General features: G+C 67.7%; 56 protein-coding genes and 1 tRNA gene (2 of these 57 cut by a window edge). 27 read left to right on the forward strand and 30 right to left on the reverse strand.

Annotation, left to right across the window (positions count from 1 at the left end; translation table 11 throughout):
• The 4 genes from Q9R14_RS10420 to Q9R14_RS10435 form a co-directional block, all read right to left on the reverse strand.
• A protein-coding gene (locus Q9R14_RS10420) for a carboxypeptidase regulatory-like domain-containing protein (protein WP_306002328.1) crosses the window boundary here: on the reverse strand, nt 1-1,357 show its 5' end (the start). The gene continues 2,045 nt to the left of window position 1, outside the view; 1,357 of the gene's 3,402 nt are visible here — the first part of the coding sequence; the start codon lies at nt 1,355-1,357; its stop codon lies off the left edge, out of view.
• Nucleotides 1,358-1,522: 165 nt separating this feature from the next.
• Nucleotides 1,523-2,644: a capsular biosynthesis protein gene (locus Q9R14_RS10425; protein ID WP_306002329.1), complete on the reverse strand. Its 1,122-nt coding sequence runs from the start codon at nt 2,642-2,644 to the stop codon at nt 1,523-1,525.
• Between the two features lie 239 nt (nt 2,645-2,883).
• Nucleotides 2,884-3,123 carry a hypothetical protein gene (locus tag Q9R14_RS10430; protein ID WP_306002330.1) on the reverse strand — a complete coding sequence of 80 codons (240 nt, stop codon included), beginning with the start codon at nt 3,121-3,123 and terminating at the stop codon, nt 2,884-2,886.
• A 48-nt stretch (nt 3,124-3,171) separates the two neighbouring features.
• Complete coding sequence (locus tag Q9R14_RS10435) at nt 3,172-4,326, reverse strand: OmpA family protein (protein ID WP_306002331.1); 1,155 nt, start codon at nt 4,324-4,326, stop codon at nt 3,172-3,174.
• A gap of 154 nt (nt 4,327-4,480) precedes the next feature.
• Between Q9R14_RS10435 and Q9R14_RS10440 the strand changes: the two genes are divergently transcribed.
• Nucleotides 4,481-5,389 carry an SDR family NAD(P)-dependent oxidoreductase gene (locus Q9R14_RS10440; protein ID WP_306002332.1) on the forward strand — a complete coding sequence of 303 codons (909 nt, stop codon included), beginning with the start codon at nt 4,481-4,483 and terminating at the stop codon, nt 5,387-5,389.
• 143 nt (nt 5,390-5,532) lie between these two features.
• On the forward strand, nt 5,533-6,735 hold the full coding sequence (locus Q9R14_RS10445) for an acetyl-CoA C-acyltransferase (protein ID WP_306002333.1): 1,203 nt from the start codon (nt 5,533-5,535) through the stop codon (nt 6,733-6,735).
• Nucleotides 6,736-6,943: 208 nt separating this feature from the next.
• Here the strand turns inward: Q9R14_RS10445 and Q9R14_RS10450 are convergent, their stop codons facing one another.
• Genes Q9R14_RS10450 through Q9R14_RS10460 form a run of 3 tightly spaced genes read right to left on the reverse strand, consistent with a single transcriptional unit; the run spans nt 6,944 to nt 8,672 of the window.
• Nucleotides 6,944-7,507 carry a demethoxyubiquinone hydroxylase family protein gene (locus Q9R14_RS10450; protein ID WP_306002334.1) on the reverse strand — a complete coding sequence of 188 codons (564 nt, stop codon included), beginning with the start codon at nt 7,505-7,507 and terminating at the stop codon, nt 6,944-6,946.
• A 4-nt stretch (nt 7,508-7,511) separates the two neighbouring features.
• A complete protein-coding gene (locus Q9R14_RS10455; RefSeq protein WP_306002335.1) occupies nt 7,512-8,057 on the reverse strand; it encodes a disulfide bond formation protein B in 546 nt (181 codons plus the stop codon).
• Between the two features lie 39 nt (nt 8,058-8,096).
• Nucleotides 8,097-8,672, reverse strand: coding sequence for a YqaA family protein (locus tag Q9R14_RS10460; protein ID WP_306002336.1), 576 nt, complete (start codon nt 8,670-8,672; stop codon nt 8,097-8,099).
• An 87-nt stretch (nt 8,673-8,759) separates the two neighbouring features.
• Between Q9R14_RS10460 and Q9R14_RS10465 the strand changes: the two genes are divergently transcribed.
• The 3 genes from Q9R14_RS10465 (at nt 8,760) to hppD (ending at nt 11,903) form a co-directional block, all read left to right on the forward strand.
• Nucleotides 8,760-9,404, forward strand: a complete 645-nt coding sequence (locus Q9R14_RS10465) for an exopolysaccharide biosynthesis protein (RefSeq protein WP_306002337.1) — start codon at nt 8,760-8,762, stop codon at nt 9,402-9,404.
• A gap of 134 nt (nt 9,405-9,538) precedes the next feature.
• Entirely contained in the window at nt 9,539-10,648 is a 1,110-nt protein-coding gene (locus tag Q9R14_RS10470) for a DUF5694 domain-containing protein (protein WP_306002338.1), read from the forward strand.
• A 142-nt stretch (nt 10,649-10,790) separates the two neighbouring features.
• A complete protein-coding gene (gene hppD, locus Q9R14_RS10475) occupies nt 10,791-11,903 on the forward strand; it encodes a 4-hydroxyphenylpyruvate dioxygenase (RefSeq protein ID WP_306002339.1) in 1,113 nt (370 codons plus the stop codon).
• A 200-nt stretch (nt 11,904-12,103) separates the two neighbouring features.
• On the opposite strand, the gene Q9R14_RS10480 is transcribed toward hppD, so the two are convergent.
• Nucleotides 12,104-12,607: a DUF1543 domain-containing protein gene (locus Q9R14_RS10480; protein ID WP_306002340.1), complete on the reverse strand. Its 504-nt coding sequence runs from the start codon at nt 12,605-12,607 to the stop codon at nt 12,104-12,106.
• Nucleotides 12,608-12,618: 11 nt separating this feature from the next.
• Nucleotides 12,619-14,283: an FAD/NAD(P)-binding protein gene (locus Q9R14_RS10485; RefSeq protein WP_306002341.1), complete on the reverse strand. Its 1,665-nt coding sequence runs from the start codon at nt 14,281-14,283 to the stop codon at nt 12,619-12,621.
• A gap of 249 nt (nt 14,284-14,532) precedes the next feature.
• On the opposite strand from Q9R14_RS10485, the gene Q9R14_RS10490 reads away from it, so the two are divergent.
• The 5 genes from Q9R14_RS10490 (at nt 14,533) to Q9R14_RS10510 (ending at nt 17,711) form a co-directional block, all read left to right on the forward strand.
• Nucleotides 14,533-15,585, forward strand: a complete 1,053-nt coding sequence (locus Q9R14_RS10490; RefSeq protein WP_306002342.1) for an isoaspartyl peptidase/L-asparaginase — start codon at nt 14,533-14,535, stop codon at nt 15,583-15,585.
• A 57-nt stretch (nt 15,586-15,642) separates the two neighbouring features.
• Entirely contained in the window at nt 15,643-15,909 is a 267-nt protein-coding gene (locus Q9R14_RS10495) for a hypothetical protein (RefSeq protein WP_017506239.1), read from the forward strand.
• Nucleotides 15,910-15,952: 43 nt separating this feature from the next.
• Nucleotides 15,953-16,972, forward strand: a complete 1,020-nt coding sequence (locus tag Q9R14_RS10500) for a fumarylacetoacetate hydrolase family protein (protein WP_306002343.1) — start codon at nt 15,953-15,955, stop codon at nt 16,970-16,972.
• Nucleotides 16,973-17,035: 63 nt separating this feature from the next.
• On the forward strand, nt 17,036-17,572 hold the full coding sequence (locus Q9R14_RS10505) for a CcdC protein domain-containing protein (RefSeq protein WP_306002344.1): 537 nt from the start codon (nt 17,036-17,038) through the stop codon (nt 17,570-17,572).
• A gap of 54 nt (nt 17,573-17,626) precedes the next feature.
• A tRNA-Leu gene (locus Q9R14_RS10510) sits at nt 17,627-17,711 on the forward strand.
• Nucleotides 17,712-17,723: 12 nt separating this feature from the next.
• On the opposite strand, the gene Q9R14_RS10515 is transcribed toward Q9R14_RS10510, so the two are convergent.
• Nucleotides 17,724-18,575, reverse strand: a complete 852-nt coding sequence (locus Q9R14_RS10515) for an alpha/beta hydrolase (RefSeq protein WP_306002345.1) — start codon at nt 18,573-18,575, stop codon at nt 17,724-17,726.
• 58 nt (nt 18,576-18,633) lie between these two features.
• The gene (locus Q9R14_RS10520; RefSeq protein WP_306002346.1) at nt 18,634-20,604 is read right to left on the reverse strand and encodes an AsmA family protein; all 1,971 of its coding nucleotides are present in this window, start codon (nt 20,602-20,604) and stop codon (nt 18,634-18,636) included.
• Nucleotides 20,605-20,846: 242 nt separating this feature from the next.
• Between Q9R14_RS10520 and Q9R14_RS10525 the strand changes: the two genes are divergently transcribed.
• Nucleotides 20,847-21,152 carry a hypothetical protein gene (locus tag Q9R14_RS10525; RefSeq protein ID WP_306002347.1) on the forward strand — a complete coding sequence of 102 codons (306 nt, stop codon included), beginning with the start codon at nt 20,847-20,849 and terminating at the stop codon, nt 21,150-21,152.
• Between the two features lie 75 nt (nt 21,153-21,227).
• Here Q9R14_RS10525 and Q9R14_RS10530 read toward each other — a convergent pair whose 3' ends face one another.
• Nucleotides 21,228-23,339 carry a S9 family peptidase gene (locus tag Q9R14_RS10530; protein WP_306002348.1) on the reverse strand — a complete coding sequence of 704 codons (2,112 nt, stop codon included), beginning with the start codon at nt 23,337-23,339 and terminating at the stop codon, nt 21,228-21,230.
• 69 nt (nt 23,340-23,408) lie between these two features.
• Nucleotides 23,409-25,511 carry a S9 family peptidase gene (locus tag Q9R14_RS10535; RefSeq protein WP_306002349.1) on the reverse strand — a complete coding sequence of 701 codons (2,103 nt, stop codon included), beginning with the start codon at nt 25,509-25,511 and terminating at the stop codon, nt 23,409-23,411.
• Nucleotides 25,512-25,626: 115 nt separating this feature from the next.
• Between Q9R14_RS10535 and Q9R14_RS10540 the strand changes: the two genes are divergently transcribed.
• From Q9R14_RS10540 to Q9R14_RS10575, 8 genes are all read left to right on the forward strand, one after another.
• Complete coding sequence (locus Q9R14_RS10540) at nt 25,627-26,481, forward strand: GNAT family N-acetyltransferase (protein ID WP_306002350.1); 855 nt, start codon at nt 25,627-25,629, stop codon at nt 26,479-26,481.
• On the forward strand, nt 26,478-26,999 hold the full coding sequence (gene tsaE / locus Q9R14_RS10545) for a tRNA (adenosine(37)-N6)-threonylcarbamoyltransferase complex ATPase subunit type 1 TsaE (protein WP_306002351.1): 522 nt from the start codon (nt 26,478-26,480) through the stop codon (nt 26,997-26,999). Before Q9R14_RS10540 ends, tsaE begins: the two co-directional genes overlap by 4 nt.
• Nucleotides 26,992-28,083 (forward strand): N-acetylmuramate/N-acetylglucosamine kinase AmgK, encoded by a 1,092-nt coding sequence (amgK, locus tag Q9R14_RS10550; protein ID WP_306002352.1) that lies wholly within the window; start codon nt 26,992-26,994, stop codon nt 28,081-28,083. Before tsaE ends, amgK begins: the two co-directional genes overlap by 8 nt.
• 29 nt (nt 28,084-28,112) lie before the next feature.
• A complete protein-coding gene (murU, locus tag Q9R14_RS10555; protein ID WP_306004143.1) occupies nt 28,113-28,808 on the forward strand; it encodes an N-acetylmuramate alpha-1-phosphate uridylyltransferase MurU in 696 nt (231 codons plus the stop codon).
• Nucleotides 28,805-31,873, forward strand: a complete 3,069-nt coding sequence (gene addB / locus Q9R14_RS10560; RefSeq protein ID WP_306002353.1) for a double-strand break repair protein AddB — start codon at nt 28,805-28,807, stop codon at nt 31,871-31,873. The genes murU and addB overlap by 4 nt, the downstream gene beginning before the upstream one ends.
• Entirely contained in the window at nt 31,870-35,307 is a 3,438-nt protein-coding gene (gene addA, locus Q9R14_RS10565; protein ID WP_306002354.1) for a double-strand break repair helicase AddA, read from the forward strand. The genes addB and addA overlap by 4 nt, the downstream gene beginning before the upstream one ends.
• Nucleotides 35,308-35,425: 118 nt before the next feature.
• Nucleotides 35,426-35,755: a thioredoxin gene (gene trxA / locus Q9R14_RS10570; protein WP_017506226.1), complete on the forward strand. Its 330-nt coding sequence runs from the start codon at nt 35,426-35,428 to the stop codon at nt 35,753-35,755.
• Between the two features lie 72 nt (nt 35,756-35,827).
• Complete coding sequence (locus Q9R14_RS10575; protein ID WP_055754504.1) at nt 35,828-36,013, forward strand: hypothetical protein; 186 nt, start codon at nt 35,828-35,830, stop codon at nt 36,011-36,013.
• Between the two features lie 124 nt (nt 36,014-36,137).
• Here Q9R14_RS10575 and Q9R14_RS10580 read toward each other — a convergent pair whose 3' ends face one another.
• Complete coding sequence (locus tag Q9R14_RS10580) at nt 36,138-37,424, reverse strand: folylpolyglutamate synthase/dihydrofolate synthase family protein (RefSeq protein ID WP_306002355.1); 1,287 nt, start codon at nt 37,422-37,424, stop codon at nt 36,138-36,140.
• 36 nt (nt 37,425-37,460) lie between these two features.
• On the opposite strand from Q9R14_RS10580, the gene Q9R14_RS10585 reads away from it, so the two are divergent.
• The gene (locus Q9R14_RS10585) at nt 37,461-37,904 is read left to right on the forward strand and encodes a DoxX family protein (RefSeq protein ID WP_153924691.1); all 444 of its coding nucleotides are present in this window, start codon (nt 37,461-37,463) and stop codon (nt 37,902-37,904) included.
• Here the strand turns inward: Q9R14_RS10585 and accD are convergent.
• The 9 genes from accD to Q9R14_RS10630 form a co-directional block, all read right to left on the reverse strand.
• Entirely contained in the window at nt 37,859-38,749 is an 891-nt protein-coding gene (accD, locus tag Q9R14_RS10590) for an acetyl-CoA carboxylase, carboxyltransferase subunit beta (protein ID WP_184280130.1), read from the reverse strand. The two genes, Q9R14_RS10585 and accD, sit on opposite strands and share 46 nt — an antisense overlap.
• 10 nt (nt 38,750-38,759) lie before the next feature.
• Nucleotides 38,760-39,602 carry a tryptophan synthase subunit alpha gene (gene trpA / locus Q9R14_RS10595; protein WP_306002356.1) on the reverse strand — a complete coding sequence of 281 codons (843 nt, stop codon included), beginning with the start codon at nt 39,600-39,602 and terminating at the stop codon, nt 38,760-38,762.
• Nucleotides 39,602-40,009, reverse strand: a complete 408-nt coding sequence (locus tag Q9R14_RS10600) for a hypothetical protein (RefSeq protein WP_306002357.1) — start codon at nt 40,007-40,009, stop codon at nt 39,602-39,604. The genes trpA and Q9R14_RS10600 overlap by 1 nt, the downstream gene beginning before the upstream one ends.
• Complete coding sequence (locus tag Q9R14_RS10605; protein ID WP_306002358.1) at nt 40,006-40,479, reverse strand: hypothetical protein; 474 nt, start codon at nt 40,477-40,479, stop codon at nt 40,006-40,008. Before Q9R14_RS10605 ends, Q9R14_RS10600 begins: the two co-directional genes overlap by 4 nt.
• Entirely contained in the window at nt 40,476-41,678 is a 1,203-nt protein-coding gene (gene trpB / locus Q9R14_RS10610) for a tryptophan synthase subunit beta (RefSeq protein WP_306004144.1), read from the reverse strand. The genes Q9R14_RS10605 and trpB overlap by 4 nt, the downstream gene beginning before the upstream one ends.
• Nucleotides 41,679-41,755: 77 nt before the next feature.
• Nucleotides 41,756-42,397 (reverse strand): phosphoribosylanthranilate isomerase, encoded by a 642-nt coding sequence (locus Q9R14_RS10615; protein WP_306002359.1) that lies wholly within the window; start codon nt 42,395-42,397, stop codon nt 41,756-41,758.
• 40 nt (nt 42,398-42,437) lie between these two features.
• The gene (locus Q9R14_RS10620; RefSeq protein ID WP_306002360.1) at nt 42,438-43,190 is read right to left on the reverse strand and encodes a pseudouridine synthase; all 753 of its coding nucleotides are present in this window, start codon (nt 43,188-43,190) and stop codon (nt 42,438-42,440) included.
• 32 nt (nt 43,191-43,222) lie between these two features.
• A complete protein-coding gene (locus Q9R14_RS10625) occupies nt 43,223-44,122 on the reverse strand; it encodes a class I SAM-dependent methyltransferase (protein ID WP_306002361.1) in 900 nt (299 codons plus the stop codon).
• 38 nt (nt 44,123-44,160) lie between these two features.
• Nucleotides 44,161-44,961: an undecaprenyl-diphosphate phosphatase gene (locus tag Q9R14_RS10630; RefSeq protein WP_055754691.1), complete on the reverse strand. Its 801-nt coding sequence runs from the start codon at nt 44,959-44,961 to the stop codon at nt 44,161-44,163.
• A 138-nt stretch (nt 44,962-45,099) separates the two neighbouring features.
• Between Q9R14_RS10630 and Q9R14_RS10635 the strand changes: the two genes are divergently transcribed.
• The 3 genes from Q9R14_RS10635 to queG all read left to right on the forward strand — a co-directional run bounded on the left by Q9R14_RS10635 (nt 45,100) and on the right by queG (nt 48,126).
• Nucleotides 45,100-46,092: a cation diffusion facilitator family transporter gene (locus Q9R14_RS10635; protein ID WP_306002362.1), complete on the forward strand. Its 993-nt coding sequence runs from the start codon at nt 45,100-45,102 to the stop codon at nt 46,090-46,092.
• A 61-nt stretch (nt 46,093-46,153) separates the two neighbouring features.
• On the forward strand, nt 46,154-46,840 hold the full coding sequence (locus Q9R14_RS10640; RefSeq protein WP_306002364.1) for a glutathione S-transferase family protein: 687 nt from the start codon (nt 46,154-46,156) through the stop codon (nt 46,838-46,840).
• A 176-nt stretch (nt 46,841-47,016) separates the two neighbouring features.
• Complete coding sequence (gene queG / locus Q9R14_RS10645) at nt 47,017-48,126, forward strand: tRNA epoxyqueuosine(34) reductase QueG (RefSeq protein WP_306002365.1); 1,110 nt, start codon at nt 47,017-47,019, stop codon at nt 48,124-48,126.
• 164 nt (nt 48,127-48,290) lie between these two features.
• Here the strand turns inward: queG and Q9R14_RS10650 are convergent, their stop codons facing one another.
• Entirely contained in the window at nt 48,291-48,806 is a 516-nt protein-coding gene (locus Q9R14_RS10650; RefSeq protein ID WP_306002366.1) for an FKBP-type peptidyl-prolyl cis-trans isomerase, read from the reverse strand.
• Nucleotides 48,787-49,989: a threonine ammonia-lyase gene (locus Q9R14_RS10655; protein ID WP_306002367.1), complete on the reverse strand. Its 1,203-nt coding sequence runs from the start codon at nt 49,987-49,989 to the stop codon at nt 48,787-48,789. Before Q9R14_RS10655 ends, Q9R14_RS10650 begins: the two co-directional genes overlap by 20 nt.
• A 174-nt stretch (nt 49,990-50,163) precedes the next feature.
• Here Q9R14_RS10655 and Q9R14_RS10660 point away from each other — a divergent pair, with 174 nt between their 5' ends.
• Both Q9R14_RS10660 and Q9R14_RS10665 read left to right on the forward strand, forming a co-directional pair.
• On the forward strand, nt 50,164-50,679 hold the full coding sequence (locus Q9R14_RS10660; RefSeq protein ID WP_306002368.1) for a hypothetical protein: 516 nt from the start codon (nt 50,164-50,166) through the stop codon (nt 50,677-50,679).
• A 117-nt stretch (nt 50,680-50,796) separates the two neighbouring features.
• Nucleotides 50,797-50,994 carry a hypothetical protein gene (locus tag Q9R14_RS10665; RefSeq protein ID WP_306002369.1) on the forward strand — a complete coding sequence of 66 codons (198 nt, stop codon included), beginning with the start codon at nt 50,797-50,799 and terminating at the stop codon, nt 50,992-50,994.
• A gap of 16 nt (nt 50,995-51,010) precedes the next feature.
• Here Q9R14_RS10665 and Q9R14_RS10670 read toward each other — a convergent pair whose 3' ends face one another.
• The 5 genes from Q9R14_RS10670 to Q9R14_RS10690 all read right to left on the reverse strand — a co-directional run bounded on the left by Q9R14_RS10670 (nt 51,011) and on the right by Q9R14_RS10690 (nt 54,272).
• Complete coding sequence (locus Q9R14_RS10670) at nt 51,011-51,544, reverse strand: GNAT family N-acetyltransferase (RefSeq protein WP_306002370.1); 534 nt, start codon at nt 51,542-51,544, stop codon at nt 51,011-51,013.
• 167 nt (nt 51,545-51,711) lie between these two features.
• The gene (gene rpmA, locus Q9R14_RS10675) at nt 51,712-51,999 is read right to left on the reverse strand and encodes a 50S ribosomal protein L27 (RefSeq protein WP_039244031.1); all 288 of its coding nucleotides are present in this window, start codon (nt 51,997-51,999) and stop codon (nt 51,712-51,714) included.
• A 99-nt stretch (nt 52,000-52,098) separates the two neighbouring features.
• Entirely contained in the window at nt 52,099-52,653 is a 555-nt protein-coding gene (rplU, locus tag Q9R14_RS10680; protein ID WP_091750606.1) for a 50S ribosomal protein L21, read from the reverse strand.
• A gap of 160 nt (nt 52,654-52,813) precedes the next feature.
• Nucleotides 52,814-53,347 carry a phosphoribosyltransferase gene (locus Q9R14_RS10685; RefSeq protein ID WP_055754434.1) on the reverse strand — a complete coding sequence of 178 codons (534 nt, stop codon included), beginning with the start codon at nt 53,345-53,347 and terminating at the stop codon, nt 52,814-52,816.
• Complete coding sequence (locus Q9R14_RS10690) at nt 53,340-54,272, reverse strand: MJ0042-type zinc finger domain-containing protein (protein ID WP_306002371.1); 933 nt, start codon at nt 54,270-54,272, stop codon at nt 53,340-53,342. The genes Q9R14_RS10685 and Q9R14_RS10690 overlap by 8 nt, the downstream gene beginning before the upstream one ends.
• A gap of 71 nt (nt 54,273-54,343) precedes the next feature.
• On the opposite strand from Q9R14_RS10690, the gene Q9R14_RS10695 reads away from it, so the two are divergent.
• Both Q9R14_RS10695 and Q9R14_RS10700 read left to right on the forward strand, forming a co-directional pair.
• Nucleotides 54,344-55,054, forward strand: a complete 711-nt coding sequence (locus Q9R14_RS10695) for a cell division ATP-binding protein FtsE (protein ID WP_306002372.1) — start codon at nt 54,344-54,346, stop codon at nt 55,052-55,054.
• On the forward strand, nt 55,051-55,154 hold the beginning of the coding sequence (locus Q9R14_RS10700; RefSeq protein ID WP_306002373.1) for an ABC transporter permease. It continues 811 nt past the right edge of the window; the window shows 104 of its 915 coding nt (coding positions 1-104); the start codon lies at nt 55,051-55,053; the stop codon falls past the right edge of the window. Before Q9R14_RS10695 ends, Q9R14_RS10700 begins: the two co-directional genes overlap by 4 nt.

Genomic DNA, 55,154 nt, shown 5'->3' on the forward strand with positions numbered 1-55,154 from the left:
AGCTCGGCGTCCATTGCGAGTTCAGCTGGGCGTTGTACGTCGTGAGGCGCTCGTCCTTCAGATACTGGGTCGATTCCAGGCCGACGCGCGGTTGAGTGACCGAATCGCCATTGGGGAAGACCGAGCTGGTGCTGCCGTTGAACGAGGTGCCTTGGGTTTCCTGATAGGTCAGGGCCAGACGGTGATTTTCGTTGATGTTCCAGTCGACCTTGGCGAGATATTTCTCGTCGTTGACCGGCGGGGCATTGTTGACGAACGAACCCGTGTCGTAGCCGTAACGCGCCTGCGCGGCCTGACGGAAGGTTTCGATCGCGCCGGTCGTGATGCGCGGAACTTCGGTAGAGAAGCCCGATCCGACGGGACCTTCATCCAGCGAAAACTCGGATTCGAACTTCTCATAGGACAGGAAGAAGAACAGGGTATCCTTGATGATCGGACCGCCCAGCGTCGCGCCCCAGGTCTTTTCCTTAAAGGTGCGGACGTAGGGGATCAGGTTATTGTAGCCATAGGCCAGGTTGGGCGCGCCGTTAAGGCGGGTGCGGTTGTCATACCCCCAGTAGCGATCGCCCAGCATGGCGTCGTCGCTGTACTCATAGAAGGCCGAACCGCTGAAATTGTTGGTGCCGGACTTGGTCACGGCGTTGATCGAACCGCCGATGAAGCCGTTGTTGATGACGCTGAAAGGAGCGGCCGAGACGTTGACGGCTTCGACGGCGTCGAGCGAGATCGGCGAACGTTGCGTCGGATAGCCATTGCCGTTCAGGCCGAACTCGTCGTTCTGGCGAATGCCGTCGACGGTCAGTTGGTTCAGGCGCGTATTCGTGCCGGCGAACGAGAGGGCATCTTCGTTCGAAGGGTCGATCGTCGCGAACGGATCAAGACGCGCGGTGTCCTTCAGATCGCGGCTGATCGAGGGCAGCGAACCGATCGTGTTCGCGCCATAGTTGGAGGCCGAGCCGGCACCGAAATCATTGGCGAAACGACGCGTGCCGACCACAACGACGTCGGTGACGGTGTTGGCGAACAGTTCGATGTCCGCATTGGCGGGGTCGCCGACGCTGATGCCGGACAGTTGAGCTTCGCCCGAACCTTCAGCGGACGACGCCGTGATCATGTAGGGGCCGCCGACCCGCAGGCCGCGCGCCGAGTAGAAGCCATTTCCATCCGCCACGGTCGTCGCAGTCGTGCCGGTGGGCTGGTGGACCAGCGTGACGGATGCGCCAGCCACGCCGGCGCCGTCGGCGCTCAAAACGCGACCGCGAATGGCGCCGGTGGTTTCCTGAGCATAGACCGCAGTCGAGGCGGACATCATGATGGCGACGGCCGAAGCGCCGTACGCCAGTTTGCGGAAGGTCATTAGCTATCCCCAGCTGGTGGACCGAAATTGGTCGAGGACATGTTCGAGACATGTCGCAATCCAGCCCCCTCTAGGGCGGATGTCAGAACCTAGGACGACAGTTATGTAACGGTAATATGACAGGCGCGGAGGGTGTTTTGGGCGCCACACCGCGTATGGCTACCGCTAATCAGCTGCCCGTTCGAAGACGTCCGCAATTCCGTGGGCTGTCGGCACGATGGCGTGCGGCTCATGATAGTTGCCGTTCACCTGGCTCTGGGCGATCACATGCGCGCGGAACCGCGTGAACAAGGCGCTGTCGGGAGCCTCCGGCGCGCACCAGAAAGCGTCCAGCGGCTTCTGGTCGGTCAGCCCCTCGAAGTCAAAGAAGGCGTCGCCCAGAACCTTGACCGGCGTGTGGAAACCCAGCGCCGACAAGGCGGCGCTGGAGTTGTTGACGACCATGCCTCGCGACGCACGGCACAGCGCTGCCAGATTGCCGCCATCGATGAAATCGACGCGTCCCGCCAGCCCATGCTCCTGAGCAAGCCGCATTGTGACCGCGCGAAGATTGACCAAGCCCGGATCCAGCGGATGGTTCTTGACCACCAGCCGCATCTCAGGCGACGCGTGTGCGGCGAAGCTGGTGATGACGGCCGTCAAGAAGGCGCGATTGTCGGCGTATCGGGAATAGCGCAGCAGCTGCGCATCGCCCTCCCGTTGCAGGCAGACGATGAAGAACTCACCTCTGTCCCGGATGATGTCGGCGTCGCAATTCTCGGGTCGACGGAAGGCCAGGCTGATGTAGCGTCGAACATGGCCCAGGCACTGCTTCAACGGGGAGAACACATAGGGCGCGGTATAGTTTGGGAAGAACGCTTTTCCCGCCACCTGCACCGTATGATACGCGCTGATATTGGCGACATGGTGCGGCAGGATTTTTCCGACTGCGACAGGCTCGGGCAATTGCGGCGCTGGCTCGGGATATCCGTCGCGGAAGCGTGGCAGCGCGCTTGAGCCGTTTACGCCATTGCGCTCGACCGTGACCCAATCAGGACGAAAATAGCCGTTTTCCAGAACCCAGACACGAGCGTTCAGGGTGTCGGCTGCCGCCAGAACCGCGCGGTTGTAGGCGCCGGCCTCGCCAAAGACGATGACGTCGCTGAAATCCGCGACGATGTGCGCCAGACCATCGGACCAGGATCTCGCCGTATCCTTAAAAACCAATCCACCCGGTCTGCGCCAGTTCATCGCATCGCCGGCATTGAAGATCATGCGATTGATGACCGCCCCACGCGATTCGAGCACGGAGGCCAGTGCGGCTCCGAACGATCCGAAGGGGGCGGAAACGATCAGAAAACGACGGCCCGACAGGCCATGTCGACCACCTTGTCGTGTCGCGGGGAATGCAGAGACGGCTGTTGTCTGGGGAAGCGCAGCTGTATGCAGCCGCAGAGATACGCTGGGCCGAACGTCATCTGCCCTTAATCGATAACGCCGACGACGCCGCGCCGACAGAACTCGAGAAGACGAACGCACGTCCATCATCACGCCCACCGGTACAATGACGAAACAGAAACCGCTTCGGCACGGCCGTTGCAACCGAAGAGTTTGTCGACAAAGGGCATCGTCGCCCTTTTGTCGCGACCATCCTTCGCGATCAATCGAAAACGCCCGAAGTTCAGGAATTTTAAAACGTGGCCGTTTGAGCGTTGTTTTCTAGCATCAAAGCCGCCGCCGCCGGGAAGGCGACGACGGCTCGATGTCTTTGGAACGACGACTTCCATGCTTCACAGGTTGCTGGTTGGGTGATCCCAACCAGCAACCTTAAAGCTTTAGAAGTTGATGTCGATGGTCGCGCGGCGGTTGAGCGGTTCGCGCACACCGTCGGCGGTCGGCTTGGCCAGGTTGGTTTCGCCCTTGCCGTCGAGGGCGATCACGCCGCCGTTGACGCCCGAGGCGACCAGCGCGTCCGCGACGGTGCGCGAACGACGGTTGGACAGGCCCAGGTTATAGGCAGCCGAACCCGAGGTGTCGGTGTAGCCCACGATCAGGACGCGCGTCGGGCGACCCGACTTGGCGTAGTTTGCGGCCTGCGTCACCACCGAACGGGCTTCCGCGGTCAGGTCCGAGCGATCCCAGTCGAAGTAAACGACGAACTGGCGAGCGACCGGGGTCTGAGCGACCGGAGGCGGGGGCGGCGGGGGCGGAGGAGGCGGCGGCGGGGGGGGAGGCGGAGGAGGCGGCGGCGGCGGAGCGTCTTCCGCGCCGAAGCTGTAGCGCAGACCCAGGGTCACGGTGTGCGACTGATCGTAGTCGCCGTCCCATTCGCCGAACTGCGTGGCGCCTGCACCCGTGCCGACCGTCGTCGAGGCGAAGTTGGCGTCGCCCGTTAGGTAACGGTAAGTCAGGTCGATGTTGGCGCGGTCGCTGATGGCCCAAGCCAGACCGGCAATCGCCTGAGCGGCGAACTTGGTCGAATCGTCGTCGACAGCGAACGTGGCTGCACGGTTGGCGCGCAGACCACCGATCGTATCGGTCTTCACCTGGTTCACACCGGCGCCGAGGCCGACGAACGGACGAACGCCCCAGTATTCGAAGCCGAAGTCATAGATGACGTTAGCCATCAGGGTCATCGATTCGATGTCACCTTCGGGCGAGAAGCAGCCGCCCGTCGCCGGGGTCAGGTTACAAAGGCCTTGGGTGCCGGTGACGGCGCGAACGCGACCGATGTCGCCCGAGCGATAGCCGCCTTCCAGTTCAACGCGCCAGTTCGGGTTGAAGCGGTAGCCGAGGCGAGCGAACGCCGCCCAGCCGTCGTTCACTTCCCAGTTCCAGTTGGCGCCGGTCGTGGACGATTCAGCGTTGATATCGTCGATCATGTGGTAGCCGGCGTCGATGGCGCCGTACCAACCATTGGGTTCTGCCGATGCGGCGCCAGCTGCGAACAGCCCGGCTGCGGCGACAGAGGCGAGAAGTTTAATCTTCATAGCTTCCTCACTGTGTGAATGCGCGAAGCTGCACAATAGCACAGCATTCACCCGACCGAACGGCGTGGCTGGCGCACGGTTCCGCGCTTGAGTTACGATTGTGTCGACTGTGGCGCCGTTTCAACACATTGGGCGCCTGCGAAAGGAAACGAATATGGCGATGCGGTTTGACGGACAGGTGGCGATCGTGACGGGCGCCGGAGGCGGCCTGGGGCGAGAACACGCGCTCGCTCTGGCGGCGCGCGGAGCCAAGGTGGTGGTCAACGACCTGGGCGGGGCGCGCGACGGCTCGGGCGGGTCGGCGACGGCGGCGGAATCAGTCGTGGCGGAAATCAAGGCGGCCGGCGGCGAGGCAATCGCCAATGCGGCCTCGGTGACGGACTATGCGGCGGTCCAGGCCATGGTCGATCAAGCTATGGCGAAATGGGGCCGGATCGACATTCTGGTGAACAACGCCGGCGTGCTACGCGACAAGACCTTCGCCAAGATGGAGATCGAGGACTTCCGCTTCGTCGTCGACGTCCACCTGATGGGGGCGGTCAACTGCACGAAGGCGGTGTGGGAGATCATGCGCGGGCAGAACTACGGCCGGATCGTGATGACGACTTCGTCCTCGGGTCTGTACGGCAACTTCGGCCAGTCGAACTATGGCGCGGCCAAGATGGCGCTGGTCGGTCTGATGCAGACCTTGTCGATCGAGGGGGCCAAGAACGACATCCGCGTCAACTGCCTGGCGCCCACCGCCCACACCCGCATGACCGAGGATCTGGGCGCCGCCCTGCCGCTGGAGGCGCTGGCCCCGGCCCTGGTCACGCCGGGCCTGCTTTACCTGGTCAGCCAGGATGCGCCGAGCCGAGCCATCCTGGCCGCCGGCGCCGGCGGGTTCGAACGCGCCTATGTCACCCTGACGCAAGGCGACTTCGTCACCGGGGACAACGCCCCCGAACAGGTCGCCGCCCGCTTCGACGCCATTTCGGACCGCGCCGGCGAGATCGTCCCAGAGATGGGCGCCGCCCAAGGCATGATCGAACTGACCAAGGCCCAGAAGGCCCACGGCGGTTGAACAACAAGGCGCCTTGCGTTGACGCGACGTGAGGCGGCTAACTTCGCTTCAGAGGAAACCGGCCCCAAGCAGCGCGAAGCGCGGTAGGCCAAACAAGAATGGGCTCAAGTAGCCCAAAGGGCGATAGCCCAGGAGGAAAGCCCATGCGCGAAGCCGTCATCGTCTCCACCGCCCGCACCCCGATCGGGCGCGCCTATCGCGGCGCCTTCAACGACACCCAGGCGCAGCAGCTCGGCGCCCATGCGGTGAAACATGCGGTCCAGCGCGCGGGCGTCGATCCGGCAGAGATCGAGGACGTGATCATGGGCGCGGCCCTGCAGCAGGGTTCGACCGGCACCAACGTCGCGCGCCAGATCGCGCTCGCCGCCGGCCTGCCCTCTTCCGTTCCGGGCATGAGCCTGGATCGTCAGTGCGCCTCGGGCCTGATGGGCATCGCCACGGCGGCGAAACAGGTCGTCTTCGATCAGCAGAAGATGGCGGTCGGCGGCGGGCTGGAAAGCATCTCCCTGGTCCAGAACCAAAATATGAACCTGTACCGGATGAAGGATGAGGCGCTGCTGAAGCTGTCGCCCCACATCTATATGTCGATGCTGGAGACGGCCGAGGTGGTGTCGCGCCGCTACGGCGTCAGCCGCGACCGCCAAGACGAATATGCGCTGAAATCCCAGCAGCGCACGGCCGCCGCTCAAGACGCCGGTCGGTTCGACGCCGAGATCGTGCCCATGACCACCACGATACTGGTCATGGACAAGGCCACCGGCCAGACCTCATCGAAAGAGATTACCCTGTCCAAGGACGAGGGCAACCGTCCCGATACGACGCTGGAAGGCCTGGAGGCCTTGAAGCCCGTGTTCGGCGGCGGCGAGGAGATCGAGACGGGCGAGTTCATCACCGCCGGCAACGCCTCGCAGTTGTCGGACGGCGCCTCGGCCTGTGTCGTCATGGAGGCCGGCGAGGCGGTGAAGCGCAATCTGCAACCGCTCGGCGCCTATCGCGGCATGGCGGTCGCCGGCTGCGAGCCGGACGAAATGGGCATCGGCCCGGTCTATGCCGTGCCCAAACTGCTGAAACGGCACGGCCTGACGGTCGACGACATCGGCATCTGGGAGCTGAACGAGGCCTTCGCCGCCCAGGTTCTCTATTGCCAGGACACGCTGGGCATTCCCGACGACCGGCTGAACGTCTCGGGCGGCGCCATCTCCATCGGCCACCCCTATGGCATGTCCGGCGCCCGCATGACCGGCCACGTCCTGATCGAAGGCAAGCGTCGCGGCGCCAAATACGGCGTCGTCACCATGTGCATCGGCGGCGGCATGGGGGCTGCGGGATTGTTCGAGATCTTTTGAGTTCTCGTCATCCTCCGGCAAGCCGCTTGCGGCGCCGACCGGGGGACCCAGCGGCGCGCGAGAGCGCGAACCTGTTGCGGAGTTTGCGTTCAGGATCGTGTGGCGCGCAGATCGCCTACGCCGCCGCCGGCCCCCCGGTCTCGCTACGCTCGCCGGAGGATGACGAAAGAATAGATCGTCGGATCAAGCCCGAGGATGACGAAGAAAACTAAACTCGCTCGCTGACCTTAATCGCGACCCGGCACCCCGCCTTGATCACGCTGGACAGCAGCCGATAGGCCGGCGCCTCGCGGCTGCCGTGTTCGATGGCGTGGTCGTGGTGGGCCAGCTCCTCGTCGCGGAACTGTTTCAGCTCGGCGGCCAGGGCCGGGTCGCGGTCGCCGATCTCGGCGATCTGGTCGGCATAGTGTTTCTCGATCACGCTCTCGACCGCCTCGGTGCAGGCGTGCGCGGCCTTTTCACCCATCAGGGCCGTGCCGGCGCCCAGGGCCGAGGCGGCGATGCGCCACAGGGGCGTCATGACCGTGGGCCGCACCCGCCGCTCGTTCAGCAGCCGCTCGAAGCGCGCCAGGTGGACCGCCTCCTGGTCCTGCATCTCCGACAGGTCGTGGGCGATGCCGTCACGCCCCTTGCGCCCTTCAAACACCGCCTTCTGGGCGCGATAGATCAGGACGGCCGCATATTCCCCGGCGTGATCGACACGCAGGATTTCGTCCATCCGCGCCTTGTCGGCGCCCTGACCGGGACGGGGAAGCGGAATGGAATGGCTCATCGCATCAGGCCTTTTCGATCCGGGGCGCGCGGGCGTCCTTGGGACGTTTCGCCGCCAACAGGCTGAACACCGCAAGCGCCGAGGCGATGATCGCGTTCCATCCTGCCATCGACAGACCCAGCCAGCTCCAGGCCACATCGCCGCAGCCGATCACCTTGGTCACTGGCCCCGTGCCCATGGCCAAGGCCGTCAGACTGTCTATATCGACCGAGCCGCCGATGGACGAACAGGTCGCAGGCAGCGCCCACCATTTGTATTCGCCGCCCATGTGGAAGATGGCCGTGATGGCGCCTGTGGCGAACACGGCCGCCAGCAGGAAGGCGGCGATACGCGGCGTGCCCCGGCGTCCGCCGCTGAAAAGCGTCCAGCCCGTGGCCAGCACCGCAACGACGGCCGCCCCCCAATAGACCTCGCGCTGCTTCAGACACAGGTTGCAGGGCGCAAGCCCGCCGAACCGTTCGAACGCATGGGCCGCGCCCAGCATGGCCAGCGACGCGGCCAGGGCGAAGGCGGTCCACCAACGGGTCAGAAGGCGATAGACATCGATCATCTTGAAACGGTCTTACCCCGCCCCGAACGCGCCGTCGACTTACAGAAGCTTCAGGACGACGATCAACGCGACCAGCGCCACCAGGCCGATCACGCTCCACATCGCCAGCCGCTTTTCGACCTGCGCCAGCATGGCCGGCCCCCAGCGTTTCAGGATCCACGCCTCCAGGAAGAACCGTCCGCCCCGCGTCACCACCGACGCCCCCATGAAGACCGGAAAGCTGAACGCCGCCAGGCCCGAGGCGATGGTCACCAGCTTGTAGGGGATGGGCGTCAGCCCCTTGATCAATATGACCCACAGCCCCCACTGATCGAACCAGACGCGGAACTGCTCCAATCCGTCCGAATGGCCCAGCACTCGCATGATCGCCAGGCCCAGGTCGGTCAGGAAATAGCCGATCGCATAGCCGAGAATCCCGCCCAGCACGGACGCCACGGTGCAGACGGCGGCGTAGAAATACGCCTTCTGCGGCCGCGCCAGGATCATGGGCGCCAGCATCACGTCGGGCGGAATGGGGAAGAACGAACTCTCGGCGAAGGACACCATGGCCAGGGCCTTGGTCGCATGGCGGCTGCGCGCCAGGTCGAAGACGCGGTCATAGAGTTTGCGCAGCATGGCGATCCTTAAGGCGGCACGGCGCGTTAGCACCCCTGCGGCGTTGCGTCATCCTCGGCCGCGACGTCCACCTGCTAGAGCCCCCGTATGACGACCCCCGCCTCTTCCCCGTCCCCGGCCCAGCAGGACGACGTCAGCCATAACATCACTCGCCTGCTGCGGCGGCTGGCCGACGACGGCGGCGACGCGGGCCTGACCCTGCACGAGATCCGCGACCGGCTGGACGAGCGCGCCTACGGCCTGTTGATCCTGCTGCTCTCGATCCCTTGTCTGGTGCCGGGCCTTTACGGCGTGCCGCAGGTGGTCGGGCTGATCGTCATCCTGCTGGCCGGCCAGATGCTGGTCGGGCGCGAGGAGCCGTGGCTGCCCCGCTGGTTCCTGAACCTGCGGTGCAAGGGCTCGTGGCTGAAGGCCATGGCCGATTTCGCCGAAACCAAACTGGGCTGGATCGACCGGTTGTCGCGCCCCCGCCTTCGCCGCTTCGCCGATGGGCCGGGCGAAAAGCTGGCCGCCGTCTTCATGATCCTGGCGACCGTGACAATCGTCATGCCCCTGACCAACACCATCCCGTCCATCGCCCTGGCCCTGCTGTCGGTCGGCCTGATCCAGCGCGACGGCCTGTTCGTCCTCGCCGGCTGCGCCGTAACCACCGTCTGGCTGACCATCCTGGGCGCGCTCGGGACCGGCCTTCTGATGGGCGCCGAATGGGCCACGCGCTGGCTGCCGGGCTGACGTCAACATCGGTTCCAGCGCTGCAAGCGTAGCCTTAGATGTCCAAGAATTAACGGGCGCCCGGGTGGTGATCCGTGGAAGGTAGCGTGACCGACCGACGGTCGATCCTTCTCAAATTCCTTCCACGGCGTGTCATGGCCTTGCCTCTTCGTTCCTCCCGCATCCTGTTCGTCGCCTTCGGCGCGCTGCTGGCCACCGCCCTCCCCGCAACCGCACAAGACTACCGCCAACCCTTCCATCCCGATCAGTTGAAGGGACCGCCCGCCGGCGCGCTGAACGAGGTTCTGGTCCTGGGCACGCCGCACCTGTCGAACATGGGCGACGGCTTCAAGGTCGAAAGCCTGGCGCCGCTGCTGGATCGGTTGGCGGCGTGGATGCCGACCGCCATCTCAACCGAGGACCTGTCGGGACTGCAATGCGACAGCCTGCGTCGCTATCCGTCGCGCTATGCCGAGACGGTCGAAACCTATTGCTGGGATCCCGCTCCCGCCGCCCTGGCGACCGGCCTGGACGTACCGGCCGCCAACGCCGAGGCCGACCGGCTGCTGGCCGAGTGGCCCGCCCAGCCCACGGCGGCCCAGCGGCGCCATCTCGCAGCGGTCTTTCTGGCGGCCGGCGAGCGGGGATCGGCCCTGGTCCAATGGCTTCGGCTGGCGCCGGAAGACCGCACCACTGGCGAGGGCCTGAACGACGCCCTAGTCGCCGTGCTGAACCGCATCAAGGACAGAGCCAATGAGACCTACTTGATCTCCGCGCCGCTCGCCGCGCGGCTGGGGCTGGAGCGGCTGTGGAGCGTCGACGACCACTCCGCCGACACGCCCGACCTGACCGACCCCGTCGAGAAGAAAGCCTATGCCGACGCCATCATGGGCGCGTGGAACAATCCCGCCAGCCAGACCCGTCGAACGCAGGACGCGGAACTGGGCGCCGCCCTCGATCAGCCGGACGGCGTGCTGCGCATGTACCGCGCCTATAACGCGCCGACCGTCCCGGCCATGGCCTATCAGTCCGATTTCGGCGCAAATCTGGTCGAGCCGTCGCCGCAGGCCTTCGGCCGCCGCTACCTCGGCTTCTGGGAGACCCGCAACCTGCGAATGGTCGCCAATATGCGCGATGTTTTGGGCCTCTATCCGGGCACTCGGATGCTGGCCATCGTCGGCGCCTCGCACAAGGGCTACTACGAGGCCTATCTGGACCAGATGCACGACGTCCGGCTGGTCGATCCCGAAGCCGTCCTGCGCTGATCGCATAAAGACGACAGACGGGGCTTACGGGTCGTCCGTCATCACGACCCCGTGGCTTCGTCTTGGCTCCGTCGTCTTCTGTGACTAGGTTCCGCGCCAATCGGCGGCCAGACCGCCCTCAAGATCACGCGGGAGACGCGCCATGAACGACATGACCCAGGCCCAAGATCAGGCCGCGGCGGAACAGATCGACCTTGAAAACCCCCTCGGCGTCGACGGTTTCGAGTTCGTCGAATTCACTGGCCCCGAGCCCGAGGCGATGATTTCGCGCCTGGAGCTGATGGGCTTCACCCAGACGCACGTGAACCCCAAGACCGACGTGGTGCGCCTGAAACAGGGCGATATCAGTTTCCTGGTGCAACGCTCGCCCAAGGGGCAGGCCGCCGACTTCGCCAAGGATCACGGCCCGTCCGCCAACGGCATGGCTTTTCGCACCACCGACGCCAAGGCCGCCTACGAGGGCGCGCTGGCTCGCGGCGCCGTCGCCGCATCGGACGCCGCCGGCGGCGCACTGGGCGACGACTACCCCTACATCCTGCAAGGCATCGGCGGATCGCTGCTGTATGTCATCGACCAGTACGGCGACGCCGGCTCGCTCTATGACGCCTGGGACGAGATCGAGGGCTGGGAAGAGGCCGAGCGCAAGAACTCGATGGGCCTGGAGATCCTGGACCACCTGACCCACAACGTCCGACGCGGCCAGATGCGCACCTGGTCGGGCTTCTACAACTCGATCTTCAACTTCGAAGAGCAGAAGTATTTCGACATCAAGGGCAAGGCGACGGGCCTGTTCTCCCAGGCCATGATCGCGCCCGACCGCGCCATCCGCATCCCGTTGAACGAAAGCCAGGACGAGAACTCCCAGATCGAGGAGTTCATCCGTCGCTACAACGGCGAAGGCATCCAGCACATCGCCCTGACGACCGAGAACATCTTCGAGACGGTCGAGGCGATGAAGGAACGCGGCGTCGCCTTCCAGGACACGATCGAGACCTATTTCGAACTGATCGACAAACGCCTGCCCAACCATGGCGAGGACGTGGAGCGGATGCGCAAGAACCGCATCCTGATCGACGGTTCGGACGAGGAAGGTCTGCTGCTGCAAATCTTCACCCAGGACACCTTCGGCCCGATCTTCTTCGAGATCATCCAGCGCAAGGGCAACGAAGGCTTCGGCAACGGCAACTTCCAGGCCCTGTTCGACTCCATCGAGCTGGACCAGATCCGTCGCGGCGTCATCAAGGTCGACGCCTGAATGACGATGCGGCCGCCGACCTGGCTGCCCTGGCTCGGCCCGGTCCTCGCGGCCGGCGCCGGTGCTTTGGCCGGCGAATACTGGCTGGGCGGCGGTTTCTGGATGGTCCTGATCGCCGCCCTCCTCTGCGGCTTCGCCCCATCATCGGCTATCAGGTGTGGAAGCGGCTGCACCACAGGGGGTGAGACCGCCCCCTTGCATCAGCGAAGCGGCATGTAGCGGCAGGTGAAGCTGGGATCGCCGGACATCGGGCGGGGCGTCAGGTGGATATGCATCCGCTGGGTCTGGGCGGCGTCTTGAAGCGCGAAGGCCTGTTCGGCCTCATACATCTCGTCGCGGTGGGCGTCACTCCAGCCCGAGGCCAGCTTTATGGCACGCGACTTGGCGGCCTCAAGCGTGTCAGCGACGACGAAGACGTTCCGGTGCTGCTCGGCGAAGGCCACCCCGTCATAGCCGCCCAGGTTCACGTAATAGAGCTTCTCCTGGCCGGTGTAGGGCTCGGGACGCAGGCTGACGTCACAGCCGTCCGCGTGTGAAATCTCCGACCAGCAATCGATGTGCAGACTGCCCGTCTTGCCCCACCACTGTTCACGCAGGGTGTCGTAGGTGGCCTCGATCGAGGGCGCGGCGATGAAGCGCATATCATGCACTTCGATATTGGCGCAGGGGTGCTCGCCGCCGATGTAGATCGCAAACAGCTTCATCAGGTCTCCCTTCAGGCCGCCGAGGCGGCGGGATGGGGCGGGTTCTCCTCGCCTTTGACCACCAACGCCAGCCTGCGCCCGACGATCCCTCCCATTTCAAAGGAACTGGTGATGCCCTGCGCGAAGGGGTGGCGGCCCATCAGGAACGGCAGCGTCAGGCAAAACAGTCGGTCCGACGGCAGCGGCGCATCGACGGGTCGAAACAGCTCATCGACAGCAATGCCGCGCACCACGTCGGGCGCGTCATTGGCGACCTCGTCGCGAACGATGCCCTGTTCCAGCAGCGACAGAAACGGAAACTGGATCGCGGCCAAGGCCTGCTGGCCGGTCGCCTCGATGAATATCGGAAAATGCCGCGTCCGTCCGGCGATCGTCACGTCGGCTCCCCGTTCCGGACTTTGCGTATCAACCTCGTGATCCTCACCGAGCGCCAGAACCTCCAGCTTGCCGGCCTCGTGCAAGGCCAACATCCGCTCGATCGATTCATGCGGCACGCCGGCGTAGACATCGACGAAGATCGGTTTGAACACCCGGCTGAAGCGCTCAAATTGCGAGGCGTCCAGATGCGGCACGATCGCGGCGACGACTTCATGCATGCGAAGGATGGCGTCGCGCCACGCCACCGTGACCCTGGCGGTGTGATTGGCCCGCGCTTCGTCCAGGTTCGCCGCGGCCCAGACGAACGGATCGCTCGCCGCACGTCGGGCGAAATAGGCCTGGGCGAACGTTTCCAGAGTCGCTTCTCCCAACCCCGTTTCTGCGGCGTAGATCGGATCGGCTTGGATCAGCTCGCGCCGAAAGAGGTCGAACACCGCGTCCAGAAAACCACCTGTCTCCTGCACGATCAGGGCCGCGACCGCCTCCGGCGTGCAGATATCCAGCGGGGCGTGGGGCAGCGGAAAATAGAAGTCCGCTTCCGGCAGAATGCCCTTGCGCGACATCATGGTCAGGCGAAACGCCTGGGTGTCCGGCGCGGGTTCGTACACCAGCCGGTCGCCTTGACGGACGAAGGAGCCGTGCGATCCCGCCAGGGCGACCGCAGCATCGATCGCCGTCAAGGACGAGCCGCGGATCCCGATGTCCGTCGCGGGGATCTTGGACAGCGCCGAGGCCGGCCACGGACTGAGGTAATAGCCCGGACGGCCCTGCTGTCGTGACGGCCATTGGTGACCCGTGGCGAGGACCACATGATCGAAGACCGCCTTGCTCGCGCGAAGGGATGGCGGCGAGACATAGGTCAGTTCGATGCCCTCCGGCGTGTTCGCGGCGTCCACCACGCGACAGTCGGTCATCACCTGGATCGAGACGCCACCGGCCCTCGCCAGTTCCACAATGGCGGCGAACTGATTCTCGAAATAGCGTCCCAGGGCGAGACGCGGCACGAAGCTTCGCTCGTCCAGCGCGGCAGGGTCGATGTCCAGCGCGCGCACCTCCGCCGAGGTCCGTTCAGCCAGCCAGTCCGCCAGGGTTTGCGTGACCGGCGGGATTTCCACGCTGGCGATGTTCGACAGCATCGCCCGGTGGTTCCACTCGGCGCTGTAGGGGCTGCCCGATCCCGCAGCCCCGCCCGCCTCGATCACGGTGATGCGCGCCGGCAGGTCGTCTTGGGACAGCAGGGCGTGAAGCGCGTAGAGAGTGGTTGGCCCCGCTCCGACAAAGGCGATCGATGCAGTCATGCGCCCACAATGCGCGACGCGGGCAAAGGCGCCAGGGCGCATGATTTTTCAATCGGAACAGCCACCTCCGCCCAGCCGGACACGTCCGATCTGCGCGATTTCGCACATAAGGTCGACGAGATACGCTCGCCGTCATTAGGTGCTTCGCTTTTCTTTGATCGATCAGCCTGACACGACCCCGTCATGGGTTACAGTGCGGGCGCCAACGTCCAGCGAACGCCCTGATCCGGCGCCGGGAGGAGTTTCACGATGCGCATCGCCTGTTCGGTGCTAGTTGCCCTCTTTGCACTGTGTTTTTCCTCGGCCCACGCCCAGGACGGTCCGTCGCAATGGTCGCTGGCGATCCACGGCGGGGCGGGCGTGATCGAGCGGTCCAGCCTGACGCCTGAGCAGGACGCGGCCTATCGCGCGGCGCTGAAAGGCGCGCTGGACGCCGGTTCGGCCGTGCTGAAAAGCGGCGGCTCGGCGCTGGATGCGGTTCAGGCCGCCGTTCAGGTCATGGAGGACGATCCCCTGTTCAACGCCGGGCGCGGGGCGGTCTTCACCGCGGCCGGCCGTAACGAGCTGGACGCCGCCGTCATGAACGGATCGGACCTGACCGCCGGGTCGGTCGCCGGCCTGACCACCACCCGTCACCCCGTCGCCGCCGCCCGCGCGGTGATGGAGCGGTCGCCCCACGTCATGCTGATCGGACCCGGCGCCGACGCCTTCGCCGCCTCGGTCGGGCTGGAGCAAGTCGATCCGGCCTTCTTCTTCACCGAGCGCCGCTGGCAGGGACTGGTTAAAGCCCTGACCGAGGCCGGACAGCCGATCCCCGAACGCCCCGTCGGCGCGCCTCTACCGGGCGCCCAAGCCGAAATCGCCCCGCCCCTGAACGAGAAGAAGTTCGGCACGGTCGGCGCCGTGGCGCTGGACAGCCAGGGTCGTCTCGCCGCCGCCACCTCGACCGGCGGCATGACCGCCAAACGCTGGGGCCGGGTCGGCGACGTGCCGATCATCGGCGCCGGCACCTATGCCTCCAACACCGACGGCTGCGCGGTGTCCGCCACCGGCGACGGCGAATATTTCATCCGCGCCACCGTCGCCCGCGACATCTGCGCGCGGATTGCGGGAGGCGCGGCGACGCAGGCCGCCGGTCAGGCGGAGATCGCTGACGCCGATCGTCTGGGCGGCAAGGGCGGCGTCATCGTCATGGGACTGGATGGCCGCCCCGCCTTCGCCATGTCCACCTCGGGCATGTATCGCGGCGCGGTCTCCTCGACCGACCCCGCCCGCGTCGCCATCTACGCCGACGAACCCTAAGCGCCCGTTCAGACCAATTAGACGAATTAGACTTTCTTTTTTCCCAGACCGAGACCCATGCCTGCATCCGATGACGAACTGACCGTGATGGCCAACGAGGAGTTGGACGCCGCCTGCGCCATGCCCTTCGTCGAGGTCAGGAAGATCACCCCTTGGGGCGACAGTTACGAAGGCTTCGCACCGTCCGGCCGCACGGTCGAGGTCGAGCGTCGCTATCTGTGGGCCGTCGAGCCCGAAGGCGGCGTCATCGTCGAGGTCGAGGTCCGCGACCGCGCCGCCCGCACCGGCGCCGAGGCCCGCGCCCTGCTGACGGCCGCCGACTGATTCCGCCGTTCCCAACATCGCAAATCCGGTCTAGGCCTTGGTCATGAAACTCGCCTCGCTCAAGCACGGCCGCGACGGCCGCCTCGTTGTCGTCTCTCAGGACCTAAACTGGTTCACCGACGCCTTCCTGATCGCCCCGACGCTGCAGGCGGCGCTGGATGACTGGGACCGCTGCGGCCCCCGCCTCGAGGCCTTGGCCGAAAGCCTGGAGCATGAGGCCGTGCCGCGCGGCCGCTTCCATGAGCGCGACGCCGCCTCCCCCCTGCCCCGCGCCTATCAGTGGGCGGACGGCTCGGCCTATGTGAATCACGTCGAACTGGTGCGTAAGGCGCGCGGCGCCGACATGCCCGAGAGCTTCTGGACCGACCCGCTGATGTATCAGGGCGGCTCCGACAGCTTCCTGCCGCCGCGCGATCCGATCCCGCTGGCCGACGAGGCCTGGGGCTGCGACCTGGAGGCCGAGATCGTCGTGGTCGTCGGCGATGTGCCGCAGGGCGCGACGCGCGAACAGGCGCTCGACGCCATTCGCCTGGTCGGCCTGGTCAACGACGTGAGCCTGCGCAATCTGATCCCTGCCGAACTGGCCAAGGGCTTCGGCTTCGTCCAGTCCAAGCCCGCCAGCGCCCTGTCGCCGGTCTTGGTCACACCCGATGCGCTGGGCGACCGATGGAAGGACGGCAAGCTGCACGGCGCCCTGTCGGTGCAGCTGAATGGCGAGGACTTCGGCAAGGCCGATGCCGGCGTCGACATGACCTTCGACTTCGGAACCCTGATCGCCCATCTGGCCAAGACCCGCTCGCTGGGCGCCGGGACCATCATCGGCTCGGGCACGGTGTCGAACAAGGACGCCGACGGCGGCCCCGGCAAGCCGGTTTCGGAAGGCGGCCTGGGCTACTCCTGCATCGCCGAGGTCCGCACGGTCGAGACGATCCTGCGCGGCGCGGCCGACACGCCCTTCCTGAAACACGGCGACACGGTGCGCATCGAGATGCTGGACGAGCGTCATCATTCGATCTTCGGCGCCATCGAACAGACCGTAGCGCCGCTATCCAGCGCGGATTGACGCCGCTAGGGTGCTGAGAGCGGTCTCGGGGGAGGCCGCATCCGGTCTTTGGGGAGAGACGACGTGCCGCCTGAAAAACTGATCCCGCTGCTCATGATCCCGATCATGCTGGTGGTCGTGCTGCTGAAGAACCGTCGGAAGCGGGTACTGAAGCCGCAACTGCTGTGGGTCATGCCGGCCATCGTCCTGCCGCTGATCGGCCTGGGGCTATGGGGCACGGCCCAGAACCCGAACATGGCCCATGCGCCGTTCGGTCCCGACGCCTGGGCGGTGCTGGCCATCGGCGGGATCTTGGGCGGCGTCGCCGGCTGGTATCGCGGCAAGACCGTCACCATCGAAAAAGAGGCGGACGGTTCCCTGATGGCCCAGGCCTCGCCGCTGGGTCTGATCCTGCTGGTCGTGCTGTTCGCCGGCCGGTCGCTGCTGCGCGACCTGATCGAAAGCCACGCCGCCGCCTGGCATCTGAACGTCCTGGCCGTCACCGACGCCTTCCTGGTCTTCGCCATGGGCCTGATCGTGATGCAGCGCGTCGAAATGTACATCCGCGCCCGCCGCATCCAGTCCGGCGGCACGGACAGTCATGTGGAGGTCGCGGCCTGACGCTTCGGGCTGGACGCGGCCTTCGCCTCTGTGGCATGAGGCGGTCCTTCCGCTGCGGGCGTGGTGGAATTGGTAGACGCGCTGGACTCAAAATCCAGTTCCGAAAGGAGTGCCGGTTCGACCCCGGCCGCCCGCACCACTCTTCGTCGGTTCAGCCCAGCTGCCGGTGGAAGAACGCCGTCACATCGGCCAGCACCGTCGCCTTCTTGCGAAAAAGGGGCGAGAAGGTCGCGATCAGGTCGGCGTGGTCCAGGCCGGGATAGAGCTTAGCCTCCGAGCGCCCGCCCACCGCGCGCATCCGCTGATCCAGAATGACCGTGTCCTCGTCGTGGACCACTGTGTCGGCCGTGCCGTGGCCCAGCCAGATCGGCGGGGCGTCGGCGCGCACGAAGGTGACGGGCTGGGTCAGGGTCGGGTCCGGCGCACGGCCAAAGGCGTTCTGCGACGCCGCCACGTCGAACGGCAGAAAGTCGTAGGGGCCCGCGAGACCTGCCGCCGCCTTGATCAGATCCGGACGGCCGACGGCGGCCATATAGCGTCGGTCCAAGGCGATCATCATCGCCAGATGCGCACCCGCCGAATGGCCCAGCACGCCAAGCCGCGCGGGATCGCCGCCGTATTGACCGACCACCTCGGCCGCCTTGGCCGTGGCGGCGGCGGCGTCCTCGATGAAAGCCGGGAAGACGACCTGGGGCACGATGCGGTAGTCCGGCAGGGCGACCACGAACCCGCGCGCCGCCAAAGCTTGCGCCGCCCAGCCATACTGGCTGCGCGAGCCCGAATCCCAGCCGCCGCCATAGAAGAAGACCAGCGTCGGATAGGGGCCAGGCGCGGTCGGCGCATAGAGATCCATCTGCTGGCGCGGATCGTCGCCATAGGGAATGTCGCGCGCGACGCGGCGCACCCCGCCGTCCCTCGGTCCCAAGGTGTTCAGCAGGCTCAGAGGCGAGCAGGCGGCGGCGAGAAGCCCAAGGGCAGGCGCGAACAGTCCACGGCGGGTCATGCAAAAGGCTCCATTACCCACAATACGCTCGGATCGCCGGATCGGTCGTCGTCAACGATCAGCGGGCATTGGCGATCAGCCGGCCGCAATCGGCGTCCTCGGCCAGGCCCGGATCGACGAAGGCGAACAGAGCCGTCACCGGCGCCACCACCGCGCCCAGCAGGCCCGCCAGACCGCCCTGCGACACGACCGAACCGACATCGACCCCGACCTTGGGTGCGGTCAAGGGACCGGACACGGTGATCGGCGCCCAAAGGCGCAACAGCCGCGGCTTCTTGGATTCGCCCTCGATCCGCAGGTTCATCGTCTCGGCGCCCAGGTTGATGCTGCCCTTGCCCTGGGCCAACACCACATCGGTGTCGATGACGAAGGTGCGGGCGACCGCCGTGCCGCTGCTGACATTGAAGTCGGCGACGGCGCAGCGGATCTGGCTTTCGGACTGATCTCCGCTCAACAGCTTCAGCAGCCCCGCGCTGGCGTTGATGCCCAGCAGTTCGGCGAAGGCCGCCCGCATCTTGCCGTTCGGCACGACCAGGCTGAGCGAGCCTTTCGACGCGCCAGCGAAATCATGAATGGAGGCGCCAGGCCCCTCCAGCTTCGCCCGGCCCAGCGCCCTGCCGGTGACGGGCGCCGAGCCGTTGCGCGCCGGGATGATGGACTCCAGTGGATAGCCGGCCAGACGCAGATCGACGGAGCTGTAGGGGGCGTCCTTCGTCGCATCGATCCGCGCCGTGCCGTTCAGCGCGCCCCGGTTGAAGTCGAAGCTGATCGGATCCAGCTTCAGGATGCCGTCCTTCAGGTCGGCGCCCAGGTTCACCTGACGTACGTCGAAGGCGTTCGCCTTCACCGATCCGGCCCGATAGGACAGGGTGCCATCCATGGTCTGCAGACGCCCGGTCTGCAGCTTGGCGTCCGGCAGCAGCTTGCCGCCGACCACGACCGGCGCCTCGGTGTCGGTGCCCGCCGCATTGGTGCGGGTCCGCGCGCCCAGGACAGCGGCCAGATCGTCGATGTCCAGACGGCGCGAGGTCAGGTCGGCGTCGACGCGCAGACGCTGGCCCGACTGGACCTTCACCTCGCCCGACAGATCGGACGCGCCGACGCGTCCGTCGAAATCCTCGAAGGTCCAGACCCGCCGATCGCGGTTCAGCGCCCCCGATAGCCGATACGGCGGCGTATTGGGCAGGGCGACGCCGGTCAGCAGATAGAGGTCCGACATGTTGCGGCCCTGGATCGTCATGGTCGCATCGAACCGCCCCAGATCGAACGGTCGAGTGATCGCCCCCTTGGCGACCAGGGACGAATCCGCGCCGGTCACATCCGCCTCGAACCGATAGGGACGATCGCGCCGGATGTTGATGAAGGGACCGCCCTCGATCCTGACGGTCATGGGCGCGCCGCGCACATCGCCGCGCCCGTCCAGCACGAAACCCGCCTGACCGCTGGCCGCCTCGCGCGCATTGACCGCCGCCTCCAGCGTCAGTCCGCGCCGCTGTTCCTCAAAGGTCAGCTGGCCGTCCTTGATGACCAACTGTTGGATGACCGGCAGGTTCAGCCCTTCGCCGTCGTCGGGCTTGTCGGGATTCAACTGCCAGCTCTTGCGGCCGTCCTTGGTGGAGATCAGCACGACTCGGGGCCGGGTGAAGCTCAGCAGGGGCATCTCAACCTGACCGGCCAGCAGCTTTCGAAGGCGCACCGAGGCCTGGACCTCATCGACGTCGGCGGTGTCGCGATCGCGCGCCCAGTCGGGACCGCCGATCTTAAGCCCCCGCACCACGGCGGACGGCGTCCAGCTGAACAGATTGACGTTCAGATCGCCGGTCAGGGCGATTTCGCGATCGAATTTGACCGAGGCCCAGCGGCCGATAGGTCCGCGCAGCATGTTCCAATCGAATAGGGCCAGGAAAAGAACGATGGCCGCCACGACGACCAGCACCACGCCCGCCGCCCATTTTTCTGCCGGCCCCGGTCGTCGAACCGCCGCATAGACGGGATCGTTGTCGCGCACCCAGTCACGCCAGGTGCGCAAACGCGCCCCGGCCGGAGCCCACGCCCGCTGGTTCAGGTCGGCCCGAAAAGTGCGCCAATTCTGTGGGTTCGACAATCGCTCGTCTCCGTCAGCCAGAGGAAACGCACCAGCCCCGGTTTGGCGCCGCCGGGTCAGCTTGTCGTCGATCTGACGCGAAGCTGTCGCATAACCTTTACAAACTCCAGGATCGGCGCATAATTTGTCAGAGTCCTGATATTAATTCAGGCCGTGGAGGACTGCCGATGACCCGTTTCCTGACCCCCGCCCTGATCGCTACAGCTTTGGCGGCCGCAACAACGCCGGCGCTGGCCCAAAGTCCGCGCCCCGCCGAGCGCGCGGCCGTGCTGCAAACTGTCAGGGTATGCGGAACCGACGTGGCCTCACGCACGGCCTATCAACGCGACCATGGCGCGACGCCGAGCTTCGTCACGGCTCAACAGGCCGTCTCCGCCTATCAGTCGGGCCAGCGCTGGGCCGCGCCGCGCTGCATGACGGCGCATCAGTATGACCGCCTGGCCAGCGCGCCGATCCAGCGCGCCGCGCTCTGACCCCGACCAAACGCGCATGAAGAAGGGGCGCGGTCGTCGGACCGCGCCCCTTTTTGTCTTCCGGACGGACGCCTGTTACTGCGTCGGTGTCAGATATTTGTTCAGCCAGCCGAACACCTCATTGTGCCATTGAAGGCTGTTGGCCGGCTTCAAGACCCAGTGGTTTTCGTTGGGGAAGACGATCAGCCGGCTGTCGATGCCGCGCCGTTGCAGGGCGGTGAAGGTCGACAGGCCCTGGGCGGTCGGGATGCGGAAGTCGCGGTCGCCCTGAACCACCAGCATCGGCGTCTTCCAGTTATCGACGTGGTTGGCCGGGTTGAACTTCTGATAGCCCTCCGGCTTGTCCCACGGCGTGCCGCCGTATTCCCATTCGGTGAACCACAACTCTTCGGTCGAATAGCCCATGCCGAAGGTGTCGAAGACGCCGTCGTGATTGACCAAGCACTTGAATTCGTTCGACCAGTTGCCGGCGATCCAGTTGATCATATAGCCGCCGTAGGAGGCGCCCAGCGCACAGGCGTTGTCGCCGTCCAGGAAGCTGTATTTCGCCTGAGCCGCCGCCCAGCCCTTCTGCAGGTCTTCCAGAGGGCGGTCGCCCCAATGCTGGCTGATCGCATCCGTGAAGGCCTGGCCGTAGCCAGTCGAGCCGTGGAAATCGATCATCACCACCGCATAGCCCGCGCCCGCATAGGTCTCGGGGTTCCAGCGATAGGACCAACCGTCCCCGAACGAACCTTGCGGCCCGCCGTGGATCAGGAAGGCGACCGGATATTTGCGGCCCTCGACGTATCCGGCCGGCTTGATGACATAGCCGTGGACCGTCTCGTTGTTCCAGCCGGCGAAGCTGAACTGCTCATACTCGCCGAACTGTTTGGCGGCGAAGGCGGGGTTGGACTGCGTCAGACGGCGCGGCATTTCGCGACCCAGATAGGTCTTGAAATACAGGTCGCCCGGCTCGCGCAGGCTGTCCTGGGCGAAGACGAAGCCCGACGGCGTCTGCTGGAAGGCCGAGACGTGGCCCGCGCCCGTGATCGGCGTGACCACGCCGTTGCGCGTATCCACCGAAAACAGCTTGGTCGAGCCGACGTCGCCTGCCGTCGTGTACAGCGTCTGGCCATCGCGCGACCATTGCAGCGTGTCGGCCGAGCGATCCCAGTTCGAGGCGATCTCGCGCTTCTGGCCCGTTTCGACGTCCATCAGCACGATCTGATAGCGATCGGCCTCGAAGCCCGGCCGCGCCATAGCGCGATAGGCCAGGGTGCGGCCGTCCGGCGAGAAGACCGGGCCGGTGTCCCAGGCGTCGTTGCCGTCGGTCAGATTGGTGAAGGTGCCGTCGCCCGACAGGCCGTTGGTCTTCCACAGGTCGAAGTTGGTGCTCCACGGCTCGGTCTGACCGGCCAGACGCGCCGAAAAGACCACGGCGTCGCCAGCCGGCGTGAAGACGAACTCGCTTTCGTCGCCGAAGGGCTTGGAGGGCGTGTCGCCGTCAAAGCCCTTGGTGATCCAGGTCGGCGTGCCCGTGGCCTTGCCGTCGCGGCCGATCGACTGGACGAACAGGTGGTTCTGGGTGTGGTCGTTCCAGGTGTCCCAGTGACGCACGAACATGCGGTCATAGACCTGGCCCGTCGTTTTCTGCTCGGCAATGGCCTTGCCCTGTTGGACCGAGGCGTTCAGGTCGGCCGCATTGGGATAGACGGCCAGCGACACCGCCACCTTGTCGCCCGACGGGCTGATCCGATAGGCGTTCACGTCGGTGGGCAGGTTCGTCACCTGAACCGGCGCCGACGTCGGCGAGGCCACGCGCCAGACCTGGCTCGCGCCCGACTTGCCCGACAGGAAGTACAGATTGCCGTCCCCGCCCCAGCGCGCGGTGTTGGCGCCCTGATCCGAGATGGCCAAGCGGCGCGGGGCCGTGTCCGGCGCGTTCAGGTCCAGTATCCACAGGCTGCCGGCGCGGCTGTTGGCCTGAACATCGGTGGTCGTGACCGAATAGACGACATAGCGTCCGTCCGGCGACACCTGAGGATCGCCCAGCCGGTTGGCCGAGATCATGTCCTGGTAGGTGAAGGCGTCCGGCGTCGCGGGCGCGGCCGGAACCGGCGCGGGCGGCACCTGGGCCAGGGCAGGCGCGGCGCTCATCAGCGCAACAGCCGCGCAGGCGGCGGACAGAAGGGAACGGTGACGCATCAAGATCTTCCTCGCGAAGCTTTCTGGCCGCGAGGCGTAGCACCCTGCCAAGGCGCGTCAATGGGTCGCTCAGCCCGCCGGCGCCGTATAGCGACCCACCCAATCCAGGATTTCCTGCTGCCAGTCGACCCAGGTGCGGGGTTTCAGCACCCAGTGGTTCTCGTCCGGCACATGGACGAAGCGGCTGGGCACGCCCTGACGCTGAAGCGCCGAGAAGGTCGCCAGCCCCTGCTCCATCGGCACGCGGAAGTCCTTGGAGCCATGCAGCACCAGCATCGGCTTCGTCCAGTCGCCGGCATAGGTCTCAGGGTTGAAGGCGTCATAGACGGTCTTGCGCTCCCAGCTCGGTCCGCCGAACTCCCAGATGAAGTTGCCGATATCCATGGCGTTCATCAGCTGCGGCACGTCGAACACCCCGGCGTGGTTGACCAGGCAGCGCCACGGCCCGTTCCACTTGCCGGCGATCATATTGACCATATAGCCGCCGTAGGAGGCGCCCAGCGCACAGGCCCGGTCGCCGTCGATCCACGGATTGTTCGACAGCGCCGCCGCCCAGCCCTTCTGCAAATCCTCCAGCGGCCGGTCGCCCCAGTGATCGTTGATGGCGTCGGTGAAGGCCTGACCGTAACCGGGCGAACCGTGGAAGTTAATCATCACCACCGCATAGCCCGCGGCCGTATAAACCTGCGGATTCCAGCGGTAGGACCAGTTTTCGGTCCAGGGCGATTTCGGCCCGCCGTGGATCAGATAGACCGCCGGATAGCGCCGACCCTCGACCGCGCCCGCCGGTTTGAACACCCAGCCCTGCACCGGCTCATTGTTCCAGCCGGCGAAGGTGAAGGCCTCGCCCTTGGGCAGGTCCATCTGCGCCAGCACCTCGGCGCTCTGGCGGCTGATCTGGCGGGGTTCGCCGCGCGTCTGAACAAAGATCTGGGTCGGGGCGACGAAGCTTTCGTGGGCATAGGCCAGGACCCCGGCCTTCTCCTCATAGGCGCCGACCGTGCCGTTTCCGGTAAGGGGCGTGATCCGGCCGGTGCGGGCGTCGACCGAGAACAGCCGGTTCTGGCCCTCGTCCGCCGCCGAGACCAGCAGCGACCGGCCGTCGGTGCGCCATTGCAGGCCGCCCGCGCCGCGGTCCCAGTCGGTCAGCTTCCTCGGGCCGGAGCCGTCGGCCTCAGCCACCCAGACCGCCGCCTGATCCCCGCCGACGTTCTCGCGCGGCGCCGACAGCCAGGCCAGCTGGCGACCGTTCGGAGAGAAGACCGGATTGCCGTCCGATCCCTTGTTCGCCTCGGTCAGATTGACAGGCGCGCCGCCGTCGAGGCTGACGCGGAAGACGTCGCTATTGCTGGTGAAGGCCTCGCCCGCCCCTTGCGTCTGCGTGCCGTAGACCAGGGTCCGGCCGTCCGGGGAAATGTCGAAGCTGGAACCGCCGGCCGAAACATCGGCGTCCAGGCCCGCCATCAGATCGCGCGGTTCGCCGCCACCCAAGCCAGACCCGTTCAGCGGCTGGACGAACAGATGGGTGCGGCGCGTATCGACCCAGTGGTCGAAGTCGCGCAGCGGCAGACGGTCATAGGTCTGCAGCGTCGACTTGCCCCGGGCATCCAGCCGCGTCTTGGTGCAGGCCAGGGTGTCGCAATCGACGAAGACCGAGACGGCCAGGACCAGCGACTTGCCGTCCGGCGCGATGCGGAAGCCCGACACGTCGAAAGGCAGGGTCGTCACCTGGGCCGCCGCCATGCCGGCCGCATCCGAGCGCCAGACCTGGTTCGATCCGCCCCGCGACGACAGGAAATAGATGGCCCCGCCGTCCGGCGCCCAGCGCGCGCCCGAGACGCCGCCTTCGGAAATCGCCAGCTTACGCGGCTCGCCGGAATGTTGACCGGGGGCGACGTCGGCCAGCCACAGGCTGTTGACGCCCTTGTTGCCGTCCCAGTCGGTGGTGCGCACGGCGTAGAGGATCTGGCGGCCGTCCGGCGAGACGCGCGGCTCGCTGACCCGGTCCATCATCGCCAAATCTTTCAGGGACAGGCCGCGCGATGCGGGCGCTTGGACGGCGGGGACGGGGCCGGCGGCCGGCGCGGACGAGGCCTGCTGCGCCAGGCTGGGCGCAGCGGCCAGGATCAGGCTTCCAAAGGCGACCGCCGCCATCCAGCGTGAACGCGTCATGTCTTCATTCCCCACAGCTTTTCTAGAGTGATAGGGGCCGCCCGTCCGATCGCCAAGCGTCCACGACGCCGCGCATCTTGCCCCCTCCGACCGAACCGGCGACAAGCCATCTCTCATGACCGTCGCCCCTCTTCCCGCCCGCCGTCAGCCCCACATCGTCGATGTGCTGATCGCCGAACGCGCGCCGCGCCTGACCGCCTCGCCGCTGTGGCCGGTCGTGCGGCCGGCGCTCTACGGCGTGCTGGGCTATGGGGCGGCGGTGCGAATGGCCGACGCCATACGCGACCTGTCGGGGACCGAGACATTCGATTACGTCTCGGATCTTCTGAGGCTGAAGGTGACGACGACGAATCTGGAGCGCCTGCCCGCGAACGGCCGCTGCGTCGTCGTCTGCAACCACCCCACCGGCATCGCCGACGGGGTCGCCGTGTTCGACGCGATCAAACAGCGGCGCACAGACATGATCTTCTTCGCCAACGCCGACGCCATCCGCGTCTCGCCGCGATTGGACGAGACCATCATCCCCGTCGAATGGATCCACGACAAACGCACCCGCGAAAAGACCCGCGCCACCCTGAACGCCGCCAGGGAGGCGTTCGAGGCCGAACGCTGCGTCGTCATGTTCCCCGCCGGTCGTCTGGCGCGCGAGACGCACGGCGTCCTGACCGATCCCGAATGGGCCCCGACCGCCGCCTCCATGGCGCGCAAATACGATGCACCGGTCGTACCCATGCATGTCGCCGGCCCCTATAGCCGGCTGTTTCACCTGTTCGACAAGGTCTCGCAGGAGCTGCGCGACGTGACCCTGTTCCATGAGTTGCTGAACAAGGAAGGCAAGCCGTTCGGCGTCGACGTCGGCCTGCCTATTCCCGCCGATCGGCTGGACGTGGACGCCGCCAAGGCCACCGAGGCGTTGAAGACCTTCACCGAGCGGACTTTGGCCGCCGACCACGACGCGGTGTTTTCATGAAGATCGCCCTGCCCGACGCCGAGGCCACCACCCGTTTGGGTCAGGTCATCGCCCCCCTGCTGGCGGCGGGCGACAGTCTGCTGCTCTACGGCCCGCTGGGCATGGGCAAGTCGACCCTGGCGCGCGGCCTGATCCGCGCCCTGACCACGCCGGACGAAGACGTGCCCAGCCCGACCTTCACCCTGGTCCAGTTCTACGAAAGCGACCCGCCCGTCGCCCATTTCGACCTCTATCGCCTGACCCGGCCGGAAGAAGCGTTCGAGATCGGCCTGGACGAGGCGCTGGACGAGGGGTGCGCCGTGATCGAATGGCCCGAGCGTCTTGGCGACGATCCCGGCCGGTTCCTGGGGCCTGACCTGCTCATCATTCATCTGTCCGAAATCACGCTCGACGCGGCCTCGGAACGCCCTCAAGCAGACGGGCTCCGTGAGCCCGTCGATAGGGCTCTGCAAGGAAGGCTTGCGACCGTTTCCGGCGTAGGCCGATGGGAGACGAGGCTGAAGGATCTGCATGTCTGACCGCGAAACCCTCCGTCTCGACTTCCTGAAGGCCGCCGGCTTGGCCGACGCCGTGCGCGCGCCCCTGCCCGGCGACGCCTCGACGCGGCGGTATGAGCGGCTGACGCCGACGACCGGTCCGACCCTGATGCTGATGGATCAGGCGCCCGCCGCCGAAAGCCAGCCGTGCGATCCGCGCTGGACGCCAGCGCAGCGTCACGCCGCAGGCTGGAACGCCGTCGCCCGCCTGTCCGCCGGCCGGATCGAGGCCTTCGCCGCCGTCGCCGCCCATCTGAAATCCCTGGGCCTGTCCGCCCCTGAGATCCCGTCGCTGGACGCCGCCAACGGCCTGGCCGTGCTGGAGGATTTCGGCGACGCCCTGTTCGCCCGCGTGATCGAAGACGGCGCCGACGAGACGCCGCTTTATCTGGCCGCCATCGAGGCCCTGGCCGTTCTGCATGACGCAGGCGCTCCGCCCGAAACCCTGCATGGCCCCGGCGGCGATTGGCCGCTGCTGACCTATGACGAGACGGCGCTTCAGGGCGGGGCCGATCTGTTCGTCGAATGGCTGCCGAAGCTCGACGACCGCGTCCGCTTCGAGGCCGCCGCCATCGCCGACTGGCGCGCGGCCTGGGCGCCGATCGTCGCCTCGGGCGCGGCCGGGGCGTCGGTCATGGCCCACCGCGATTATCATGCGGAAAACCTGATCTGGCTGCCCCAGCGCGACGGCGCCGCCCGCGTCGGCATGATCGACTTCCAGGACGCGGTGCGCGCCCACCCGTCGTGGGACCTTCACTCCCTGCTGCAGGACGCCCGCCGCGACGTGTCGCCGGCGCTGGAGGCCGAGGCGCTGGACCGCTATTTCGCCCTGCGCCCGGGCGTCAACCGCGCCGCCTTCATGGCCGACTACGCCGGTCTGGCCGCCCTGAACGAGGCGCGGATCATCGGCATCTTCGCCCGCCTGATCGCGCGCGACGGCAAGCCCCGTTACCGCCAGTTCCTGCCGCGCATGTGGCGACACCTGAACGCCAATCTGGACCAGCCGGCTCTGGCGCCCGTCGCCCGCTGGTTCGACCGCCACGTTCCCGCCGAGGTGCGCGCATGACCGCTCCGAAGACGGGCCCCAAGACCGCAATGGTGCTCGCCGCCGGCCTGGGCACGCGCATGCGTCCCCTGACCGACGACCGACCCAAGGCCCTGGTCGAGGTCCAGGGCCGAGCCTTGATCGACCATGTGCTGAACCGTCTGGCGGACGCCGGCGTCGAAAAGGCCGTGGTCAACGTCCACTGGTTCGCCGACCGGCTGGAGGCGCATCTGGCCGCGCGGGGTCGCGGCCCCCAGATCGTCATTTCCGACGAACGCGCCGAACTGCTGGAGACCGGCGGCGGGCTGAAGAAGGCGCGCGCCCTGCTGGGCGACGATCCCGTCTTCGTCGCCAATATCGACAGCGTCTGGATCGACCGAGGCGACGCCCTCGCCGATCTGATCCGCCTGTGGAATCCCGAGACAATGGACGCCGCCCTGCTGCTGGCCCGCCGCGAAGGCTCCATCGGCTTTGAGGGCGATGGCGATTTCTTCATGGCCGACGACGGGACGCTGACCTTTCGCGGCGACGGCCCGTCCGCGCCGTTCGCCTATATGGGCGTCCACATCACCCGGCCGGGCTATGCCGATCACGGCCCCGACGGCCCATTCTCCCTCAGCCCCCTGTGGCGCAAGTCCGCCGCTGAGGGACGTCTGTTCGGCTGCGTCCTGGACGGCGACTGGATGCACGTCGGCGACCCGCAGGCGCGCGATGAAGCCGAGGCGAAACTGGCGGGAGAGGCGTGAGCGCCTTCGACCCATTCCTGGGCGACACGCCCCGCTGGTACGCCATCCCGGCGCATCGGCCTTTCCTTGAGGACCTGGCCGCAAGCGTCCTGGCCTGGCTGGGCGATCTGCCGCCCGAGACCCTGTCGGACGCCACCATCCTGTTGCCCAACCGCCGGGCCGCGCGCGCCTTCACCGGTGCCCTGTCCAAGCTGTCGCAGGGTCGCCCCATCCTGCTGCCCCAGGTGCGGCCGCTGGGCGATCTGGAGGAAGACGAGCCGCCCTTCACGCCCGGCGCCCTGGGTCTGGACCTGCCGCCCGCCATCCCCGCCCTGACGCGCCGTTTCGAGATGGCTCGGATGATCGTCGAACGGTTCGATGCGTCCCTGAGCCCGATGCGCGCGCTGGATCTGGCCGACGCGCTGGGCGGCTTCCTCGATTCCTGCCAACTGGAAGAGATTCAGAACCCCGAGCGGATCGCGACCCTGGTCGACGGCGAAATGGCCGAACACTGGGAACGATCGGCCGAGTTTCTGGGTCTGGCGGTCGAGGCCTGGCCGAGGCGTGTGGCCGAGTTGGGTCTGGTCGATCCGGCCTGGCGTCGAGCGACCCTGCTGCGCCGCCTCGCTGAGTTGTGGGACCGCGAGCCGCCGCGCCAGCCCGTCATCGCCGCCGGTTCCACTGGCACCGTCCCCGCCGCCGGCGACGTGCTGAAGGCCGTGGCGCGGGCTCCGCTGGGCTGCGTCGTCCTGCCCGGCCTCGACCTGGATCTGGACGCGGGCGTCTGGGATCGGCTGGACGAACAGCATCCGCAAAGCGCGATGAAGCGGCTGCTGGACCGCTGCGAGATCGCGCGCGAGAGCGTCCGCGCCTGGTCCCACCCCGCCGTTCCCGCAGCGGTCGAGGCGCGCGGACTGGCGCGCCAGCGGCTGGTCAACGAGGCCCTGCGTCCGGCCGAGGCGACCGACGACTGGCGCCGCGCCATCCGCGACATCCGCTCGGCCGCCGCTGCGCGTAGCGAGGCGCGGGACCCGATCGCCGAGGGTCTGCAGGGCTTGTCCCTGTTGACCGTCCGCGCCGAGGAAGAGGCCGCCGCCGCCATCGCCCTGATGATGCGCGAGACTTTGGAAACGCCGGGCAAGACCTGCGCCCTGGTCACGCCGGATCAGGCTTTGGGTCGCCGCGTCGCCGCCCGGCTGGAGCGTTGGGGCGTCATTCCCGACTCGTCCGCCGGCGCCCCCCTGTCGCGTCTGCCCGCCGGCGCCCTGGTCGATCTGTGCGCGCGCTGGATCGTCGATCCGGTCCAGCCGCATCTGCTGCTCGCCGTGGTCAAACATCCGCTAGTCCGGTTCGACCTGGGCGACGCCTCTCAATCGGCAGCCGTCGCCGCGCTTGAGGAACACGCCCTGCGCGGTCCCCGCCCGCGCGACTTCGCCGCCGTCCACCGTCGCCTGCTGGAGGCGGTCCAGCCCGACCGGCGCGGCAAGGCCCCGCCAGAGTGGAAACAGGCCCGGCTGTCCGCCGCCACGCGGCTGGTCGACCATCTGCAGACCGCCGTCCAGGCCGCGACCGCCGTCTTCACGCCCGACGCCGACCAGAAGCTCCGCGCCGACCTCAACCTCGCCGCCTCGTCCCTGACCCGGCTGATCGAAACCCTGGCGGGCCAGAACGCCTGGGCCGGTCCCGACGGAGAGGCCGCCGCCGCCCTTCTGTCCGGCCTGATCGAGGGCGGGGCGTCGCTGGGCCGTGTCCGCCGCGCGGAAATGGCCGAACTGGTCACATCCCTGGTCAAGGAAAACGTCGTGCGGACCGGCGGCGCGACCCATCCGTCGCTGCGCATCCTCGGGGCCATCGAGGCGCGGCTGGTGCGCGCCGACCGGATGATTTTAGCCGGGCTGGAGGAAGGCGTCTGGCCCCAGGCGGCCCCGACCGATCCCTTCCTGTCGCGCCCGATGCGAAAGGCGCTGGGCCTGCCGCCGCCCGAGCGTCGCCTGGGCCAGACGGCGCAGGACTTCGTCCAGGCCGCCTGCGCCGACGAGGTGATCCTGGTCCACAGCGAACGGCGCGGCGGCCAGCCCGCTGTCCGCTCGCGCTGGCTGTGGCGGCTTGAGATGTTGACGCGCGGGGCCGGCGTGGCGTTGCCGCGTCCCACGACCGTGCTGGACTGGGCCCGCGCCCTGGACGCACCCCCGCCCGGCCCGCCGCAATTCGCCAAACGCCCAGAGCCGCGTCCGCCGGTGCATCGCCGTCCGCGCAGCCTGTACGTCACCCGCATCGAACGCTGGGTGCGCGACCCTTACGCCATCTACGCTCTTTGGGTTCTGGGGCTGGAGGCGATGGAACGGCCCGGCGCCTCTGCCGAAGCGCTGGCGCGGGGTAACGCCGTCCACGCCGCCATCGAACGGCTGACGCTGGACTGGCCGAACGACCTGCCCGACGACTGCGAGGCCATTCTGCACGACCACCTGCTGCGCGAACTGGGCGCGCGCGGGTTCGAGGATGCGGCCATGGCCCGCGAGGCGCCGCTGGCCCGCAACTGCGCACGCTGGCTGACCGAGTTCGAGCGGCGTCGTCGCGCGCGCGGCGTCGATATCCTGGTGGAACAGCAGGGGACGATGACCTTCGAGGCCCCGGCCGGTCCCTTCACCGTCAAGGCCTTCGCCGATCGGATCGAGCTGGCGTCGGACGGCGCGGCGGTCATGGACTTCAAGACCGGGGCGGCGCCGTCCGCCAAACAGGTCAAGTCCGGCTTCGCGCCGCAACTGACCCTGACAGCCGCAATCTTGGCCGACGGCGGGTTCAAAGACACCAACGGCCCGGTCACGCCCGACGAACTGACCTATGTCCGCGTGGTGGGGCGCAAGACGGCGGGCGAAGTCGTCACCCGCGCCTCGGGCCTCGAGGCTGCAGACTTGGCGCAGGCTGCGCTGGACGGGCTGAAGCGCCGGGTCGCTCGTTTCGACGACGAGAACACGCCTTACGTTTCCTGGGCCGCGCCTCAGTTCATGGGCAACCAGGGCGGCAACTACGACCATCTGGCCCGCGTCTGGGAATGGTCGGTGATCGGCGATGGGGACGACGAATGAGCATCGCCCCCCAGATCGTCGCCCCGCAGATCTTGGCTGCCGACCCGCGTCTCACCGTCTTCGTCACCGCCAACGCCGGTTCGGGCAAGACCACCACCCTGGTCAACCGGGTGGCGCGGCTGCTGCTGGATCAGGTCGATCCCGGCGCCATTCTGTGCGTGACCTACACCAAGGCCGCCGCCGCCGAGATGCAGGCCCGTCTATTCGACCAGCTGGGCGGCTGGGCCGTGCTGGACGACGCCGCCCTGTCGCGCGAACTGGCCCGGCTGGACGACGGCGACCCGCAGGCGATGGATCACGCCGCCCTGTCCCGCGCCCGCAAGCTGTTCGCCCGAGCGCTGGAGACGCCGGGCGGCCTGAAGATCCAGACCATCCACGCCTTTTGCGAAAAGCTGCTGCGCCGGTTCCCGCTGGAGGCCGGGGTCTCGCCCCGCTTCACCGTGCTGGAGGACCAGGCCGCGACCGCCCTCAGCCACGCCGCGCGCGAAGATCTGGCCCGCGCCGCCGTCGCCGATCCGGACGGCCCCATCGGCCAGGCCTACAGCCATTTTGCCGTCGAGCTGGACTGGCAGCGGATCCAGGCCCTGCTGTCGATGATCGAGGCCAAGCGCGCCGATCTGCTGGACTATATCGACCGGGCCGAGGCGGGAACCGCGCCCGATCCCTGGTCCTTGACCGGCGCCGAACGCGATCGCAGCCCGGAGGACCTGGAGCGCGACTTCGTCGCCTTCATCGATCCCGGCGAATGGAACCGCATGGCCGAGGCCATGGAAACCGGCTCGGCCAACGACAAGAAGATCGCCGACGCCATGAGCATCGCCGCCCCGCCCCATGCCGGGTTCGCGGCCCTGGCCGGGGTCTTCTGCACCCAGGCGGGCGAACCGCGAAAGAGCATGGGCACCAAATCGGCGCCGCAGGGCGCGGTCGGCTGGCTGCTGGACCTCCAGACCAAATTCCTCGCCACGCGCGAGGCTCTGCGCAAGGCCAAGGTCGCCGACGATACGGTCAAGGTCCTGACCCTAGCCCGCGCCCACGCCGCCTTCTACGAGGCCGCCAAGGCCCAGCGCGGGGCGCTGGACTTTCCCGACCTGGTCGCGCGCGCAGCCGCCCTGCTGACCCAAAGCGGGGCCGCCGCCTGGGTGCTGTACAAGCTGGACGGCGGGGTCGATCACGTTCTGATCGACGAGGCCCAGGACACCGCCCCCGAACAATGGGCCATCGTCCGCGCCCTGACCGGCGAGTTCTACTCCGGAGAAAAGTCCGGGCGCACCGTCTTCGCCGTCGGCGACGAGAAACAGTCGATCTATTCCTTCCAGGGCGCCCGGCCGGAACGCCTGCGTCAGGAACGCGGCGCCTTCCTTGCCCTGGCCGAGGGCGCCGGCGAGCCCTTCGCCGGGCCGGAGTTGAACACCTCCTATCGCTCGACCGAAGAGGTGCTGGCTTTTGTCGACGCCGTCTTCGCCGACCCCGACCGCACCCGCGCCCTGACCGGCCCGCAAGGCGACATCGCCCGACACCTGCCCGCCCGCATCGGCCAGCACGGCGCCATCGACCTGTGGCCCCTATTCCTGGACGAGCCCGCGCCCGAAACCGACGCCTGGGACGATCCGGTCGATCAGGAAGGCGCCGGCAGCGCCCGCAAGCGCCTGGCTCGCGACCTGGCCCGCGAGATCCGCCGCCAAGTCGAAAAAGGCGTCGCTGTCTTCGATCGCAGCACCCGCGACCTGCGCCCCGCCGGCTATGGCGACTACATCGTCCTGGTCCGCCGCCGCGACGCGACGTTCGAAGAAATCATCCGCGCGCTGAAGACCGAAGGCGTGCCCGTCGCCGGCGCGGACCGGCTGAAGCTGTCCAGCCATATCGTCTTCGACGACCTGATCTCGCTGGCGCGTTTCGCCCTCTTCCCCGACGACGACCTGTCCCTGGCCGAGGTGCTGCGCAGCCCGCTGTGCGATGTGGACGAGGACGGCCTCTATGCGCTGGCCGGGCGCGAGAACCGCAAGGCCGGCCAACTGTGGCGCGATCTGCGCGACCGGGCGCACGAACGCCCCGAGTGGACCCGCGCGCGCGACACGCTGCAGGCCGCCATCGGCGCGCGCGGCGGCGATCCCTTCACCTTCTTCTCCCAGGCCCTGAACCGCGTGGACGAGACGGGCCGATCCGGCCGCGCCCGCATCCTGGCCCGGCTGGGCCGCGAGGCGGAAGAGGCCATCGACGAGACCCTGAACCAGGTGCTGGCCGCCGAGAACCGGGGCGCCGTCGATCTGGAGACCTGCCTGGCCCAGCTGGAGGCCGCCGACGTCGAGGTGAAGCGCGAACTGGAAGGGGCGCGCGGCGAGGTCCGCGTCATGACCGTCCACGGCGCCAAGGGTCTGGAGGCGCCCATCGTCATCCTGCCCGACACGACCATGAAGGCGAAGGCGCAAGGTCCGTCCCTGATGCCCGCCGTCACGCCGGAGGGCGAAGGCGAGGCCTGGCTGATGGCGCCCGGCTCGGCGAAGGACGACTGCCCGGCCTCGGCCGACGCCCGCGCCGCGCGCCAGGCCCGCACCGACGACGAAACCCTGCGCCTGCTCTATGTCGCCCTGACCCGCGCGCGGGACCGCGTCATCGTCATGGGCCGCGCCTCCAGCCGGGGCGCCGAGGCCGGCAGCTGGTGGTCGATCCTCTCGGAAACCTTCGACCGCCTGGGCGATCAGGTGCGCGAAGTCGAAAACGGCGTTCGTCGCTATGGCGTCGATCCCGAGCGTCGCCCGGTCGCCGCCGATGACGTCCGGTCCGCCGCCGTCCTGCCCGCCTGGGCCGCCTCGCCGCCCCCGGCCGACGCTGCCGCCCGCTTCGCCTCGCCGTCACGGATGGAGGGCGGCGCGATCCGCATTCCCGCCCCCTCGCCCCTGGCCAGGACCGAGGCGGGCGGCGCCGCGCTGGGCCGGTTCCGGCGCGGCGACCTGATCCACCGACTGCTGGAACGCTTGCCCGAGATCGCGCCCGCCGACCGCCCCGACGCCGCCCGTCGCCTGTTCGCCCGCGAGACCGATCTGGACGAGGCCCAGCGCGCCGAGATGATCGCCGCCGCCTTCTCTGTGCTGGATGACGCCCGCTTCGCCCCCGTCTTCGGTCCCGGCTCCCGCGCCGAGGTGGCCCTGACCGGCGCCCTGCCTGGACCGTCCAGCGTGGCGATCAACGGCCGCATCGACCGGCTGGTGGTCACGCCCGACCGGGTTCTGGTCATCGACTACAAGACCAACCGCCCCGCCCCCGACGCCCTGGACCGGGTCGATCCCGCCTATGTGTTGCAGGCCGCCGTCTATGTCGCCGTGCTGAAGCGCCTCTATCCCGACCGCCTGGTCGAGGCCGCCCTGGTCTGGACTGACGGGCCCAAGCTGATGCCCATTCCGGAAACCCTGCTGGCGGCAGCGCTCGCGGGCAGTTGAATTGCCCGCGATTCGCTCCCACATCTGCCATCGAACCCGGACACATCCGGCCAACACCAACACGCGCTCATGCAGCGAGGCGCCGCGCGCCGAGCGATAGCGCCCCAAGGAGCCATTCATGGCGACTGTAAAAGTCACCGACGAGAGCTTTGACGCCGACGTCCTGAAATCCTCGACCCCTGTCCTGGTCGACTTCTGGGCCGAATGGTGCGGCCCCTGCAAACAGATCGGCCCGGCGCTGGAACAGATCGCAGACGAACTGGGCGGTCAGGTCACCGTGGCCAAGATCAACATCGACGACAGCCCCATGACCCCGTCCAAGCTGGGCGTAAAGGGCATTCCGACCCTGATGCTGTTCAAGGACGGCCAGATGGCCTCGATGAAGGTCGGCGCCATGCCCAAGGGCAAGATCGTCGAATGGCTGGCCGAGGCCGGCGTCAAGGCCTGAGCCTTTTCGACCCTGTCGGTTCAAGCGCCCGCCGGTCCGACCGGCGGGCGTTTTTCATGCTAGGATGGCGCCATGAGCGACGAAGACACCTCGAACCCGGCTGACGACATCCCCGGCGAGACCCCGGTCCAGAAGGCCCTGCGCCTGAAGAACGCCAGGCTGGATGCGCGCGCCAAGCCGCCGCGCGGCGGTCGCTTCCAGCGCGAACAGGCCGCCCGCATCGCCGCCGGCAAGTCCAAGCCCTGGATGACGCGCTAGACCGAACTCTGGGTTTGGTCGGACGCAGTCCATCCGAACCCAGAGTTCGGTCCAGCATGACCCTGGAGCCTGATTCACGGCATCGATGAAATCGCGAAGCGATTCCATCTCAACCGATCAGGCTCTAGACCGGCCAGGTTTCCTCGCTGGCGCCCAGGACCTCGCCGGCCAGATACAGCGATCCGCAGATGGCGACCCGGCCCGCGCCCAAGCGCAGCGCCAGGTCCAGCGCCTCAGAAACCGAACCTGCCGGCGTCGCCGCCAGCCCATGCCCGCGCGCCACGGCCGCCAGGGCCGTCGGCTCGGCTGCGGCCCCGTCGAAGCCGACGGTGAAGACGGTGGCCTGGCTGTCCTTCAGCGCGGCGAAGAAACCGCCCGCATCCTTGTTGTTCAACATGCCGCAGATCAGGGCCAGGGGACGCGGCGCCCGCGCCTGACGCTCAGCCAGAAACGCCGCCAGCGCCCGCGCCGCGTGAGGATTGTGCCCCCCGTCCAGCCACAGCTCCGCCTCCGCCGCCTTGGCCGCAGCGCCGTATGGACCCGCCGAAATCCTCTGAAGCCGGGCGGGCCAGCGCACGCGCTTCAGTCCCTCGGCGATCGCAGCCTCGGGCAGGTCCAGTTCGACCGCCGCCGCCACGGCCAGGGCCGCATTGTCGATCTGGTGCGCGCCTGCCAGGGCCGGCGCCGGCAGGTCCATGAACAGTTCGGCCGTCTGGAACGCCAGACCGCCCCGCTCTGCCCAGGCGTCGAAGTCGACGCCCAGCACGGTCAGCCGCGCATGGACGTCGGCGGCGCGACGTTCGATGGCCGCCATCGCCTCTTCCTTCTGCCGCGCGATCACGGCCGGCGCCCCGGCCTTCAGCACTCCCGCCTTTTCCGATGCGATGGCGGCCAGGTCCGTGCCCAGGAACTCCGCATGGTCGTAATCGACCGGGGCGATAACGCTGAGCAGCGGCCGCTCGATCACGTTTGTGGCGTCCAGCACCCCGCCCAGACCCACCTCGATGATGGCCAGGTCGGCGGGCGTTTCGGACATGGCCAGGAAGGCGGCGGCAGTGGTGCTTTCGAATACCGTGGCCTCGCTGTTCGTCTCGGCCATGACCGCCTCGATCCGGTCCAGGATCGCGTTCAGATGGTCGTCCTCGATCAGCGTTCCGGCCAGTCGGATCCGCTCATTGAACCGGACCAGATGGGGCGAGGTGTAGGCGTGCACCTTCAGCCCCGCCGCCTCGGCGATGGCGCGGATCAGGGCCACGGTCGACCCCTTGCCGTTGGTCCCCGCCACATGGATCACCGGCGGAAGCTTGTGCTGCGGATCGCCCAGGGCCGCGCACAGCACGCGCATTCTTTCCAGCGAAAGGTCGATCCGCTGGGGGTGGCGCGCGCGTAATCGTTCGGAGACGGGATCCATCCGCCTCCTTTACCCCCTGATTTCGAGAACCGCGACATGACTTCCAGGCCGCAGATCAGAACGGCGGCGCGCCTCGTCCTCGCGGCCGTCTTCCTGGGCGCGGGCGTGCTGCATGTGATGGTCCCCGGCCCCTTCGTGCGGATCACGCCGGCGTGGGTTCCGCAGCCGGCCCTGGTCGTGGCCCTGACGGGGATCGCCGAACTGCTGGGCGCGGCGGGTCTGATGATCTCGCGCCTGCGGGTTGCGGCGGGCTGGGCGCTGGCCGCCTACGCCGTCTGCGTCTACCCGGCCAACATCCAGCATGCCGTGAACTTCATGACCTCGGGCGCAGGACTAGGCTGGGCCTATCACGGCCCGCGCCTGCTGTTTCAGCCGGTCATCGTGTGGTGGTGCCTGTGGGCCTCGACCGCGATCGACTGGCCCTTCAGGCGGTCTCAGGCGGCGGCGCGGGCGCCGTCCATCAGCATGGACAGGATCTGACCCAGGGTGCGCGGCAGGTCAGCGCGGGTCACGACCCGGTCCACCATGCCCTTTTCCTGCAGATATTCGGCGCGCTGGAAGCCGGGCGGCAGCTTCTCGCGGATGGTCGCCTCAATCACGCGCGGTCCGGCGAAGCCGATCAGGGCGCCGGGTTCGGCCAGATGCACATCGCCCAACATGGCGTAGGAGGCCGTCACCCCGCCCGTTGTCGGGTCCGTCAGGACCACGGCGTAAGGCAGTCTGGCGTCTTTCAGCTCCTCGATTGCCAGGGTGGTGCGCGCCATCTGCATCAGCGACAGGGCGCCCTCCTGCATCCGCGCGCCGCCGGCGGCGGTGAAACAGACCAGCGGAACCTTGCGGCTCACCGCCTCGCGCGCCGCCTTGATGAAGGCCTCGCCCGCCGCCATGCCCAGCGACCCGCCCATGAAGGTGAAGTCCTGGACGATCACGACCGCGTCCTGACCGCCGACCGAACCATAGCCGATGGCCATGGTGTCCTTGCGGCCCGCCGCCTTGCGCGCCGCATTCAGGCGATCCTTGTAGGATTTGCCGTCCGAGAATTTCAGCGGATCTTCCGGCACGTCCGGCGTGTCGATGGACTGGAAGACGCCGCCGTCGAAGGTGGCCTTCAGGCGGGTCGGCGCATCGATGCGCATATGCCGGCCCGACGGCGTCACCCAAAGGGCGGCCTCCAGGTCCGAGCGATACAGCATCTCGCCGCTGTCGGGATCCTTGACCCAGAGATTGTCCGGGGTGTCGCGGCGCGACACGATCTTGCGGACGCCGGGCGCAAAGCGGCTCAGCCAGCCGCCGCGCTTTTCCTGAGGCTTGGTCTTGTCGTTCATCCGCGCGCTCTTAGACGGTTTCCGCCACGGAAGCACTAGCGGCGACGGATCGAACCGCATCGCCCAGCGCCTTCACCCGGGCCAAAACGCGCGCCGCGACGGGTTCGTTCGCCTCCAGCGCCGCCGCCACCTCGTCCACCAGGGCCGAGCCCACGACCACCGCATCGGCGACGCGAGCGATCTCGGCGGCCCGTTCCGGCGTCTTGACCCCGAAGCCGACCGCGACCGGCAGGCCCGAGGCCTTGCGCACCCGCTCTACGGCCGGCGCCACCACATCCGCGTTCGCTTCCTTGACGCCCGTCACGCCCGCGACGGCGACATAATAGACGAAGCCCGACGTGCCCTGGACCACGATCTTCAGCCGCTCGTCATCCGAGGTCGGCGTCGCCAGTCGGATCAGCGAGATCGAAACCTTGTCCAGCGCCTCGATCAGCGGCCCGGCCTCTTCCGGCGGACAGTCCACGACGATCAGCCCGTCGATGCCGCAGTCGGCGGCATAGGCGGCGAAGGCGTCATAGCCCAGGCTCTCGATCGGGTTCAGATAGCCCATCAGCACGATGGGCGTGGCGTCGTCGCCCTTACGGAATTCCTTGGCCAGATCCATGGTCGAGCGCAGGCCAAAACCCGCTGCCATGCCGCGGATCGCCGCCCGCTGGATCGGCGGCCCCTCGGCCATCGGATCGCTGAACGGAAAGCCCAGTTCGATGATGTCCGCGCCCGCAGCCGGCAGGCCGTTCAGGATCGCCAGCGCCTCTTCACGCGACGGATCGCCGCCCATCACATAAGGAATAAAGGCCGCACAGCCCTCGGCCTTCAGCGCCTTGAAGCGCGCGTCGATACGGGCGGTGGTCATCAGCCCGCCTCCTTGCAGTTTTGCGATTCCACGGCCATGCCGATGAACACGTTTTCGTTGGGCGCTGGAGGATCGGCGCGAGCGGGATCCCAGAAGGCGACTAGTGTCAGCCGCTGCGCACACCGTTCGGGCGTAGCCGGGCGGGTCAGGAAAAGCGCGCTCGCCGCCCCGCCCGCATCCTGCCAGCCTTGTCGTTGAGCCTGTCGACTATAGGCGAACACCATATCGTTCGCACGACGCATGGGCACAGCGATACAGGTCAGAGCAGGGCCTTCCCGATCCGCTGGCAACACCTCGGCGCATTCGGGCGCAAGACGAGCACCTCGCATCAAGGGCAGGTCAGCCTGCCCAGGCAACAGAACTTCTGACCCGGCGAATATAAAAGCAGCCATGGCTAGCGCGATCATTGCGGCACGGTTCCGTCGGCTGGGGCCGCGGCCGCGGCAGCCGCGCACACGTCGCCCGGAATGGTGGCGAAGCCCAGATAGCCGGGCAGTTCGGCGACGGCGGTCTTGGTGGTGTCGTAGAAGGCGACCATCTGCATGCCGTCGCAGCCGCCGGCCTCGCGGCGCTTGATGAAGACGACGCGGTTGTCGTCACCGCCGGCGGCCAGCCAGTTCTTGCTTTCCAGATCGGCGATATAGGCGTCGGCCAGAGCGCCGATCTGGCCCAGCTGTGCGGTCACGCAATAGGCCCGCCCCGTCAGATTGTTCAGCCCTCCGCAATCGGGCGACAGCTCCGCGCCGGGCAGTAGGCCGACGTCAGCCGGACCGCCTTGCGGCGCAGCGGGGGCCGGCGTCGGGGTAGGCGTCTGGGCCTGCGCAGCGGCGGCGGACAGGCTCAGGACGGCGGTCGCCGCAAGAAGGGTACGGATCACAGGTTCACTCCCAAATGTTTGGCGACCTGGAAGATGTCCTTGTCGCCGCGCCCCGACATCAGCAGGACGACGTCACCGCCCTTGCCGACTTCGCGCGCCACTTCGCCCGTCCGCGCCAGGGCGTGGGCCGGTTCCAGCGCCGGAATGATGCCTTCCAGCTTCGAGCACAGCTGGAACGCCTCCAGCGCCTCGTTGTCCGTCGCCGAGCGGTATTCGGCCCGGCCGATGTCGTGCAGCCAGGCGTGTTCCGGCCCGATGCCGGGATAGTCCAGCCCGGCCGAGATCGAGTGCCCCTCGACGATGTTGCCGTCCTCGTCCTGAAGCAAATAGGTGCGGTTGCCGTGCAGCACGCCCGACCGCCCGCCCTTGAGGCTGGCCGCGTGATCCGGCGTATCCAGCCCATGGCCGGCCGCCTCGACGCCGATCAGCCGCACGCCCTCGTCCTCGATGAAGGGGTGGAAGGCGCCGATGGCGTTGGACCCGCCGCCGATGCAGGCGACAACCGCTTCGGGCAGCTTGCCCATCCGGGCCATCGACTGGCTCTTGATCTCCTTGCCGATCACCGACTGGAAATCGCGCACCATGGCCGGATAGGGGTGCGGACCCGCCGCCGTGCCGATGATGTAATAGGTGTCTGAGACGTTGGTGACCCAGTCGCGCATCGCCTCGTTCATCGCGTCCTTCAGGGTCGCAGCGCCGGCCGTGACCGAGAAGACTTCCGAACCCAGCAGCCGCATGCGGAAGACGTTCGGCTGCTGCCGCTCCACGTCCACCGCGCCCATATAGACGGTGCAGGGCAGGCCGAAGCGCGCCGACACTGTGGCCGAGGCCACGCCGTGCTGACCCGCGCCGGTCTCGGCGATGATCCGCGTCTTGCCCATGCGGCGGGCCAGCAGAATCTGGCCCATGCAGTTGTTGATCTTGTGCGCGCCCGTGTGGTTCAGATCCTCGCGCTTCAGCCAGATCCGCGCCCCGCCGAAATGTTCGGTCAGGCGTTCGGCGAAATACAGCGGGCTCTCGCGACCGACATAGTGGGTCAGAAAACCGTCCAGCTCGGCCTGGAAGCTGGGGTCCGCCTTGGCCGCCTTATAGGCCGCATCCAGCTCGTGGATCAGCGGCATCAGGGTCTCGGCCACGAACTGACCGCCGTACGGACCGAAGCGACCCTGCGCGTCCGGCCAAGCGTAGGCGTTCGACAGCGGCTGGGTGGAATCGGCGGCTTGGATAGGCGTTTGAGCGTTCACGGTTTCGACTTTCACGCGGGGAGGCGTCGTAATTACGACCGGCGCGCGTTTCGGATGAAGGTCGCGATCCGGTCGGCGTCCTTAACACCCGGCGCGCTTTCCACGCCAGAGGACACATCGACCATGGGCGCGCCCGTAATCCTCAGCGCCTCGGCCACATTGACCGGGTTCAGCCCCCCTGCGAGGAACCACGGACGGCGAAAGGCGCGGCCGGCCAGCAGTGACCAGTCGAAGCTGTGTCCCACCCCGCCGGGCAGCGCCGAACCCTCCGGCGGCTTGGCGTCGAACATAAGATGATCAGCATGATCATCCCACGCATCGGCGGCGGCGAAGTCGTCCGCCTGCCGGATCGGCAGGGCCTTGATCACCCCCGCCCCCGTCAGCGCCCGAACCCGTTCCGCCCGCGCCGGGGTCTCCGCCCCGTGCAGCTGGATGAAGTCCGGCCTCAGCGTCCGCGCGATCTGTTCCAGCAAGGCGTCGTCCGGATCGACCGTCACCGCCACGATCCTCGCCCGCCCCCGCGCCCGTTCGAACAGCGCGGCGGCGGCTTCGGGCTCCAGATGGCGCGGGCTTTTGGGAAACACCACCGCCCCCACGAAGTCCGCCCCGCCCTCCAGGGCGACGTCCAGCGTGTCCAGCGTGGTCAGTCCGCAGATCTTGATCTTGGTCGTCATCCTTCGACCTGCGCGTCCGATCCCGCAGGCGTCAAGAGCTTCAACCCAGGCTCTCGGGCGCCGTGAAGATCGAGGCGACCTCGTCCGCCGTCGCCAGCCGCCACTGACCGGGCGCCAGATCGGCGGGCAGGCCAAGTCCGCCCAGCCGTTCGCGATGCAGGGTCTCGACATGGTTGCCGGCGGCCGCGAACATCCGGCGCACCTGATGATAGCGCCCCTCCGTCACCGTCAGCAGGGCCTCGGTCGGCGACACCACCTCCAGCAGCGCCGGCGCCAACGGCTTGTCCTCGCCCTCCAGCACCAGCTCGCCCGAGGCGAACAGCGCGCCTTCCGTTCCGGTCAACGGCCGCGCCAGACCCGCCCGGTAAACCTTGGCCACATGGCGTTTGGGGCTGATCACCCGGTGCAGGAGGTCGCCGTCGTCAGTCAGCAGAAGCAGGCCCGTCGTCTGCTTGTCCAGCCGTCCGATGGTCGAGATGGCGGGATCGCGCGCCCGCCAACGTCCCGGCAGGATGTCATAGACCAGCGCCCCCTCTTCCTTGTGTGAGCAGGTCATGCCCAGCGGCTTGTTCAGCAGGATCACCAGCCCTTGCACGGGGTCCAGCGGCTCGCCGTCGATCTCCATTCGCGTGGGCAGGTCCGGCGTCACCGCAATGCGTTTGGACACGTCCGTCAGGTCCGCCCCGTCCAGCACGATGCCGCCCGCCTTGGCCATCCGCGCCATTTCGGCGCGTGATCCATAGCCCATCGAGCCCAGCAGACGATCGACCCTCGACGTCGGGGTTTTCTTCATGCGCTACCGCCCTTCGGACTGCTTGAGCGCGGTCACTTCACCGCCTCAAACAGCTTGTAGCCGCCCGCCTCGGCGACAAGCCGCACCCGCTTGAACGCCGTGTTCAACTCGGCCTCATAGGGAAGGTGCCGGTTGGCGACGACCCAGGCGACGCCGCCCTTTTTGAGCAGCTCGGCCGCCTTGCGGATAAAGGCCTGACCCAACCGCCGGTCCTCGGCCCCACCGTCGTGGAAGGGCGGATTGCTGACGACGAAATCCTTGTCGCCCTTGGCTTCCAGGGTGCGGGCGTCTGACCACCAGACCTTGGCGCGGTCGTCCTCGATATTGCGGCGAGCGGCCTGGATGGCGCGGCGATCCAGATCGACCATCTTCAGCTTGGTGACGGCGGGCGAGCGCAACACCACGATCGACAGCGCGCCATAGCCGCAGCCCAGATCGACCCCCTCGCCCTTCATCGCCGGCAGATGTTCGGCCAGCAGCGCCGAGCCCGGATCGATCCGGTCCCAGGCGAACACGCCGGGCTGCGACCAGGCCTCCAGCCCCGGCACGATCTGCGGCTCGCCCGCGGCGATGGCTTCGTCCAGCCCCTCGACCGTTTCGGGCCGAATGACGATGCAGCGGCGATGGTGCGCCTTGGCCGTCTCGGCGACCTCGCCCCCAAACGCCTTCAACTCCTTGGCCAGGCGCGATCCGCCCTTGTCCTTGGGCGCCATGACGTCCAGCCGTCCGCCGACCTTCAGCGCCTTCAGCGCCAGGGCCAGCACATAGCGCCGCTCCAGCACGCCGGGCGGGGCGTAGATCATGATCGTATCGGCCGAACCGGGGTCCTGCGCCTCCAGCGCAGCGGAATCGGGAATCAGGGGCGAGGTCTGGGTCGCATCGCCAGGCGGATCAAAAACGACAGGCGGGCGGCCATAGAGAAGCGTGGTCATGCCCCGCCCTTAGCGCCCGAAGGCGTCGGGGACCAGCCTCAGAACCCCGCCTGCAGCAGCACCAGACCCACGACCCCGACCACGATACGCCACCAGGCGAAGACGCCGAAGCCGCGCTTGGACACGAAATCCAGCAGGAACCGCACCACGGCCAGGGCCGAGATAAAGGCCACGACGAAACCCACGACGATCAGGCCGATGTCGCTGAAATCCAGCGTCTTGTGGTTCTTCAGCAGGTCATAGGCCACCGCCGCCCCCATGGTGGGCAGGGCCAGAAAGAAGCTGAACTCAGCCGCCGACCGCTTGTCGGTCTTCAGCAGCAGCCCGCCGGCGATGGTGGCGCCGGACCGCGACACGCCGGGGATCATGGCCAGGCATTGGAACAGGCCGATCAGGAAATAGATCCGCATCGGATAGGCCTCGGCGTCCAGCCATTTGGGCTTCTTGTCCATCCGGTCCAGCAGCAGCAGGATCACCCCGCCGACGATCAGGGCGATGCACACCACCTGCGGCGTCTCGAACAGCACCGTCTTGATGAAGTCATAGGCCAGGAAACCGATCACGACAGCCGGCGCGAAGGCGACCAGCAGCCCGATCAAGAACCGGCGCGCCTCGGCGTCGAAGGGCCAGCGCGTCGCCAGGGTCCACAGCTTCTTGAAGTAAACGCTGACGATGGCCAGCAATGCGCCCAGCTGGATCACGATCTCGAACGTCTTGCCCGCGCTCTCGAAGCCCATGAAATGGCCCAGCAGCAGCATATGGCCGGTGGACGAGACGGGAATGAACTCGGTCAGCCCCTCGACCAGACCCAGAATAATGGCGGCAAGCCAGTCCGACATGAGACCCTCGAAAACCAATGCGCCCGGAACGCGCCGCGCCCGGATGCCTTCCCCCTAGAGCATGATCGTTTCTGACGGAACGACCCGTTTGGGCCAGCGGTTGGCTTTCAGCTACGATTGCGCGAGAAGAAGCCGACAATGACGACGCCCGCCCCCGCCCCCGCCTCGCTCGACGACGCCCATCTGGCCACGCGCCGCATCACCCGCCTGTCTGTCGGGGTCGCGGTTGTGCTGATCGCCATGAAGGCCTTTGCGCTGGGCGCGTCCGGCTCGGTCTCCGTCCTGGCGACCCTGGCGGATTCGGTTCTGGATCTGGCGGCGTCGCTGACCACCTTCTTCGCCGTGCGCTGGGCCGCCGCCCCGGCCGACGAGAACCACCGCTATGGCCATGGCAAGGGCGAGGCCCTGTCCGCATTGGTCCAGGCCGGGCTGGTCTTCGCCTCGGCTATCTTCATCGCCTGGGAGGGGGTTCAGCGCATCTTCGACCCCCGTCCCGTGACCGCCGGCGGGTGGGCGAGCGGGATCGTGGTCGCCACCATCGTCATTACGGCCTGGCTGGTGTGGATGCAGACCCAGACGCTGAAGAAGACCGGCTCCGTCGCTGTTGCCGGCGACCGCGCCCACTATGCGGCGGACCTCGCCGCCAACGTCGTGGTGCTGATCGGCGTGATTTCGGGCGCCTTCCTGGGTGCGCCGGGACTGGATGCGGCCGCAGGCATCGTCGTCGCCGTCTGGCTGTTCTGGGGCGCGACCGGCATGTTGAAGGCCGCCGCCGACCACCTGCTGGACCGCGCCGTGCCCGAGGCCGACCGCGCCGCCATCACCAAGGCCGTCCTGGCCGATCCCCAAGTCTTCGGCGTGCACCAGCTGCGCACCCGCATGTCTGGTCAGGTGATGATGATCCAGATGCATGTCGACCTGGACGCGCACCAGACGCTGGACGCGGCCCACGCCATCGTCGTCGCCGCCGAGAACCGGGTGCTGGCCCAGTATCCCGCCGCCGACATCCTGATCCACGCCGACCCGCGCGGCCACGCCCGTCCGCAGCCCGCGATCCCTGCCGCGGCTCCCGCCGAGCCGCAGGCCGCGCCAGCGCCGACCGGCCCAGCGCCCAAGGGGCCGTGGTCCTGACCTTGCGTCCAATTTCAATGCAGTAAACGCGCATTAACGGGTCCGGGCGCATCACCCTTAGATGGCCGACCCTTGTGTTCTCTTCCACTTCGCCTTCCAGCCCGCCTCGCGCGCCGCGCGACTGGCCCTGGGCGAGGCGCGGATCGAATGGACCGACACGCCGGTTCGTCCGTGGGAGGACGATTGCCCGGTCAACGACTTCAATCCGTCCGGCCTGCCCCCTGTGATCCAGACGATGGATCGCGGCCGTCCGCTGGTGCTGTGCGAACTGCCCGCCATCCTGGGCTGGATCGAGGATCAGCAAAAGGGGCCGCTGCTGCTGCCCGCCGATCTGGCCGAACGGGCCGAGGCGCGCCGACTGACCGGCTGGTTCGAGCGCCGCTTCATGGACGAGGTCGACGCCGTCCTGCTGCACGAGCGGATGGAGAAACCCCTGCTCAAGCTGGGCCCGCCCGAAGCCCGCGCCCTGCGCGACGGCCGCGACGCCCTGAAATCCCATCTCGCCATGCTGGAGGACCTGATCGCCGCGCGCGACTGGCTGGCCGGCCGACGCCTGTCCCAAGCCGATCTGATCGCCGCCGCCCACCTGTCAGTGCTGGACTACTTCGGCGAGATCCAGTGGAAGACCTGGCCCGGACTGAAGACCTGGTACTCCAAGCTCAAATCCCGCCCCTGCTTCCGCCCCCTGCTCGCCGACCGCTTCGTCGGCGTGCCGCCGTCTGCCTGGTATGCGGATCTGGATTTCTGAGAAATGTCGTCTCCCCCCCCCCACTTGTGGGGAGGGGAACCGCGAAGCGGTGGAGGGGCTCTTGAAGTCCCACAGGCGCCTGTGATGCGGTGAAGAACCCCTCCGTCACGGCGCGAAGACGCGCCGCGCCACCTCCCCGCTCCGCAGGGAGGAGACTTCATGCTATCCCCCGCCTCATGTCCGACCGCCTGAAAACCTTCATCCGCCAGCGCGCGGCCGAGCTGGGCTTCGATGTCTGCCGGTTCGCCTCGGCGGCCGACGCCTGGCCGGCGGGCGAGCGGCTGCGGCGTTTCGTGGACGAGGGTCGGCATGGCGACATGGAATGGATGGAAACGACGCTAGATCGCCGCCAGCACCCCACCGCCATGTGGGACGAGGCCAGGACCGCCATCGTCCTGGGCATGAACTACGGGCCGGAGAATAACCCGCTGGATCAGCTGGCTGACCGTTCGGCCGGCTACATCTCGGTCTATGCGCGCGGCGACGACTATCACGAGGTCATCAAGGGCCGGCTGAAACAGCTGGCCGGCCAGATTGCCGCCCGCAACGGCGCGGACATCAAGGTCTTCGTCGACACCGCCCCCCTGATGGAAAAGCCGTTGGCCCAGCGCGCCGGCCTGGGTTGGCAGGGCAAGCACACCAATCTGCTCAGCCGCACCCATGGCAACTGGCTGTTCCTGGGGACCATACTGACCGCCGCCGAGATCGAGCCCGACGCGGCCGAGACCGATCACTGCGGCCGCTGCACCGCCTGTCTCGACGCCTGCCCGACGAACGCCTTTCCCGCCCCGTTCCAGCTCGACGCCCGGCGCTGCCTGTCCTACCTGACCATCGAGTTCGCGGGCGCTTGGCCGGTCGAGTTCCGCACCCTGACCGGATCGCGCATCTATGGCTGCGACGACTGTCTGGCGGTCTGCCCGTGGAACAAGTTCGCCCAGGAAGCGCGCGAAATCCGGCTGGCGCCCCGCCCGGCTTTTCAAAGCCCGCGCCTGCACGACCTGCTGGCGCTGGACGACGCCGCCTTCCGCGCCCTGTTCACCAAGAGCCCGGTCAAGCGGATCGGCCGCAACCGTTTCCTCAGGAACGTCCTCTACGCCGTCGGCAACTCGGACGACGCCTCCCTGATCGCCCCGACGAAAGCCTTGCTGGACGACCCCTCGCCCCTCGTCCGCGGCGCCGCCGTCTGGGCGCTGTCGCGGCTGACGCCGCCGGCCGAGTTCACTGCCCTAGCCGAGACGACGACCGAGACCGACTCCCGGGTTCTGGTGGAGTGGCGGCGCACTTAAGGTCTCCTCCCTGCGAAGCGGGGAGGGGGACCGCGCGTAGCGTGGTGGAGGGGCTCTTGAAGTCCCCCACACGCTTTTGATCAAGCAAAGAACCCCCTCCGTCTCTCCGCTTCGCTCCGAGCCACCTCCCCACAAAGTGGGGAGGAGATAGATTGCGCCAGCCGTCACCCCATGGCGATCCCGACGCCCGATCCGCCGCCCGGCACCTTGGCCACGTCCAGCAGTTTCAGGCGGAAGATCAGCACCGAGTTGGCGGGGATCTTCGGATTGCCCTGCTCGCCATAGCCCAGCTCGGGCGGGACATAGAGCAGCCATTCGTCGCCGACGCGCATCTTCTGCAACGCCTCGGTCCAGCCCTTGACCACTTCCTCGGGCGTGAACACCGCCGGCGCGCCGCGTGCGAACGAGCTGTCGAACACGCTGTTGTCGACCAGCTTGCCCTCGTAATCGACCTTGACCAGGTCGTTGCGGTCCGGGCTGACGCCGCCCGCCGGCCCCGCCTGCACCACCTTGTATTGCAGGCCGCTGGGCAGGGTCTGGACGCCCTCTTCCGTGGCGTTCTTCGTCATGAAGGCGGCCGCCTCGACCTTGCCCGCGTTCGGATTGACCGGCTCGGCCTGGCCGCAGCCCGCCAGAAGCACAGCGCTCAGCAGCGCCGCCTTACCCCATCCGAAGTTCATAGCCGCGTTCCTTCAAGGCCTTGCCGATCTCGTCGGCGTGGGCGCTATCGCGCGTTTCGACCATGATGTCGAACTCGGCGCCCTTGGCCGGCACGTCCAGCGCCAGACGGTTGTGGACCACGTCGATGATATTGCCGCCCAGGCCGCCGATCACCGCCGCCATGGCCGACAACATGCCCGGCCGGTCGTCGCCCAGGATGCGATAGACGATCAATCTGCGCTCACGGACCATCTCGCGGTTCAAGACGACCGCCAGCATCCGTGCATCGATGTTTCCGCCGCACAGCTCCAGCCCGACCTTCATCCCCTTGAACCGGTCGGGATAGGCCAGAAGCGCCGCCAGACCGCCGGCGCCCGCGCCTTCGGACACCGTCTTCTCATAGGTGACATAGGTGGCGACGGCCCGTTCGAAGTCGGCCTCCTCGCAGACGAAGACCTCGTCCACCAGCGGATCGGCCAGGGCGAAGGGGATGTCGCCCACCGCCTTGATGGCGATGCCCTCGGCGAGGGTCTGGCCGGTGCAGACCGGCGGCTTGCCCGTCCGTTTGGCGGTGAAGGAGGGATAGCGCGCCGCCTCCACCCCGAAGACCTTGATGTCCGGCTTCATCGCCTTGGCCGCGATGGCGCAGCCGGCGATCAGCCCGCCCCCGCCGATGGGGATGATCAAAGCCTCGACCTCGGGCGCATCCTCCAAAAGCTCGATCGCGCAGACGCCCTGGCCCGCCACGATGCCCTCGTCGTCGAAGGCCGAAACGAAGACGTAGCCCTTTTCGGCCTCCAGCCGCTTGGCCGCCTCGGTCGAGCCGGTGAAGTCCAGCCCCTCGATCACCACGGTCGCGCCGTGCGAGCGGGTGCCGTTGATCTTGGCGAAGGGCGTGCCCTCGGGCATCACGATGGTCACCGGCACGCCCAGCCGTCCGCCGTGATAGGCCAGGGCCTGGGCGTGGTTGCCGGCGCTGGCGGCCACCACGCCGCGCTTCATCTCCTCGGGACTCAGCATCAGCAGCCGGTTCAGGGCGCCGCGTTCCTTGAAGCTGCCAGTGAATTGCAGATTGTCGAACTTCACCCAGACCTCGGCCCCCGTCAGCTGCGACAGCTTTCTGGAATAGCGGGTCGGGGTGCGGTCGACCGCGCCGGCGATCCGGGTGCGCGCGGCTTGGATATCGGCGAAGGTGACGGTCATGCGGGGCGTTTCCGAGCTGTCGCGCCTCGACGACTGGGCGCGTTGTCGGGCCTGTTTCGCGCGTTGTCGGGTCCGGGTCCAGAGGGGGAATCTTGAGCGTGGAAGTCGCCCGGCCTGTCGTGCGATAGTGGTGGAAGTCGTCCCCCACGACCCCGAAATCCCGGAGGAAGCCCCATGTCGATCCGTTCGTTCGCCGCCCCTGGCCTGGCTCTCGCCCTGACCGCCGCAGTCCTGTCCGCCTGTGCGCCCACCGCTGGCGGCGGCCTGCCGAACGGGGGTCCGGCCGCCTTCAACGAGGCGGATTTCGGCTGGTCCCAGATGCCCGGCCGCAACAGCATTCAAGGCCAGATCGCCTTCGCTCGGGACGGCAAGGCCTTCGACTGCGTCGCCAGCGTCGGCCTGACGCCGGACACCCCCTATACGCGCGCGCGCATTCGCACCCTGTACGGCTCGACCCAGCGCGCGGCCGTGCCCGCCGCCGTCGTTCGCGCCCGCACCGTCGCCGACGCCAACGCCGATTATCGCACCTATGTCCGAGACACGCGGTGCGAGAACGGCCGTTTCCGCTTCGACGGCCTGCCCGACGGCGGCTGGTTCCTGATCGTGCCGGTCACCTCGGGCGATGCGCCTCTGGTGCTGATACAGGCGGTGCAGACGCGCGGAGGCCGGGTCGTCTCCATCACCCTGTGACCCGCACGCCCCGTCTCACGAAGATGCGACCCCGGTAACGCGGATCGCCATCTTCTGACCACGAGCGCCCCGGACTGATCGCTGCTTCTGTGTGCGAGAGTTCGGGGAGCTTTTTTCTTGTCCCAACACAATATCATAGGATCCGAGGCCTTTACGCGAGGGCCGTCGGTCATCATCCGCAAGTACAAGGGAGGCGGCATGCGGCGGCGCCGGTCCAAGACCATCGCCACCTTCATCGCCGGCGCGGGCGCGATGCTGGTGGTGGGCGCCGTCGCTGTCGCGGCCGTCTATGGCCCTGCCCTGGCGGGCGGCTGACATTGCGGGCTGGCCGTCAGGCCAGCCACACCATCATGCGCGTATCGGCCTCGGCCCGACGCGCCCGGCTCCACGCCCGGCGCGTCTCGCCGGTGTAGAGAAAGCCGGCCTTTTCCAGAACGCGGCCAGAGGCCGGATTGTCGGCGAAATGGCCGGCGACTAGCGCCCGGCGCTTCCACTTGCGGCTGGCCCAGACCAGGGTGGCGTCCAGCGCCTCGGTGGCGAAGCCCCGACCCCAGTACTCACGTCCGATCCAATAGCCGGTTTCCGGCACCCGATCCTCGCCCTCGAACAGACCGACGACGCCGATGGGCCCCACGTCCTCATGGTCGATGACGAAGGTGTTGGCTCGCCTGGGATCCTGCGAGGCGACCTGCAGCACGAAGTCGTCGGCGTCGCGCATCTGGAACGGATGCGGCATCCGCTTGGTCATGCGCGCGATGTCCAGGTCGTTGGCCAGGGCGGCGATGCGCGGCGCATCCTGGGGCGCAGGCGCACGCAGGATCAGGCGCCGGGTCTCGACGACGGGAGAGGTTTCGATGACGCACATGGGCGTTGCCTCGGATTGTCGACCATCTCCTTGAAGGGCTCGGACGGTCTTCGAGGCGGGGAAACGCAAACGGGGAGCCTGGTGATCCAGACTCCCCGCGGATTATCATCCCTGGTCCGGATCGGCTGCTGGCAGGAGCAACGCGATCCGGGAAGGTCCAGACTGCGTTACTCGGCGGCCATCGCCTGAGCGGCGTCGTCATTGGCCGCGAGGATCGACACGTAACAACGGCCGCCACGTTTGGTGGTGAATTTCACAGCGCCGTTCGTCAGGGCGAACAGGGTGTGGTCGCGGCCCATGCCCATGTTCTCACCGGCGTGGAAGGTGGTGCCGCGTTGGCGCACGATGATGTTGCCGGCCAGCACGCGCTCGCCGCCATACTTCTTCACGCCAAGGCGCTTCGACTCGGAGTCGCGACCGTTACGCGACGAACCACCGGATTTCTTGTGAGCCATCTTGCCGCTCCGTACTTTCTTGAGGGTCCTACCGGCCTTTCGGCCTACTTGAGGACGTCTCTCTTAACTGGTCTGGCGCGGTGAGCGCCGGTGAATGTCTTAGGCTTCGTCGCCGGCGGCTTCAGCCTTGGGCGCAGCCTTCTTCTTGGCCGGGGCCTTCTTGGCGGGAGCCGAGCTCTCGACCACGACGCCCTTGACCTCGGCGCCGTCCACGTCGGTCACGACCGTCTCGGTCGAACCCAGCGAGGACGCAGCGTCACGAGCGGCCAGGTTGCGAGCGCGCAGGTTGATCTCGGCCTTGGTGGTCAGATCGACCTTGCCATCCCACTTGGCGGTCTCGCCGGCGCCTTCGATGCCGGTGATGCGCAGGACAGATTCCATCTGGCGATGGCCGTTCGTGCGGCGATAGCCCTGGCGACGGGTCTTCTTGAAGATCTTGATCTTCTCACCCTTGCGGGTCTCGACCAGGGTCGCGCCGACGAAGGCGCCGTCGATCAGGGGGGCGCCCAGGGTCACGCCCTTGTCGCCGCCCAGCATCAGGACGCTGTCGAACTTCAGCTCAGCGCCGGCGTCGCCGTCGAGCTTTTCGACGACGATGGTGTCGCCCGGTTGGACCCGGTACTGCTTGCCGCCGGTCTTGATCACCGCGTACATGTTGAAGCCTCAGCGCAAACGCAAAAAAAGATACGCCCCCGGAGAGGGCCCCGGCGGCGAAGAGCGGCGACATATACGGAAGGGTGTCGGAGAGTCAACGCCGAACCGGGCGGAAATTCAGCCCCGGACGGATTATCCCCGCTATCGCCGCGCCTTGAACTCAGTCCAGGGCGCAGATGTCCGGCAGGCCCCTCAGCGTCCCTGCGTGGTCCAGGCCATAGCCGACCAGAAAGCGGTTCGGCGCCTCCCAGCCGACGAAGTCCGGCTCGGGCGCGCGGGGCTTGGGCCAGGGCTTCCTGGCGAAGACGCAGGTCAGGACTTCGGACGCGCCGGCGTCCTTGGCGATGCGCACGGCCTCGGCCAGCGACAGGCCGGTGTCGAACACGTCGTCCAGTATAAGGACGCGGCGGCCCGCGATCGGGCGCTGGAACGGGGCATAGACGTCAATCCGGCCCCGGCTGGTCTGCTCGTCGCCGTAGGAGGCCAGCCACAGGGCGTCGAAACGGACGTTGCGGCCGACGCGCGACAGGGCGCGGGTCAGGTCGGCAGCGAACCACAGGCCGCCGGTCAGCAGCACGGCGGCGACCGTATCGTCGTCGATGACGGGCGCGATGCGCTGGGCCAGGTCGGCGACGATGCGCGCCACCTCGGCCTCGGACAGAAGAACGGTCGGCGTCGGGGAGGGATCAGCCATGATGCGAGGCCGATACCGCCTCACCATGCCCCTTGTCCACAGCCCCGACCGGTCGCGCGTCGATCGGCGCGGCCGTGTTCGGCGCCTCGGCGCCGGGCGCCGTCGCCGAGCGCAGTCCCTGCGAGGTTTCGGCGGCGGGCTGCGCTGCATGCGCGGGCGCGGCCTTCGCATCCTGTCCGCCGTGTTCAGCTGGGGGTTTGGCAGGCGCAGGGCTGGCCGGCGCGAAGTCGACGCCGATCCCGGCCCCGTGGCCGCCCGGATCGGGGATCAGGGCGGCGAAGCCCTGGACCTTGCCCGGCAGGACCGGCGCCGCGTCGATCTTTACGATCTTGAACCCGACCTCGGCGCCGGCGGCGTCCAGCAGGGCCACGCGAATCGGCGGCGAGACGATCTCGACGTCGCGCACATTGCGGATAGCGCCGGACACCACGACCATGCCGGGATGGTTCGGCGCAGCCTTGGCCGTCAACGCTTCGAAGTCCAGCCCGACCGGATTGACCGGCGCGCCGAAGAATTTGTAGGCCGAAGCGGCCCGGGGGAAAGCCTGGACGATCTCGACGCGGAACAGGAAGGCCGAAACGATCAGGCCGATGAAGACGCTGGCCAGACCCGCCCAGATCACGCCCTGGGTGGCGGCGCGGCGCAGCTTCTTCTGACGATCGGCGCGGGCGCGGAACGCCCGGGGCAACTCCGGCGCCGGCGTTTCGGCCAGACTGGCCGCGGTCGGCGCGGGATCGGGTTCGGGCGAAGTTGCGGGCGCGGCGGCGGCGGCCGGCTCGGGTGTCAGGGTCAGTTCCAGCGGCTCGTCCGGCGTCGCGCGCCAGACTTCGCCGCACGATTGGCAGCGCACCTTGCGGCCTTCGGGGCCTATGGCTTCGTCACGAATGAAATAGCTGGTGGCGCAGGCGGGGCAGGTCAGTATCATGTGGCTGACTGCGAGGCTGTCGCCCCCTCCCGTAAGGCGCGACGCCGCGCCCTGTTCCTGAAACACATACCATGCCGTCCTCGCCCGTCGAACCCGCCGCTATGACCGAGACCGTTCGCCTGTCTGGCGTCGGCTTCGGCTATGTCGGCGCGCCCGACGTGCTGCGGGACGTTAACCTCATTTTGCCGCGCGGCTCTTTCCACTTTCTTACCGGGCCGTCCGGGGCCGGAAAGTCTTCGCTGCTGCGTCTGCTGACGCTGGCGGACCAACCCCGAACGGGAACGCTCCGCCTGTTCGGATCGGACGTCACGCGCATCGATCGTCGCGACATCCCGGCCTTTCGGCGGCGGATGGGTGTGGTGTTCCAGGATTTCCGCCTGCTGGATCATCTGTCGGCCTTCGACAATGTCGCCCTGCCCCTGCGCCTGGCGGGCGGATCCGAGGCCGAGTACGCCGATGACGTACGCGAGATGCTGAAGTGGGTGGGCTTGGGTCGCCGGATGGACGCCCGCCCCCCCGCCCTGTCCGGCGGCGAGAAGCAGCGCCTGGCCATCGCCCGCGCCGTCATCACCCGCCCCGGCCTGATCGTAGCCGACGAACCGACCGGCAGCGTGGACGCCGTCATGGCCGACAAGCTGCTGCGGCTGTTCCAGTCGCTGAACAAACTGGGCGCCACCGTCCTGATCGCCAGCCATGACGAGGCCCTAGCCCAGCGGTCGGGCGCGCGCGTCTTGAGGCTGGAGGCCGGACGGCTCAGCGAACCCTCGCGGGTCGCCGCATGATCCGTCTGTCCGATTTTAGTCTCTCCAGCCGCCGGCCCGGCCTGCTGCCGCCCGCCGCAGCCGGCGAGCCGTGGCTGATGACCGTCATCGCCGTCCTGTG

Source organism: Brevundimonas sp. C43, assembly GCF_030732185.1.
GTDB classification, from domain to species: Bacteria; Pseudomonadota; Alphaproteobacteria; order Caulobacterales; family Caulobacteraceae; genus Brevundimonas; species Brevundimonas diminuta_C.

Bases quoted from the DNA above. Each gene is read 5' to 3' on its own strand.
- Q9R14_RS10445 (WP_306002333.1), top strand. From the start codon at position 5,533: ATGCGCGAAGCCGTCATCGTCTCCACCGCCCGCACCCCGATCGGGCGC.
- addA (WP_306002354.1), top strand. From the start codon at position 31,870: ATGAGCATCGCCCCCCAGATCGTCGCCCCGCAGATCTTGGCTGCCGAC.
- Q9R14_RS10470 (WP_306002338.1), top strand. From the start codon at position 9,539: ATGGCCTTGCCTCTTCGTTCCTCCCGCATCCTGTTCGTCGCCTTCGGC.
- Q9R14_RS10525 (WP_306002347.1), top strand. From the start codon at position 20,847: ATGACCCGTTTCCTGACCCCCGCCCTGATCGCTACAGCTTTGGCGGCC.
- Q9R14_RS10695 (WP_306002372.1), top strand. From the start codon at position 54,344: ATGCCGTCCTCGCCCGTCGAACCCGCCGCTATGACCGAGACCGTTCGC.
- Q9R14_RS10615 (WP_306002359.1), bottom strand. From the start codon at position 42,397: ATGACGACCAAGATCAAGATCTGCGGACTGACCACGCTGGACACGCTG.
- Q9R14_RS10490 (WP_306002342.1), top strand. From the start codon at position 14,533: ATGCGCATCGCCTGTTCGGTGCTAGTTGCCCTCTTTGCACTGTGTTTT.
- Q9R14_RS10585 (WP_153924691.1), top strand. From the start codon at position 37,461: ATGACTTCCAGGCCGCAGATCAGAACGGCGGCGCGCCTCGTCCTCGCG.
- rpmA (WP_039244031.1), bottom strand. From the start codon at position 51,999: ATGGCTCACAAGAAATCCGGTGGTTCGTCGCGTAACGGTCGCGACTCC.
- Q9R14_RS10630 (WP_055754691.1), bottom strand. From the start codon at position 44,961: ATGTCGGACTGGCTTGCCGCCATTATTCTGGGTCTGGTCGAGGGGCTG.
- Q9R14_RS10450 (WP_306002334.1), bottom strand. From the start codon at position 7,507: ATGAGCCATTCCATTCCGCTTCCCCGTCCCGGTCAGGGCGCCGACAAG.
- Q9R14_RS10485 (WP_306002341.1), bottom strand. From the start codon at position 14,283: ATGACTGCATCGATCGCCTTTGTCGGAGCGGGGCCAACCACTCTCTAC.
- Q9R14_RS10480 (WP_306002340.1), bottom strand. From the start codon at position 12,607: ATGAAGCTGTTTGCGATCTACATCGGCGGCGAGCACCCCTGCGCCAAT.
- trxA (WP_017506226.1), top strand. From the start codon at position 35,426: ATGGCGACTGTAAAAGTCACCGACGAGAGCTTTGACGCCGACGTCCTG.
- Q9R14_RS10435 (WP_306002331.1), bottom strand. From the start codon at position 4,326: ATGAAGATTAAACTTCTCGCCTCTGTCGCCGCAGCCGGGCTGTTCGCA.
- Q9R14_RS10660 (WP_306002368.1), top strand. From the start codon at position 50,164: ATGTCGATCCGTTCGTTCGCCGCCCCTGGCCTGGCTCTCGCCCTGACC.
- Q9R14_RS10540 (WP_306002350.1), top strand. From the start codon at position 25,627: ATGACCGTCGCCCCTCTTCCCGCCCGCCGTCAGCCCCACATCGTCGAT.
- trpA (WP_306002356.1), bottom strand. From the start codon at position 39,602: ATGACCACCGCCCGTATCGACGCGCGCTTCAAGGCGCTGAAGGCCGAG.
- Q9R14_RS10685 (WP_055754434.1), bottom strand. From the start codon at position 53,347: ATGGCTGATCCCTCCCCGACGCCGACCGTTCTTCTGTCCGAGGCCGAG.
- Q9R14_RS10620 (WP_306002360.1), bottom strand. From the start codon at position 43,190: ATGAAGAAAACCCCGACGTCGAGGGTCGATCGTCTGCTGGGCTCGATG.
- hppD (WP_306002339.1), top strand. From the start codon at position 10,791: ATGAACGACATGACCCAGGCCCAAGATCAGGCCGCGGCGGAACAGATC.
- murU (WP_306004143.1), top strand. From the start codon at position 28,113: ATGGTGCTCGCCGCCGGCCTGGGCACGCGCATGCGTCCCCTGACCGAC.
- Q9R14_RS10460 (WP_306002336.1), bottom strand. From the start codon at position 8,672: ATGCTGCGCAAACTCTATGACCGCGTCTTCGACCTGGCGCGCAGCCGC.
- amgK (WP_306002352.1), top strand. From the start codon at position 26,992: ATGTCTGACCGCGAAACCCTCCGTCTCGACTTCCTGAAGGCCGCCGGC.
- Q9R14_RS10650 (WP_306002366.1), bottom strand. From the start codon at position 48,806: ATGAACTTCGGATGGGGTAAGGCGGCGCTGCTGAGCGCTGTGCTTCTG.
- Q9R14_RS10670 (WP_306002370.1), bottom strand. From the start codon at position 51,544: ATGTGCGTCATCGAAACCTCTCCCGTCGTCGAGACCCGGCGCCTGATC.
- Q9R14_RS10640 (WP_306002364.1), top strand. From the start codon at position 46,154: ATGGCCGACCCTTGTGTTCTCTTCCACTTCGCCTTCCAGCCCGCCTCG.
- Q9R14_RS10455 (WP_306002335.1), bottom strand. From the start codon at position 8,057: ATGATCGATGTCTATCGCCTTCTGACCCGTTGGTGGACCGCCTTCGCC.
- accD (WP_184280130.1), bottom strand. From the start codon at position 38,749: ATGAACGACAAGACCAAGCCTCAGGAAAAGCGCGGCGGCTGGCTGAGC.
- queG (WP_306002365.1), top strand. From the start codon at position 47,017: ATGTCCGACCGCCTGAAAACCTTCATCCGCCAGCGCGCGGCCGAGCTG.
- Q9R14_RS10635 (WP_306002362.1), top strand. From the start codon at position 45,100: ATGACGACGCCCGCCCCCGCCCCCGCCTCGCTCGACGACGCCCATCTG.
- Q9R14_RS10625 (WP_306002361.1), bottom strand. From the start codon at position 44,122: ATGACCACGCTTCTCTATGGCCGCCCGCCTGTCGTTTTTGATCCGCCT.
- Q9R14_RS10500 (WP_306002343.1), top strand. From the start codon at position 15,953: ATGAAACTCGCCTCGCTCAAGCACGGCCGCGACGGCCGCCTCGTTGTC.
- rplU (WP_091750606.1), bottom strand. From the start codon at position 52,653: ATGTACGCGGTGATCAAGACCGGCGGCAAGCAGTACCGGGTCCAACCG.
- Q9R14_RS10495 (WP_017506239.1), top strand. From the start codon at position 15,643: ATGCCTGCATCCGATGACGAACTGACCGTGATGGCCAACGAGGAGTTG.
- Q9R14_RS10535 (WP_306002349.1), bottom strand. From the start codon at position 25,511: ATGACGCGTTCACGCTGGATGGCGGCGGTCGCCTTTGGAAGCCTGATC.
- Q9R14_RS10440 (WP_306002332.1), top strand. From the start codon at position 4,481: ATGGCGATGCGGTTTGACGGACAGGTGGCGATCGTGACGGGCGCCGGA.
- Q9R14_RS10600 (WP_306002357.1), bottom strand. From the start codon at position 40,009: ATGATCGCGCTAGCCATGGCTGCTTTTATATTCGCCGGGTCAGAAGTT.
- Q9R14_RS10465 (WP_306002337.1), top strand. From the start codon at position 8,760: ATGACGACCCCCGCCTCTTCCCCGTCCCCGGCCCAGCAGGACGACGTC.
- Q9R14_RS10655 (WP_306002367.1), bottom strand. From the start codon at position 49,989: ATGACCGTCACCTTCGCCGATATCCAAGCCGCGCGCACCCGGATCGCC.
- Q9R14_RS10530 (WP_306002348.1), bottom strand. From the start codon at position 23,339: ATGCGTCACCGTTCCCTTCTGTCCGCCGCCTGCGCGGCTGTTGCGCTG.
- Q9R14_RS10430 (WP_306002330.1), bottom strand. From the start codon at position 3,123: ATGGAAGTCGTCGTTCCAAAGACATCGAGCCGTCGTCGCCTTCCCGGC.
- Q9R14_RS10690 (WP_306002371.1), bottom strand. From the start codon at position 54,272: ATGATACTGACCTGCCCCGCCTGCGCCACCAGCTATTTCATTCGTGAC.
- Q9R14_RS10580 (WP_306002355.1), bottom strand. From the start codon at position 37,424: ATGGATCCCGTCTCCGAACGATTACGCGCGCGCCACCCCCAGCGGATC.
- Q9R14_RS10515 (WP_306002345.1), bottom strand. From the start codon at position 18,575: ATGACCCGCCGTGGACTGTTCGCGCCTGCCCTTGGGCTTCTCGCCGCC.
- tsaE (WP_306002351.1), top strand. From the start codon at position 26,478: ATGAAGATCGCCCTGCCCGACGCCGAGGCCACCACCCGTTTGGGTCAG.
- Q9R14_RS10575 (WP_055754504.1), top strand. From the start codon at position 35,828: ATGAGCGACGAAGACACCTCGAACCCGGCTGACGACATCCCCGGCGAG.